We start from the raw sequence: 57,671 nt of genomic DNA, 5'->3' as shown, positions 1-57,671 counted from the left end.
ACAGCCGTGGCGGCGGTTGCTGCTCGGGGCGGCGGCGCTGGGCGTCGTGCTGGCCGGCGCCCGCCGTCGCTGGCAGGCGCCGGTGCTGGTCGGGGGAGCGGTGCTGGCGGTCCTGGCGCTGCACGAGCTGGCCCGTGGCTGGGACCTGTTGCCCCGGTGGATCTACCTGGGCGTCGGCGGGCTGGCGTTGATCGGGTTGGCCGCGAGCTACGAGCGGCGGCGGCGTGACCTGGCCCGACTGCGCGCCGTGGTGGCCCGGCTGGGCTGAGTCGAGGTCGGGGGTAGGGCCCGCCCTACCCCCCGTACGGGGGTTCCCAGGGTTACTCAGCGCGACTTTTTTGGGCAGGGTTGACGGTAAGCCCGGACCGTCCGGTCCGATCCACATGAAGCGGGGAGCAGCGATGGCGCTCGGAGCGGTGGCGGAACGGCCCGCACGACGGCGGGGTAGTGACTACGCACAGTTGTCCCGACGGGTCAGTCAAGCCGGTCTGCTGGAGCGGCGGCCCGCCTCGTACGTGGCCCGGATCGTGCTCACCCTCGGCGCGTTCGTGGCCGGGTGGGTCGCCGTGGTCCTCGTCGGCGACTCCTGGTGGCAGGTGGCGCTGGCTGTCGTGCTGGCGGTGGCCACCACCCAGGTCGCGTTCCTGGGCCACGACGCGGGACACCGCCAGATGTTCCGTCGTCGCCTTCCCAGCGAGCTGGTCGGGTTGGTCGCCGGCAACGCGGCGGTCGGGCTCAGCTACGGCTGGTGGGTCGACAAGCACAACCGGCACCACGCCAACCCGAACCACGAGGACGAGGACCCGGACGTCGGCGCGGGCGCCCTGGTGTGGACGTACGAGCAGGCACTCGGCACCCGAGGGTTCGGTCGCTGGCTGGCGCGGCGGCAGGCGTACCTGTTCTTTCCGATGCTGCTGTTGGAGGGTCTGAACCTGCACGCGGCGAGCATCCGGGCGATCGTCGGCCGGGGGCCGGACGGCCGGTACGCCACCCCGATGCGGCACCGCGCGGTCGAGGCGGCGCTGCTCCTGGTGCACACCGTCGGCTACGTGGCGCTGCTGCTGGCGGTCATGTCGCCGGGTAAGGCGCTGCTCTTCGCCGCCGTGCACCAGGCGCTGTGGGGCCTCTACATGGGCTGCGCGTTCGCGCCGAACCACAAGGGCATGCCGATGCCGACCGCCGAGGACGAGTTGGACTTCCTGCGCAAGCAGGTGCTGACCTCACGCAACGTGCGGGGCAGCCGGCTGGTCGACACCGCGCTGGGCGGGCTCAACTACCAGATCGAGCACCACCTGTTTCCGAACATGCCCCGGGCCAACCTGCGCCGGGCGCAGCCGATCGTGCGCGCCTACTGCGCCGAGCAGGGCATCTCGTACGCGGAGACGGGTCTGGTGGAGTCGTACCGGCAGGCGCTCGCTCACCTGCACGAGGTGGGCCGGCCGTTGCGCGGCTGACGCGTCCCGCTGTGCTGTCCACCGGTGGCGTGTCCGACCCGGCGGACGCGCCACCGGTAGGGTCTGCTCATGGCAGACCTGCTCACCGCGGACGCGGTGCGGAAAGAGCTGGGCGGGTTGTCCGACTGGTCGGGCGACCCGACCGGCATCGGCCGTACCGCCCAGCTCGGCAGTTTCCCGGACGCCATCGCGGTGGTGGACCGGGTGGCGGCGGTGGCCGAGGAACTCGACCACCATCCCGACATCGACATCCGATGGCGGACCCTGACCTTCCGCTGTGTCACGCACTCGGCCGGCGGGGTGACCCACCGGGACATCGAGCTGGCCAGGCGGATTGACGACATCGTCCGGAGCGCGGCATGAGATTTGAGATCAGCAAGGTGCTCGACGCCATCGAGGGGCGGGTCTGCACGGATCCGTCGCTGGTCCGGGCGGTGCTCGACCTGGCCGAGATTATCCGCTACCAAGACATCGACGGCGGTCGGCCGGCGAGCCTGCTGCGCCTCGGCATGGTCATCGACGCGCTCTCCCGCGAACTGGAGGAGGACAGCGTCCAGGTGTACGCGGTGGTGCACCGCGCGCTGCTCTCCGACGCCGACCTGACGTCCAACGAGCGGATGGTGGTCCGCCGTTGGGCGGACGACGGGCTGGTCGAGGTGCTCGACAATCCCGGTGACCGGATGCTGGAGGTGGCGGACCTGCTGGGCGTGCCGGTGCTCACCCGGGTTCGTTTCGACGGGCTGCGTGGACGGTTCCCGTGGCTGGTCGAGCAGCCGGGTCGGGTGGTCGCCCCGGTGCCGGGCGCGGGTGGTCCGGTGTTCATCGCGCACGTCGGCGGCGGGCACGCCCCGGTCGCCGGTAAGCGCTCGCCCACCGGGGCGAAGCTGCTGGCCCGTGAGTGGCGGTGCCCGGAGTCGGGGTGCGCGCTGTTCGGCGGCGGTGGTGGGGGTGGCGCGTTCGCCGACCTCGCCGGTGGCGCGGACCGCAGTCCGGCCGCGCAGCCGCCGCCCTCGCTGCGCAACGGCGTACCGACCTGTCCCCGGCACGGCGCGCGGCTCGGTGACGTGGGCCCGCGTCCGCGTACGGAGGTGCTCGCGGTACGCGTCGGCGGCCTGGTCCGGCGGCGGTTCGTGCTCAGCGAGGAGCAGCCGGTGGTGGCCGGCCGGGCACCCGAGCAGGAGGGCGGGATCATGCTCGGGCAGTGGCTCAACGACGAGGCCCGGCGGTGGATCAGCCGTGGTCACGTCCACTTCGAGCTGCGGGTCGGCGAGGTCATCGTGACCGACATCAGCACCAACGGCTCGGGCATCCGACCGGCCGGGTCGATGGCCGAGTCGGACCGGATTCCGCTGGCCCCGCAGCAGTCCCGGGTGCTGGGCGAGAACGACATGATCGAGCTGTACCCCGGCGTGCAGATCGGCCGCGCCGAGGAGTTGCCCACCGGCGCCCCGTTCACCCCCACCTCGGTAATGGCCGAGGCCCCCACCATGGCGATGCGCCTACCCCGCCCCTGACGGCCCCGTGCCGCCGGCCCACGCCCACCCCGGTTGATCATGAAGTTATCGCCACGACACGCCGAGGTGGCGGGCAATAACTTCATGATCAACGCGGGGCGGCGGTGTTACGCGGCCAGGACCTCGGTGAGGACCTTGATGGCCTGGTCGATCTCCTCTTCGGTGATGACCAGGGGCGGGGCTAGCCGGATGGTGGACCCGTGGGTGTCCTTGGCGAGGATGCCGCGCTCCATCAGGCGCTCGCACGCCTCGCGTCCGCTCATCAGCGCCGGGTCGATGTCCAGACCGGCCCACAGGCCCCGGACGCGGACGCCGACGAGGCCCTTGCCGACCAGTCCCTCCAGGCCGGCCCGCAGCCGCTCGCCCAGCTCGGCCGAGCGGCGCTGGAACTCGCCCGTCGCCAGCAGCCGTACGACCTCGGTGGCGACCGCGCAGGCCAGGGGGTTGCCGCCGAAGGTGGAGCCGTGCTGGCCGGGCTTGAGCACGCCCAGCACGTCGGTGTTCGCGGCCACCGCGGAGACCGGCACGATGCCGCCGCCGAGCGCCTTGCCCAGCAGGTACATGTCGGGCACGACGCCCTCGTGGTCGCAGGCGAAGGTCCGGCCGGTACGCCCCAGACCCGACTGGATCTCGTCGGCGATGAACAGCACGTTCCGTTCGGTGCAGACCTGGCGTACGCCCGGCAGGTAACCCTCCGGCGGCACCACCACGCCCTGCTCACCCTGGATCGGCTCCAGCAGCACGGCGACGGTGTTCTCGTCGATCGCGGCGGCGAGGGCGTCCAGGTCGCCGTACGGCACGACCGTGAACCCCGGGGTGTACGGCCCGAAGTCGGCGCGGGCGTCCTCGTCGGTGGAGAAGCTGACGATGGTGGTCGTCCGGCCGTGGAAGTTGCCCTCGGCCACCACGATGTTCGCCTGACCGGCCGGTACGCCCTTGACCTGGTAACCCCACTTGCGGGCCACCTTGATCCCGGTCTCCACGGCCTCGGCGCCGGTGTTCATCGGGAGCACGAGGTCCTTGCCGCACAGCTCGGCCAGCTCCCGGCAGAAGTCGGCGAACTGGTCGTGGATGAACGCGCGGCTGGTCAGCGTCAGCCGGTCGAGTTGGGCGTGCGCGGCGGCGATGAGCTGCGGGTGCCGGTGGCCGAAGTTCAGCGCCGAGTAGCCGGCCAGGCAGTCCAGGTAGCGCTTGCCGTCCACGTCGGTGAGCCACGCGCCTTCGGCCGACGAGATCACCACCGGCAGCGGGTGGTAGTTGTGCGCCGTCCAGCGCTCGGCGTCCCGGACCGCTCCCGGCGTCCGCAGCTTGTCGTCCACGATCACTTGCTTGCCTTTCCCTGACGGAGTCGCAGCGTGCAGCACTTCGGTCCGCCGCCGGCCTTACGCAGCTCGGACAGGTCGACACCGATGGTCTCGTAACCCCGGTCGCGCAGCTTGGCGGCCAGGTCGGTGGCCTGCGCCGGCAGCACGACGTGCCGTCCGTCGCTGACCGCGTTCAGGCCCAGCACCTCGGCGTCGGCCATGGTGGCGTGCACGGCGTCGGGGAAGAGCCGGCGCAGCACGGCCTGGCTGCCGGGGGAGAAGGCCTCCGGCAGGTACGCCACGGTCCGCTCGTCGAGGACGGTCAGCGCGGTGTCCAGGTGGTAGAAGCGCGGGTCGACGAGCTGCATGGTGATCACCGGGTAGCCGAAGACCTCCTGCAACTGGGCGTGCGCGGCGTGGGCGGTCCGGAAGCCGGTGCCGGCCAGCAGGTGGTCGCCGGCCAGCAGGACGTCGCCCTCACCCTCGTTGACGTGCTTCGGGTCGTACATCTCGAAGCCGGCGGCCTCGAACCAGGCCCGGTAGGCCGGCGCCTCGTCGGCGCGTTGCGGGTCGCGGAACTGCACGGCCATGGCCTTGCCGTCGATCACGGTGCCGCCGTTGGCGGCGAAGACCATGTCGGGCAGGCCGGGCACCGGAGTGATCTCCTCGACGGTGTGGCCCAGGTCAAGGTACGTCTGGCGAAGCTGCTCCCACTGGCGGACAGCCAGCGCGGGGTCGACCGGCGCGCTCGGGTCCATCCAGGGGTTGATGGCGTAGTCGACGGCGAAGTACGTCGGCCGGCACATCAAGAGGCGCTGGCTGGTGGCGTCCATCGTCATTGTCCTGCTCCCAGGGGTCGGGCGCGCCCGGCCACCGTGGCCCACGGGCTGGCGCCGTTGCTCAACGTTATGCGGCGTCGGCGAAAGGATCCACCACCGAGAGTTGCGCAGACCGAACATTCGTTGCGTCTGGGCGCACCTGGGGAGGGATTCGTTGCGTGGGTAAGCCGGTGGGGGCTGGTTCGTGCTCTGGGTCACCCGGTCGAGTCCGGGGTGCGGGTGGTGGGTGCGCACCCTTTGCTCTGCTTCCACGGGCGCAACACCTGGCGTCCGGTAATCGGACGCACGGTGTTGCGTGGGGGGAAGTGCGAATGAACTCCGGACACACTTCAGGGGCGGCGAATCGCCGCCCCTGAAAGGGTGTCGCCCTGCTGGTGAACCACCGTCGGGCTGCCGGCGAACCGCCGGCTCTTCGCCGGTGCACCACCGGCGAGCGGAACAGTGCCCGCTAGAAACGATCCACAAACTGTGAGTCAAGCCACTCACGGAGGCGCTGCACCCAGTCGCCGTCCGTGGTCGGCCAGACGAACTGACCGGTCATCGCCAGCACGCCGACGACCACGGCCGCCAGGCCGATGAGGATGCCGAACAGCGCGTCGGTCTTGCCGGCGACGTGCCGGCGGCGGGTCGCCATCAGGCCCAGCACCGACAGCACCGCGCCGAACGCGCCGAGCCCGATGCCGTACCCGGCCAGGGTGCCGCTCAGCACGAACAGCGCGCCGACGACGGAGACGATCAGGCCGAGGGTGGCGAGCAGGCTGGCCCGCGGCTTCGGGCCGCGCGTCACCGGCTCCGGCTCGGTGTCGCGAGCGGGGGTCGTGTCGACCGGACTGTCGGTCACGTCGGGCCGCCGGGTCGTCGTCCGGTCGAGGTCCGTGTCGCGCTCCGACCGTCGAGTCGTACCGTCGAGGTCCTTGTCGCGCTCGATGGTCGGGACGGCGGCGGTGCCCGTCTTCGCGGCGAGCGGCCGGGCCTCGCCCTCCGTCGTGCGAGCGGTGTCGGTCTCGGCCGGCCGGGCGGTGGCGGCGCGGGCCACGGCCGCGCGCTCCGCGGCCCGCCGCTCGGCCTCGCCGGTGCGCCCGGTCTGCCCGGTGGTCGCCGCGGTCTCGTCGGTCGCCGTCTTGCTGCGGTACGTCGTCTGCTCGGCATCCCGATCGGTGACGACCGGTTGACCGCTCGTGGTGTCGGTCCGGCCCGTCTCGGTGACCGGGGTGTCGCGGCCGTCGACGCGGCCGTCAAGGTTCTCGTCCCGCGTCGGCGTCTGCTCGGACCGCCGGGACAACGAAGGAATCCTGACCACTACACACCTCCTGATGAATGCGTGGTGGCCGAGGTTTCGCATGGCACCCACGCGGTACATCACGGAGATACCCAGATGCTCGATTTCCGACACTCACCCCAACAGGCGCCGGGTCGCCGTCCCGACGACCCAGCGCCCGTGGTGCGTTCGCGTCGGGTCAGGCGGGCACCGTCCACTTCTGGTTGGCGCCACCGGTGCAGGTCCAGATCTGGGTGGGGGTGGCATTGGCCGAGGTGTTGTTCAGTACGTCCAGACACTTGTTCGCGCTTGCGCTCACCAGGTCACGAGCGGCCGTCGCGGTCCAGCGTTGGTTGAGGCTCCCGGTGCAGGACCAGATCTGCACCCGCGCGCCGTCGGCCGTGGCGTTGTCCCGGACATCCAGGCATTTGCCCAGTGCCCGTACCGTGCTGTCGCTGCCGATCGTCCACTGTTGTGCCGCGCTGCCGTTGCAGTCGTACAACTGGACGGCCGTGCCGTCGGCGCTGTTGGCCGCCGCCACGTCCAGGCACTTGCCCCCGAGGCCGACGATCGCGCCGGTCCGGCCACCGCCTCCGCCGCCGGACTGGGTGCCCGACCAGGTGAACGTCGCCGTGGTCCGGGCCGGCATCGAGTACGTGAACGACTGCCCGCCCCAGACCACCTTGATCGACTGGGCGCTGGTGCCGCCGTTGTGGGCGATCAGGGCCTTGGATCCGTTCGGGTTGACGTACGCCACGTTCTGCACCGTGCCGTTGGCGGTCGAGTCGATCCGATATGCCCCGGGCTGGACGAACTTCGTCAGGTGCCCGGTCGTGTAGTACTCGATCGTGTAGTCGACCTGGCCGGCTCGGGAGCCGCCTTCCTGCACCGTGACCAGACCGGTGCAGGTGGCGCAGCCGCCGTTGTGCGGGCCCATCGACTGGTTGAGGGCGAGACCCCACTTGACCAGACTGCCGCTCCAGTTCCGGGCGTAGTTCACGATGTCGGCCAGGTCCTCGTTGTGCTGGTTGCCGATCCAGGTGCCGCCGGAGTGCTCGGTGCTGAACTGGCGCACCGCCGGGTACTGGTTGTGCACCTGGGTGCCGACCGCCGGGTCGCCGAAGTAGCCGTGCCAGGCGATGCCACCGAAGAGCGGGTCGTTGCGGACGCCGGTGTCGGCCAGCAGCACCGCGCCGAAGTTCGGGTTGTCGCCGTAGTTCCAGTCGTGCACCAGCACCTTGGTGCTGAGACCGGCGGCGCGCAGCGCGGGGTAGAGGTGGTTCTTGGTGAGTTCGACCAGCCCGGAACCGTTCCAGCTCATGCCCGGGTAGGTCATCGCCGTCGGGTTGGCCGCCTGGCAGCAGTTCGGCTCGTTCTGCACCGAGAGGTAGTTCACCGGGATGCCCGCGGCCTGGTACGCCTGCACGTACTTGACCAGGTACTGGGCGTACATCGGGTAGTACTCGGCCTTGAGCCAACCCATCTGGTCCATCCGGCCGTTGTCCTTCATCCAGCCCGGCGCGCTCCATGGCACGCCCATCACCCGCAGCGCCGGGTTGAGTGCCCGGGCCTGCGCGGTCAACAGGCGGACGTTCGTGTCGTAGCCGTTGGTGTTGAAGTCGTTGAGGTCGCAGCAGGTGTCGTCGAGGGAGACGTTGCCGGGTCGGGAAAGGTCCGAGGCGCCGATGGGATTGCGGACGAAGGAGAGCCCGATGCCGTCGGTCGGGGAGAAGAGTTTGCTCATCACGGTGTCGCGGGTGGTGGCGCTGATGGCGCCACCCCGGAAGAGGTACGCCGTGCTGTCGGTGATCGACGCGCCCCCGCCCTCGAACTGCTGGTAGCGGGTGTTCTCGTTGACCGTGATCGTGTGTGTCGCACCGCCGCTGCTCGCGGCGAAGGCGATCGGGGTCTGCTGCGCGAGGCCCCGGCTGACCTGGCGGCCACCCGAGTCAGAGGTAGTGGTCAGCCAGATGTTGACCTGTTCGCCGGCGGCTGCGGCGGGAGTCGGCAGCCCGAACGCGGCGGTGGCCGTCGCGGTGCAGATCGCGAGCAGGGCCGCCGGGACGGCTCGGCGTCGGGGCCGCTGACGGTCACTTGACGGCAGGGGTACGGGGGAGACGGGCATTGAAGGTCTTCCTCTCGCGCGGCGGTGTGGTCGGTGCCGGCCGGCGTGCTTAACAGTTAATATTCCTTAGTAATAGAAGTCAATAGATACCTCTGGACCGCTGGCCCCCGACGCGCTCGGCGTACCTACGCGGGCTGGCTATCCTTGGCACCCGTGCCAGAGGGACATACGATCCACCGCCTGGCGGCCCGGCACGCCGAGCTGTTCGCCGGTGACAAGCTGCACGCCGCCAGCCCACAGGGCCGCTTCGCCGACGGCGCCGCGCGGCTCTCCGGCACCGTCCTGGACAGCACCGAGGCGTACGGAAAGCATCTGCTGCACCACTTCGCCGACGAGGTGACCCTGCACGTGCACCTCGGGCTGTACGGCAGGTTCACCGACGGTTCCGGAACACCCCCCGAGCCCGTCGGCCAGGTGCGGCTGCGGCTGGCCAGTGACCGGCACTGGTTGGATCTGCGCGGTCCGACCGCGTGCGAACTGCTCACCCCGCCCGAGGTCGACGCCCTGCGGGCCCGCCTCGGTCCGGATCCGCTGCGCGCCGACGCCGACCCCGAGCGGGCGTACGCCCGGATCTCCCGCAGCCCGACGCCCCTCGCGGCGCTGCTGCTCGACCAGTCGGTGGTGGCCGGCACGGGGTTGATCTTCGTGACCGAGGCGCTGTTCCGGGCCGGGCTGCCGCCCACGATGCCCGGTCGGACGCTGGCCCGGGCCGGCTGGGACGCCCTCTGGGTCGGCCTGGTCGCGTTGATGCGGCTCGCCCTGGAACACGGTCGGATCGACACCGTCCGCGACGCCCACCTGCCCGAGGCGATGGGTCGGCCGGCGCGCGTCGACCGCCACGGCGGCGAGGTGTACGTCTACCGCCGCGCCGGCGCGCCCTGCCACATCTGCGGCACCGAGGTCAGTCGCGGCGAACTGGTCGGCCGCAACCTCTACTGGTGCCGTACCTGCCAGGCCGGCTGACCTCCGGCGTCAGTCGCCGCCGAGCAGCCAGCGGACCACCTCGACCTGGTGCGCGAAGACGACCTGGTCGGCGATGCTCCAGGCCAGGCAGTGGCCGATGGTCCAGCCCCGGACCCGGTCGACGTCCAGCCCGAGGTCGGTGCCGAGCCGGTCGAGCCGGTGCCGGACGGCGGCCGGCGAGTGACCCAGCTCCGGACCGCGTACGAGGGGCACCACCGAGAACTCCCGCTCGCCGATCAGCGGCTTGGGATCGATCGCCAGCCAGGGGGCGCGCTCGGCGGCGAGCACGTTGCCGGCGTGCAGGTCCTGGTTGACGAGCACCTGCTCGCCCTGGCTCGCCGACAGGTCGACCAGCAGGGCGAGCGCCGCGTCGAGGAGCCGGCGCTCGTACGGCCGGCCGGCCCGTTCCCAACTGCGCGGCATCCGGTCGAGCCAGCCGGCCGCCTCCTCGGCGAGCGGGGTGAACGGTGCGCCGGCCGGTCGCCAGAGCCGGGGCAGCAGGTCGACCGCCGCGTCCAGCGCCCGGTCCATCGGCAGCTCGTGCAGGGGCGTACCGGGTCGACGGCGCTCCACCAGCAGCGCGCGTCGTTCGGGGTCGTGGGCGAGCAGCCGGATCGCGCCGTCGCCGGCCCAGTGGCCGAGCGCGTGGGCCTCGTACCGGCTGTCCTCGTCCGGGAACTGGACCTTGAGCACCGCCGCCGTACCGTCGGGCAGATCGGCGGGGAGCGCCAGCGAGGCGTACGCGTACCGGAACGGCGCACCGAGCCGCAGCGACCACCGCTCGGCACACTCCGCCACCAGCGTCGGCAGCGCGGTGAGCCAGGCCCGGCCCATCGCTGACGCTCGTACCCAACCAAGCCCCTCGGGCAGTTCCATCCCGCCATCGTGCCCGCGTCCAGGGCGGCTGGCACCCCGGGTGGACACCGGATCGGACATCCGGGAGCCTGTCCTGATGCGACCGGGGCCGTTCTTGCGGGAAAGCCTGCTGCGCGCCGGAATGCGCGATGTCGTCGCCGTCGAGCCGGCGGCGGGCGGGCTCGCGGCGCTCGCGGGCATCGCCACCCGTCGGGACGCGCCGTCGGTGTTCGTCAAGGCGTTCGCCGAGCCGCCGGCCGACGACGTCTTCCCCGCCGAGGCCGACGGGTTGGCAGCGCTGCGCGACCTGGGCGGCGTGCCGACGCCCGAGGTGCTCCTCGCGGACCGGGACGTGCTGGTGCTGTCGCTGCTGCGGCCGAGGCCGAGCAGCGAGGCGTTCTGGGAGCGATTCGCGCATCTGTTGGCCCACCTGCACCTGAGCACGACCCATCCGCGCTTCGGTTGGTACCGGGACAACTGGCTCGGGCGTCGACGACAGGTCAACACCTGGAACGACGACGGGTTCGCGTTCTTCGCGCAGCACCGGCTGCTCCGGTGGCTCGGCGAGCCCCGTGTCGACGCCGCGCTCGACCGGCAGGACCGGGCGGCGCTGGAACGGCTCTGCTCGCGGCTGCCCGAGTTGCTGCCGGCCCGGCCCGCGTGCCTCACGCACGGTGACCTGTGGGCGCAGAACGTCCTGGCCACGCCGGACGGGGAGCCGGCGCTGATCGACCCGGCGGTGTCCTACCTGTGGGCCGAGGTCGACCTCGCCCACGTCTGGACGACGTCGCCCCCGCCCGAGGCGCGGCGGTTCTTCGACCTCTATGCCGAGCTGACGTCGCTCGACGACGATTGGCAGGCCCGGATGCCGATCGTCCAATTGCGACAGCACCTCGCGGTGCTGGCCCAGTTCGACGACGATTGGGGCGCGGGCGACCAGATCCGCGCCACGCTCGCCCCGTTCCGCAGCAGGACGTGACCCGGGAGGCCATGTGACACCCGATGACGAGAAGTTCCTCCGCCGCGCCGTGGAGATCGCCAGCCAGGCCGGTGCGTCCGGCGAACGGCCGTTCGGCTCGTTGCTGGTCGACGCGGACGGCGTCGTCCTCGTCGAGGATCACAACACCGTGGTCTCGGATTCGGACATCACCGCCCACCCGGAGCTGAAGTTGGCCCGCTGGGCCGCCCGGGAGCTGTCCGCCGAGGTGGCCGCCGGCACCACCATGTTCACAAGTTGCCAGCCCTGCCCGATGTGCGCGACGGCGATCGACCGCTCCGGCCTCGGCCGGGTCGTGTACGCGCTCTCCAGCGAGCAGTTCGAGGAGGTCAAGCCGGCCACCCCGCCGCTGCCTCCGGTTCGCTACGAGGGGCCGGCGCTGTTCGAGGAGGCGCGTCGACCGATCGACGACCACTACTAGCACGGGACGCGAATTGACAGTGAGCCGGCGGTCGGAGCAGGGTTGAGGGGTGACAACGATGTCAACGGGCAAACGGGATGATGTTCCTCATGATCCTTGTTGCGCCGCGTCCCCTTCGGTCGACCAGCTCCGGGCGTACCGTTAGCGGGTTTGCCGGCGCGGACCCGGTCCGTCCGCCGATCCTTGCCGTATGCCCCTTCGCTCCTCGACGGTGACCAGCTGAGATGACCGACGCGCCCCGCTTCGACGCCGAACCGACCCCTGCCCCGGCAGGGGTGCCCGACCTGCCCGACCTGGACGGGTTCCTCGCCGACCAGACCCGCACGCTGCTCGACACGGCCCGCCGCTCGGTCCGATCCGAGGGTGGCTTCTGGTGGCTGACCGACGACCGCACCCCGGACCGGGGCGAGGCCGTCTACACCTGGATCACCTGCCGGATGACCCACGTGGCCGCGCTCGCCCACCGCAACGGCGACCCGGACGCCGCCGCCATCGTCGACCACGGCCTCGCCGCGCTCGACACGCTGCTGCGCGACGACCGGTACGGCGGCTGGTTCAACGCTGTCGACCAGCAGGGCACGCCGATCGACGAGCGCAAGGCCGGGTACGACCACGCGTTCGTGCTGCTCGCCGCGTCGAGCGCCGCCCGGGCCGGACGACCCGGCGCGGACCGGCTGCTCGCGGACGCGCTCAGCGTGGTCCTGGACCGGTTCTGGGACGACGAGGCGGGCGCGGTCCGCGAGTCGTGGAACCGGGACTGGACGGTCACCGAGGACTACCGGGGCGCGAACAGCAGCATGCACATGGTCGAGGCGTTCCTCGCCGCTGCCGCCGCCACCGGCGACACGAGCTGGACCGACCGGGCGCTGAGGATCGCCAACCACCTGGTGCACACCGAGGCCGCCCGGCACGACTGGCGGCTGCCCGAGCACTTCACGACCGACTGGACGCCGTTGCTCGACTACAACCGCGACCAGCCCGCCGACCCCTTCCGGCCGTACGGCTCGACGATGGGCCACTGGCTGGAATGGGCCCGTCTGCTGCTCGAACTGGAAGCCGTCCTGCCGCAGCCGCCAGGCTGGCTGCTCGCCGACGCCCGTACCCTCTTCGCCGCCGCCCTGCGACGTGGCTGGGCGGTCGACGGCGCGGACGGCTTCGTCTACACGATCGACTGGGACGACCGGCCCGTGGTCCGCTCCCGGATGCACTGGGTGCTGGCCGAGGCCATCGGCGCGGCGGTCACCCTGCACCGCCGCACCGGGGACGCCGTCTACGCCGACTGGTACCGGGTCTTCTGGGCGTACGCGCGCCGCTACCTGATCGACGGCACCGGCTGGCGGCACGAGCTGGACGCGCGGAACCTGCCCGCCGACACGGTCTGGCACGGCCGACCCGACGTGTACCACGCGTACCAGGCGGTGCTGCTGTCCCGCTCGGCCGACGGCCTCGGTGGCCCCGGCCCGCTCGCCCCGGGCACGGTGACCGCATGATCGTCGTGGCGGGGGAGGCCCTCATCGACCTGGTGGTCACCGCCGACGGGCAGCGGGCGGTCCCGGGCGGGTCGCCGGCGAACGTGGCGGTCACCCTGGCCCGGCTCGACCAGCCGGTACGGCTGCTGGCCCGCCTCGGCTCCGACGAGTACGGCCGGCAGATCGCCGACTACCTGGCGGCCAACCAGGTGGACCTGCGCTGGGCCGTCCACGCGTCCGAGCCCACCTCGGTGGCGGTCGCCACCCTGGACGCCACCGGCCAGGCGAGCTACGAGTTCCGGCTCGACGGCGCGGCGGACTGGCAGTGGACGCCGCAGGAACTACCCGACCTCGCCGACTCCTCGGCGACGGCCCTGCACAGCGGGTCGCTCGCCCTCGCGCTCGCCCCCGGGGCGCAGGCGCTGGAAGGGCTGCTCGCCCGCGAACGCGACCGCGGCGGGCTCACCCTCTCGATCGACCTCAACCTGCGCCCGAGCATCGTCACGGACCGGGCCGCCGAGCAGGAGCGGGTACGCCGGCAGGTGCCCCTCGCGCACCTGGTCAAGGCCAGCGACGAGGATCTGGCCTGGCTCTACCCGGACCGGTCGATCGCCGACGTGATGGCCGAGTGGCGCGAGGCCGGAGTGTCCTGCGCGGTGGTGACCCGCGGTGGTGAGGGCGTGTGGCTGCTCGCCCCGAACGGGGTGCTGCACGAGCAGCCGGCCGTACGCACCACGGTGGTGGACACCGTCGGAGCGGGCGACTCGTTCACCGGTGGCCTGCTCGCCGCACTGGCCGACATCGACGCGCTCGGCGCCCGGCCGGCCGAACGGCTCGCCGCCGTCACCGAGCAGCAGTGGACGACGGTGCTGCGCCAAGCGGCGACCGTGGCGGCCCTGACCTGCGCCCGCCGAGGCGCCAACCCCCCAACCCAGGCCGAAGTCAAAGCCCTCCTGGCAGCCCAGCACTAACCCCCCCGCCCCCGCGCCCGCCCCGGTCCACACGAGGATCTCCGCGATCTTGCACTTTCTGTCCCGACAAAACACCTGGACCCGCGCAAAACGGCGACAGAAACTGCAAGATCGGCGCGGACCGGGCGCGGGGCTCGGCGCGGGCCGGGCGCGGGGCTCGGCGGGGTTAGGGGAGGCCTCGGGGTAGGAGGCGGGTGGGGAGGACTGTCGTCGACGGTGGGGAGTCGTCGCCGGCGATCCGCTCGAAGAGGCGCTCGGTGGCCACCCGGGCCAGTTCGCGTGTGTCGTAGGCGACGACGGTCAGCGGTCGGGGCATCAGGTGGGCCAGTTCGAAGTCGTCGAAGCCGACCAGCGCTGCGTCGCTGCCGCGGCGGTGCAACTCCTGCAACGCGCCGACCGTCAGCCGGTTGTTGCCGCAGAAGAAGGCGGTGGGCGGGTTCGGGGAGTCGAGCAGCGCGCCGACCGCCCGCCCGGCGTCCTCGGGGGCGATCAGGCGGTCGCGGACCAGGGACTCGTCCGACTCGATGCCGGCTGCCATCAGGGCCGTACGCGCGCCGACCAGCCGCTCGCGCATGGTGGGCACGCTGGGCGCGCCGAGCAGAAGTGCCACCCGTCGGTGCCCCTCGTCGAGCAGGGCCTCGACCCCGGCTCGGCCGCCACCGGAGTTGTCCAGCAGCACGGTGTCGGCGAGCAGCCCCTGCGGTGGCCGGTCCAGGAAGACCACCGGCATGCCCAGCTCGACCTCGCGGCGCAGGAACGAATGGTCCGGGCCGGCCGGTACGACCAGCAGCCCGTCGACGCGGCGCTGGGTGAAGTCCTGCAGGACGGCGCGTTCGCGCTCCGGATCCTCCTCGGAGGAGGCGGTGATCAGCATCGTGCCGTGTGCGGCGGCGATCTCAGCGGCCACGCTCGCGATCGTGGCGTAGAACGGGTTGGCGATCTCCTCGATCAACAGCCCGACGGTGGCGTTGAGCTGCCGCGAGCGCAGGTTGCGCGCGATGTCGTTGCGCCGGAAGCCCAACTCGGTGATGGCGGCCAGCACCCGGCCGAGCAGCTCCTGACCCACCGGCTCGTCGTTGACCACCCGGGAGACCGTCTTCAGGCTCACTCCGGCGTGCCGGGCGACGTCGACCATGGTCGGTCGTCGGCGCGCGGCGGGCCTGGTCGGGGTCTGGGTCACGGGGTGGACCTCCACGGCGGGCGCGGGTCAGCGATCGAGAGCGGCGAGCGCGTCGACCGCCTTGCGGGCGGCGATCAGCACCGGATCCCAGACCGGCGCGTACGGCGGAGCGTAGCCCAGGTCCAGTGCGGTCATGTCGTCCACGGTCATGCCGTTCCACAACGCGACGGCCAGAGTGTCGATCCGCTTGGCCGCCTCGGACCACCCGACGATCTGCGCGCCGAGCAGACGGCCGCTGGGTCGTTCGGCGATCAACTTGACGGTCATCGGCCGGGCGCCCGGGTAGTAGCCGGCCCGGTTGGTCGATTCGGCGATCACCGAGACGAAGTCGAAGCCGGCCGCTGAGGCGTCCCGCTCCCGCAGGCCCGTGCGACCGACCTCCAGTTCGCAGACCTTGGTCACGGCCGTGCCGATCACGCCGGTGAAGGTGGCGTACCCGCCGCCGATGTTGATGCCGGCCACCCGGCCCTGCTTGTTGGCGTGGGTGCCCAACGGGATGTAGACCGGCATCCCGCTGACCCGGTGCAGGGTCTCCACGCAGTCGCCGGCCGCCCAGATTCCGGGGAAGCCGGGGACCCGCATGCGCCGGTCCACCCGGATCGCGCCGGTCGGCCCGAGTGGCAGCCCGGCGGCCTCCGCGAGCGCGACGTTGGGGCGTACGCCCAGGCCCAGGACCACGACGTCGGTCGGGATCGGCCCCTCGGCGGTGACCACGGCGGACACCCGGCCGTCCCGCTGGTCGAGGCCGGTGACCGGCAGGCCGGCGCGGATGGTGACGCCGAGGCCACGCATGGCCTCGGCGACGAGTTCGGCCATGTCGGCGTCGACCGTCGACATGGGTTGCGCGGCCTGCTCGACGAGCGTGACGGAGAGGCCGCGTTGGATCATCGCCTCGGCCATCTCGACGCCGATGTAGCCGCCGCCGACCACCACCGCCCGGCGTGGCTTCGGTTCGGCGTCCAGCCAGTCGCGCAGCGCCGCGCCGTCGTCGAGGGTCTGCACCCCGAACACGCCGGCGACGTCCGACTGCGCCCACGGGGGCTTGGTCGGTGTCGCGCCGGTGGCGTACATCAGCTCGTCGAAGCTTTCGGAGACCTCGCCGCCGTGGTCCAGGTCCCGGGCGACCACCTGGCGCCGTTCGAGGTCGATGGCCGTCACCTCGTGGCGCATCCGCACGTCGATGTCGAACTTCGTGCGGAACGTCTCCGGGTCGCGGGCGATCAGATGCTCCGGGCCGGGCACCAGCCCCGAGATCCAGTAGGGGATGCCGCAGGCCGAGTAGGAGGTGAAGTGGCCCCGCTCGAAGACCACGATCTCCAGGTCGTCCCGGTCGCGGCGGCGGCGTGCCTGGGACGCCGCCGACATGCCGGCGGCGTCCCCGCCGATGACGATCAATCGTTGCGCCACAGGATCATCCTGTCACGCGGCGCTCAGCCGCGGGTCTGTCGCGCCACGTCCTGCACGACGTCGACGAGCCGTCCGGTGCGGGCGTACACGGCGCGCTGCCGGGCCGCGCCGGTGCCGTGGCGGCGCAGCCCGCCCAGCAGGTCGGACACCTCGGCCCAGTCGCCGTGCCGCTCCAGCGCCGGCCGTAGCCGTTCCACGAACCGGTCCAACAGCTCCCAGGCGGGCTTCGGCTCGCCGGTGGTGACGTCGACGCCCTCGCCCTCCAGGCCGTCGTGGGCGGCCCGCCAGTGCGCGCCGACCAGCAGGTGGTGGTCGGTCCGCAGCGCGGGGCGGCCGGCCTCGACGTCGTCCATGGCGGTGGCCACGAGAGCGCGGACCAGCGCGGCGACCAGCACCGCGTCGTCCACGGTCGGGCAGACGTCGCCGATCCGCAGCTCGACGGTCGGGTACTTCGCCGACAGCCGGGCGTACCAGTAGAGCATCCCCTCGTCCAGCATCACCCCGCTGGAGATCAACTGGCGGATGAGCCGCTGGTAGTGCTCGGGGGACTCCAGGAAGGGCGTCGGCGCGACCGACGGCCAGCGCTCCCACTCCACCGACCGCCAGCTCGCGTAGCCGGTGTCCTCGCCACGGGAGAACGGCGAGTTGGTGGTGACGGCCTGCAGCGTCGGCAGCCACGGCCGGACGTGGTTGAGCACCTGCACGCCGGTCTCCGGGTCGGGGACGCCCACGTGCACGTGCATGCCGTTGTTGCCGGGACCGGGTACGAGCAGCCGGAACCGTTCGATCATCCGGTCGAAGCGGGGCTTGTCGACGACCGGCGGCACCGGGCCGTCCACCGGGCCGGTGCCGATGGCCAGCAGCCGTACGCCGGCCCGCTCGGCCGCGTCGGCAAGGGCCTTACGGAGTACGCCGAGGGAGTGCCGGATCGAGGACAGCTCCAGACCGGGCGGCGAGCCGATCTCGATCTGGCTGGTCTGGAACTCGCGCTCTACCTGACCACGTAGCTCCGCCGGGACCTGCTCCAGCACGAGGTCGACGGCGGGCACCGCAGCGCCGGTGTGTGGGTCGACGAGCAGGAACTCCTCCTCGACGCCAACGGTGAGCGCATCGGTCCCCGCGGTCGTCCCGTGCGCCTCCGCCACCTGCCCCGTCATCGCGCACCACCGTCCGTTCTGCCGCTCGCGGTCCGTCCGCGCCGGTCGGACGTGTGGTTACCCACGGTGGTAACGCCCGGAAACGTGGTGACGGCACGGCGTTCCCGGCGTGTCGGCCGGACCGTCGGCGATCCGGCCGGGGGACGTGACACCGGGTTCTATGCTGAGCCCGTGCCGGTGCTGCTGGGATTTCTCTGGGCCACGTGGATGTCCGCGTTCGCCCAGCTCGGCATGCTCGCCGATCGTCCGGCCGACCTGCTCGCCGGGGCCGCGCTGACCGCCCTGGTCCTCGTCGCCGCGCTGCTCGCCGCGCGCCCGCTCGGCCCGTCCCGCGCACCCGGTGTCGCCCGACGCTGGGCCGGGCTTCGCGCCCGGGCCCGCAGCCGCCGGACACCCCGCCAGATCGATCCGGACGCCGCCGGACGACCCCGCCCCCGCGCACCCGGACGCCCCCGCGCCGCGTAGCGACACCTCGCCGCGCGGCCGATCCCACCGTCATCGGTCCTACGCGCCGTCCACGACGGCTCCAGGACCCACCGGAATCGGACCGAGGGGTTTCCCATGCTCGCCTTCGCACCACTTTCCACCGTCGTCGGCGTCGCCGGCAGCGCGTTGTCCTGGCTCACCGATCTGCTCGAACCGCTGGCCGACGGCACGGCGACCGTCGCCGCCATCGTGCTGCTCACCGTCGCCGTCCGGCTGCTGATCACCCCGCTGACCGTCGCGCAGGTCCGCGGAGAGCGACGCCGCGCGGCGCTCGCCCCGCAGGTCCGCGAGCTACAGCAGCGGTACGCCGACGACCCGGCGACCCTCCAGCGCGAGGTGTTCGCGCTGTACCGCTCGGCCGGCGCGAATCCGGTCGCCGGCTGCCTGCCGCTGCTGATCCAGGCGCCGTTCCTGCTGGTCCTGTACCGGCTGTTCGCCACCGACGAGGGTGGCACGGGACTGCTCGACGAGCGGCTGGCCGGCGTACCGCTGGGTCACCACCTCAGCGACGGGTTGGCCGGCGCGGCCGGACCGCTCTTCGCCGGCCTGCTGGTCCTGCTGCTGGCGCTGGCCTGGTGGTCGTCACGCCGGGCGCGGCGTGCGTCGGCGGCGGTCGGCACGGTGGCCGGTACGCCCACCGAGGGGCCGGGGGCGGCCACCCTCGGTCGGCTGCTGCCCCTGCTGCCGTTCACGACCGTGGTGGTGGCGCTGGTGCTGCCGCTCGCCGCGGTGATCTACCTGGTGACGACGACGGCCTGGTCGGCGCTGGAGCAGGTGGTGCTGCGCCGGCCGCAGGCAGCGCCGGCACCCGCCGTGGGGCATCAGGTGCCCTGATCACGGCGAGGACGCGGATCAGCGACCGGCGGTCACCGACCGCCGGTCGTCGCGTTGCCGGCGACGGCGGATCTTCCGGGCGACCCAGCTGACCACCATGACGACGAAGACCGCGCCGATGGCGTAGTTGAACCAGTCGCTGTACCGCTCGACGTTCTGCCACCGGCTGCCCAGCGCGTAACCGGCCCCGACGATGAGGGCGTTCCACACGCCGCTGCCGATCGTGGTGAGCAGGACGAACTGGCCCAGCGGCATCCGGTTGGCCCCGGCCGGAACGGAGACCAGGCTGCGGACCACCGGCACCACCCGGCCGATCAGCACCGCCCAACGGCCGTGCCGCTCGAACCAGCGGTCGGCCCTCTCCAGGTCGTCGCGGTCCACCAGGGGGATGCGGTCCAGCCAGCGCTTGAGCCGTTCCTCGCCGAGCGCCGCGCCGAGCCAGTAGAGCACCAGCGCGCCGACCAGCGAGCCGACGGTCGCGGCGACAATGACGAGGACGACGTTGAACTGACCCTCGTGGGCCAGGAAACCCGCCATCGCCAGCACGATCTCGCTGGGGATCGGCGGGACGATGCTCTCCAACGCGACCAGCAGGGCCACGCCCACCGGACCCATCGCCTCGATGACGGACGCCACCCACCCGGTCAGGCCGGTGAACTCGGAGGGGTCACCAGCCTGGGCGTACGCCATTGGTCATCCTTCCGACGGGCCTACGGGGGGATCGGGTTGTCATACCCAATGATCGGCGTGGCACACCTGCGGGTGACCCGCGCCACGAACGGCTTCAGTCCTGCGGGTGCAGCGCGGTGTCGGCCGGGCCCTGTCGCCAGGCGGTGAAACTCACCGTCAGGCCGCCGCGCGTCGGCGCGCAGCAGAACGGGCCGGCCATCGCCTCGGCCTCCGGGTCCAGCGGGGCGAGTCGGACCAGCCGCCACGGCGCGTCGGCCACCCGCGCCCGTACGGTCAGCGCGTCACCGGCCCGACTGACCCGCACGGTCACCTCCTGACCCGCCCACCCCGGCACCGGGGCCACCGACCAGTCGGAGAACTCCCGGGTCACCACGGCACCGAGCTGCGACTCGCCGTCGCTCACCTCGACACCCGCCTTGACCCACGTCCCCTCGTCCACCCGGACCATGGCGCCGGCCTGGTCGAACTGCGCGGAGAAGTCGAGCCGGAAGCTCACCTCCATGGCCGCGCCGACGGGGAGCGGCGCGAGCAGCGCCGGCCCGTTGTCGTGGACGAAGCCGTAGCTGGTCCGCCGCCAGAAGTCGGTCTCCGCCCCGGCTTCGACGACCAGCTCACCGGCCGGACCGTGTTCGGCGCGCACCGGCGGGTGCAACCACCGGCCCCGGGACCAGTCCAACTCATCGCTCGGCGGTACGAGGTCGGTCTCCATGCCGGGCAGGGTACCGACCGCCGCCGTCCGTCAGGTTTGCCGTGGAGATCAACTGGAGAGATTTTCGCGGCATGGGTGACCGTTGGTACTCCGAAGCCGTCGTCTACTGCCTCGACATCGACACGTACGCCGACTCGGACGGCGACGGTGTGGGCGACATCCGTGGTCTGATCGGCCGGTTGGACTACCTGGCCCGGCTGGGCGTGACGTGCCTGTGGCTGCACCCGATCCACCCGTCGCCGAACCGCGACGACGGGTACGACGTCACCGACTTCTACAACGTCGACCCCCGCTTCGGCACCCTGGGTGACTTCGCCGAGTTGCTGCACCAGGCGCAGAACCGGGGCATCCGCGTGATCATCGACCTGGTCGTCAACCACACCTCGGACGAGCACCCCTGGTTCCAGTCCGCCCGCTCCTCGCCCGACTCGCCGTACCGGGACTGGTTCGTCTGGTCCGACACCGAGCCGGACGACCGCCACCAGGGCATGGTCTTCCCCGGGGAACAGAAGGAGACGTGGAGCTACGACCGCACCGCGAAGGCGTGGTTCTACCACCGCTTCTACAAGTTCCAGCCGGACCTGAACTTCGCCAACCCCGAGGTCCGGGCCGAGGTCAAGAAGATCATGTCGTTCTGGCTCCAGCTCGGGGTCTCCGGCTTCCGGATGGACGCGGTGCCGTTCATCATCGAGCTGACCGAGCCGGGCAACCCGGACTCCCCGAAGGACTTCGAGTTCCTCACCGAGATGCGCCAGCACGTGCAGTGGCGGCGCGGGGACGCCGTCCTGCTCGCCGAGGCGAACGTCGAACCGGACCAGCTTCCGACGTTCTTCGGCGATGCCAGCGGCTCCGGAAACCGGATCCACATGCTCTTCGACTTCATGCTCAACGGCCGGCTCGTGCTCGCCCTCGCGCGGCAGGACCCGGAGTCGCTGATCGAGGCGTTGCGTGACACACCGAAGCTCCCGGTCGGTGGGCAGTGGGCCACCTTCCTGCGCAACCACGACGAGATCGACCTGTCCCGGTTGACGACCGAACAGCGCAACCAGGTGTACGCCGAGTTCGGTCCGGACGAGAACATGCGCATCTACGACCGGGGCATCCGCCGCCGGCTCGCCCCGATGCTCGGCAACGACCGGCGGCGCATCGAGCTGGCGTACGCCCTGCAGTTCTCCCTGCGCGGCACTCCGGTGCTGCGCTACGGCGAGGAGATCGGGATGGGCGAGGACCTGTCGCTACCCGGGCGGGAGGCGATCCGTACGCCGATGCAGTGGTCGTACAAGCCGAATGCCGGCTTCTCCACGGCGGATGCGGAGAAGCTGGTCCGCCCGGTGATCGACAAGGGTGAGTTCGGTTACCAGAACGTCAACGTCACCGCCCAGCGTGGCGACCCGAAGTCGCTGCTCGCCTGGTTCGAGCGCATGATCCGTACCCTTCGGGAGGCCCCCGAGATCGGCTCCGGCTCCACCACGCACATCGACGTGGAGATGCCGCCCGGGGTACTGGCGCACCGCGCGGACGGACCGACCGGCACGATGGTCTTCCTGCACAACCTGGGTACCGACGACGTCGATGTGGACCTGAGCAGCCTCGAAGCGGAGGCCGACCTGCCGATCGACGTGCTCACCGACCGTGGCTACGGCGAGCTGGGCAAGCTCGGCGCGGTGAAGGTCTCCGGGTACGGGTACCGGTGGATTCGCCTCTGCCGGGGGCGCGGCTACTGACCACGAGGGGACCGCGCCGATCGGCGCGGTCCCCTCGGTCTGAACGATGGCCGGTCAGCGCACCCCGAATGCCCGCAGCACGGTCTGCCGGACCGAGTTGCCCGAGCCGTCGGCGGCGTCGGCCCGCAGCGACACGTACCGCGCACCCTTCGGCGCTCGCAGCGTCGCCGTCCAGGCGCCGTCCTTGGCGCGGTCCAGCGTCTGTCGCTGCCAGTGCGCGCCGTCGTCGTACGAGATCTCCAGCCGGACCGGCCGGATGCTGGCGCACCCGGTCACGCCGGGCAGGTGCGCGGCGGAGAGGGTCAGCGCGGTCCGGTCCTTCGCGGTGCCGGCGGCGTCGGTGTCGACGCCGTAGTCGAGCTGGAGCAACGGCAGCACGCTCGACTCCACCCCGGCGGCCGGCGCCTTCGAACGGAACGTCCACTCGGTGGTGGTGCTGGTCGAGTACGCCCCGACGGTCGGGTCCTGGGTGGTACCGACCACCAACCGGTACGGCAGGTCGCCCGCGCTCGGCGCGGTGCCGCTGACCCACGTGCTGGTGCTCTCGCCGAGCAGCGTCCCGCCCTGGTAGAGCCGGTTGGTCTGCCCCGCGGCGCTCATCGCCATGCCGACGTGGTCGTCGCCACCCCAGCCGGGCACGTCCAGGTTGAGGCTGTCCCCGGAGCGGGTCGGCAGCTTGAAGTTGTTGTTCAGGTGCGGCCGCTCGATCGGCGTGAAGAACCGCTCCTGACTCCTGCTGCCGGCGCGGAAGCTGGTCCGGGGGTCGATCTGGTACGTGGTGGAGTCGAGGTACGCCTCCTGGCCCCAGGTGTAGAGGTCGCCGGTGGACACCCAGTCCGTGCGGGTCGGCGCGAGCGGCCGGTTGCTGGTCTGGCCGATGCCCCAGTTGTTGTACGAGGGCCAGTCGTAGCGGAATTCGCCACCCCGCGTCTGCGGGGTCGGCACGTTGAAGCCGACGTCCACCCGGGCCAGCGTCTTCGGGGTCTCGGTCCGGCTCAGGTTGCCCGGAATCCGGTTGTGGTACGCCTGGACCAGGTCGTACACGTAGTCCGCGACCGGCTGCGAGACGACCTCGACCCTCGTGGATCCGCGCTGCACCTGCCGGATCAACGCCTCACCCTCGTCGGTGCTGAGCATCGCCACCTCGATCGGCGTGGGTGTGAAGAAGTCGATCGAGTAGTCGCGCACCTCGCGCCACGGGAAGTCGTTGACGACCAGCATCATCTTCGCCCCGGCGGCGGTCGCCGCGGCGGCCTGCTCGGCGTCGGTGACGTCCCAGTTGCGCCGGACCACGACCACCGCGCCCCGGGCGTTCAACCCGGCGTAGTCGCCCGCCGCGCCGTTGCCGGCGAACACCGTCGGCAACGTCCACCTGCCCTTCGGCAACTGGGTGGTGCCCTGCTGACGTACCACGTCGTCGAAGTTCACCTTCGTCGTGCCCACGGTCAGCACCGGCTGCTCCTTGCGCCACCGGGCACCCAGGTAGAAGTCGCCGTGCCGTACGTCCCGGCTGGTGGGCTGCGCCCAGAAGCTGTCGTAGAACACCCCGCCGGCGATGAACGAGCGCCAGCGGCCCTCACCCTGGGACCGGTAGTAGTCCAGCCGGGTGAACGTGTCGGCGGTCTGCTGCGGCACCGACGACTCGACCTGGCGGGCCGCCTTCCCGTCCAGCCGGACCGTGGTGTCCGCATTCAGGTTGATGTCGGGGTTTCCGAGCAGCGCCACGCCGAGTGAGTTCGGTCCGTGGCTGCCGGTGACGTTCAGGAAGCTCATCGCCGACCAGACGCCCTCCGGCAGGTAGAGCTGCGCGACTCCGTCCCCGTCGGTCTCGACGAAGCTGATGTCGTAGCTGCCCGGCTGGCCCAGCTCGACGATGCCACTGGCGGGCTTGCCGGCCCGGTCGGTCATCTCCAACCGGAGCTGGTGGTACGGCGTGTAGGTGCCCAGCGCGACGGCCGTGCGGGTCAGCACCGCCCGATCCGGTCCGGTGGCGACGATCTGGCCGGTGTACCGGCTGCCGGTGGCGGCCCGGGAGGTGTCGGTGGTCAGCGTGACGCTGGCGGTGCCGTTCGCGGGCACGGTCAGCTGCGCCGCCGACAGGCTGAACAGCCCGGCCGGCGCGTTCGGCGCGTCCACCGACAGGGCCAGCGTGCGAGGTTGCCCGGTGGTGTTGGTGTACGTCAGCGGGTGCGTGGCCCTCGTGGTGCCCTGTCGCACGCTGGTGGAGACGGCTCCGGTGGCGACGATCGGGGCCCGCACGGCGGCGGCGACGTCGACCCGGCCGGTGCCGGCCTGGTACGCGTCGTACTGCGGGGTGGCCTTGGTCGTGCTGACCAGGGCGTCCTTGAGTTGCTGTCCCGTCCAGCCCGGGTGCCGGGCGGCGAGCAGGGCAGCGGCACCGGCGACGTGCGGCGCGGCCATCGAGGTGCCGTCCAGGCTCTGGTACGGGCCCTCGCCGGGCGCGTACTGCGAACGGGCCGCCAGCACAGCGACGCCGGGCGCGGTCAGCTCGGGCTTGATGGCCTCGTCGCTGATCCGGGGACCCTGGCTGGAGAAGGAGGCGAGCTGGTCGTCGCCGTCGACCGCGCCGACGGTCAACGCCGCGTCCGCCGCACCCGGTGCGCTCACGCTGCCGGGCAGCCCGGCGTTGCCGGCGGAGATGACGAACAGCGCGCCGGTCTCGGCGCTGAGCGTGTTGACCGCCTGGCTCAGCGGGTCGGTTCCGTCGCCGGGCTGATTGGAGCCGAGGCTCATGTTGACGATGCTGGCGTCGGCCTGCCGCGTCGCCCATTCCATGCCGGCGAGGATCCAGGAGTCCATCCCGGAGCCGTTGTCGCTGAGCACCTTGCCGATGGCGAGCCGGGCGTCGGGGGCGACACCCCTCTCCCGGCCACCGGAGGCGGCGCCGGTTCCGGCGATGGTGGAGGCGACGTGGGTGCCGTGCCCGACCCGGTCGGTGAGTTCCTCGCCCGGCACGAACACGGCGGACGTGCTGATCCGGTCGGTCAGGTCCGGGTGCGCCGCGTCGATGCCGGTGTCCAGGATGGCGACCCGTACGCCCGCGCCGGTGTCGCCGCCGGCCCAGACAGCGGGAGCGCCGATCTGTGCGGTGGTGTCGGCGAGGTCGGCGTGTACGCGTCCGTCGAGCCAGATCTTGGCGATCCCGCCCGAGAAGCGTCCCTTGTCGCCGGTCGGGGCGAGCGCCCTCGCGTCCGGGGCGGCCGTGATCGCGGTCCAGAACTCGTCGGCCCGGTCGCGGTCCTCGCTGAGCGCGGCACCGGAGATGCTACTCAGGGTACGGGTGCGGGTCGCACCGGCCGGTGCGCCGCTGGTGCGCAGGCCGGCGCTCCCGGCGTCGTACGAGACGATCAGGGGCAGGTGGTCCGTTCCCCGGTCGTCGTACCCGTCGGCGATCAGGCGGGTGACGTTGAACAGCCGCTTGTCCAGGGTGTTCGCGGCCACGTAGGGCAGCACGGACTGCGGGTAGACGTACAGGTCGTCGCCGGCCTCGACCACCCGCACGGCCGTCGGGGCGCCGCCGGGACCGCGTACGTCGAGGGTGCCGCCGTTGGCGCCCTGCCGGGTGGTGACCACGTCGCCGGTGATGAGGGTGACCGAGTGGGCGCCGGGCGGGGTGGGCAGATCTGTCACGGGGGGCGAGCCGGGGTTTGCCGGTGCACCGGGGGCGGCCAGGGCGGGTGTGCCACCGGTCGCCGCGAGGGCCGTGGAGACCATGGCGGCGAGCCAGGCTCCACGGGTACGCGAGAACTTCAACTGATGTCGTTCCTTGCCTCGTCGTCTGTTCGCTGGCGGGGTGACAGCGAACGGGACGCTACGCGCGGAAGATCATCTGGTACAGATCGCTTGTGTAAAGCGATGGTCATCGCTGGTAACTGCCGGTCAGGAGTTAGGCTCCTCCGATCACCCCAAGTTACCCGGAGGTAATCATGTCGGAGGAGCAGCGCGTCGCCATCGTCACCGGAGCCGCACGCGGTATCGGTGCCGCCACCGCCCGGCGGCTGGCCGCCGACGGGATGGCAGTGGCGGTCGTCGACATCGACGAGGCGGCCACCAAGGAGACGGTGGACGCCATCGCCGGCGCGGGTGGTCGCGCGCTCGGCGTGGGTGCCGACGTGTCCGACCGTGACCAGGTCGGGGCCGCCGTCGAGCGGGTCGCCGCCGAACTGGGCGCTCCCACCGTCCTGGTCAACAACGCCGGCGTGCTGCGCGACAACCTGCTGTTCAAGATGACCAACGCCGACTGGGACACGGTCATGGGCGTACACCTGCGCGGGGCGTTCCTGTTCAGCCAGGCCGCCCAGAAGCACATGGTGGACCGCAAGTGGGGGCGGATCGTCAACCTGTCCAGCACCTCCGCGCTGGGCAACCGGGGGCAGGCGAACTACGCCGCCGCCAAGGCGGGCCTCCAGGGCTTCACCAAGACGCTCGCCATCGAGCTGGGGCCGTTCGGGGTGACCGTCAACGCCGTCGCGCCCGGCTTCATCGTCACCGACATGACGGCGGCCACCGCCGCTCGCATGAAGGTCGACTTCGAGGACTTCCAGAAGCACGCCGCCGCCGAGATCCCGGTGCGCCGGCCGGGACGCCCGGAGGACGTCGCCCACACCATCTCGTTCCTGGCCAGCGAGGGCGCCGGCTTCGTCTCCGGCCAGGTCATCTACGTGGCCGGCGGCCCACGGGCCTGACCTGCTCCGCTTCCGTTCCGCGGCCCGGCCGGTCAGGCCGGGTCGCGGCGGGTGCGCCAGAGCCAGAAGAGGCCCAGCACCGGCAGGGCGAGCGGGATGTAGCCGTACCCGCTGCCGAACTGGGACCACACCGTCTCGTCCGGGAAGAGGGCCTTGTCGGCCAGGCTCAGGATGCCGACCGCGACGACACCGACCAGCTCCACCGAACAGCACACCAGCGCCACCCGTCGGCCGGTGTGCCCGGCCCGGGCCAGACCCACCGCGGCCACGATGTAGATGAGCGCGGCCAGGGCGGAGAGCAGGTACGCCACCGGCGCCTCGTCGAACTTCGTGGCGATCTGTAGGCCCGCCCGACTCGTCGCCGCGATGGCGAACAGCAGGTAGACCGCGATCAACAGACGGCCGGGGCCGGAGTTCGTGCGTTGCCGGGCCGGACGAGTCTCAACCACCGAGGACCTCCCAGGTCTGCTGCAACCGCACCACCACGACCGGCGTCACCAGGCAGACCGCGCAGACGATCGCCGACCCCCACCGGGTCGGTTCCATCCGGGCCAGCACCCAGGCCAGCGGTGGCAGGCAGACCAGCGTGACCAGGTAGCCGAAGAACGCGCCGGGCTCGCCCGGCCGGTCGCCGCCGCCGACCGCCACGAGGGCCAGCACACCCAACGCGAGCAACACCAACTCGAGTACGGCCAGACCGGCGAACTGCACCCGGTCCGGCGGCCGGTGGCGTACCGCCACGACCAGCGCCCACACGGCGACGAGCAGCGACAGCACGATCGACACCGTCGCGAGGAGCCCGTCCACCGGCGAGCCGGCCGCCGCGCTGGTCATCGGCCCCACCCGGTCGTCGCCTCGGTCACCGGCACAGCCTACTAACCGTCGTAGTACCCGCCGCGCGCTGCCTGGCCGTCGCGCCCCTCGGCTGCCGTCGCGCGGGCCCGGCACCCTCCACCTGACGTCCTTTGCTCTGCTTCACTCAAGGAAACACCTGGCGTCCGATTATCGGACGTCGGGTGTTTCCTGGGTTGAAGCAGAGCAAAGGACGGACGTCACCTACCCCCTTGCCACCCGGCGCAGGGCGACGCGGGCGACGCCAGACCAGGGACATCACGAGCACGCCGGACGACGGCCGGCGAACCACCCGACTCGTCGGTTGGCGACCCGCCATCGGCGTGGCCAGCAGGGCGACTAGCGTGGATCACGTCCGTGGCGTCGCCACGGTGGGGGGAAACAGCGGAGGTACACGTGCTGCGGTTCGGCTTGTTCGGCACCGGTCACTGGGCGATCGAGACGCACGGGAAGGCGCTGCACGCCCACCCGGACGCGGAGCTGGTCGGGGTGTGGGGGCGTAACCCGGAGCGGGCCTCCGCGCTGGCCGAGCGGTACGGCGTGCCCGCGTACGCCGACGTCGACGCCCTCATCGAGCTGTGCGAGGCCGTCGCCGTCGCGCTGCCCCCGGACGTCCAGGCCGACATCGCGGTCCGGGCCGCCAATGCCGGCCGGCACCTGCTGCTGGACAAGCCGTTGGCGCTCACCGTGGACGACGCCGACCGGGTGGTCGCCGCCGCCGAGGCGTCGGGAGTGGCCTCCGTGGTGTTCTTCACCCAGCGGTTCCAGCCGAACGTCACCGCGTTCCTCGCGTCGACCGCCGCCGCCGGTGGCTGGCAGCACGGCCGCACCACGGCGTTCGCGTCGATCTTCCAGGACGGTAGCCCGTACGGCGGCTCGCTGTGGCGTCGCGAGCACGGCGCGCTCTGGGACATCGCCCCGCACGCGCTCTCGATCCTCCTGCCGGTGCTGGGCAAGGTCACCCAGGTGGCCGCGATGGACGGCCCGAGCGGGATGGTGCACCTGTTGCTCACCCACGAGGGCGGCGCGACCAGCAGCGTCTCGCTCTCCCTCGACGCGCCGACCGAGGCCATGGCCCGGGAGTTCGTGTTCTACGGCGAGAACGGCATCGAGACCGTGCCGCACGGCGAGAACGACGCCGCGACGGCGTTCGGTGTGGCGATCGACCAGCTCGTCGAGCAGGTCCAGTCCGGTGCCCGCGACCACCGCTGCGACGTCCGCTTCGGCCGCGAGGTGGTCACGATCATCGCCGCCGCCGAGGAGGCCCGCCAACAATCCCGCACGATCCCCCTCCCCTAACCCCGTCCCACCCTCCCCCTTCGCCTGACCCCGTTGATCATGAAGTTATTGCTCCGACACGCCGGGCCGGGTGGCAATAACTTCATGATCAACGGGGTCTGGGGTCTGGGGTCTGGGGTTTGGGGTGTGGGGGCCGGAGGGGTGGGGTTCAGGTGGGGGTTGTTAGGGCGTCGGTTAGTTCTTCGGGGTTGTCGAACTGTTCGGGTGGTAGGGCCTGGAGCAGGTGCAGCATGGTCGTGTCGGCGCCGTTCTCCTGCGCCCAGCGGACGAGGTCCTCGCGGGAGACCGGGTAGTCGAGCCCGGCCAGGTACTCCTGCAACTGCACGCCTGACACGGTCATGTCGGATGGCTACCCGTTCGGGTCAGGCGTACACGCTGACGGCGTGTCGGCTCGCGACGCGCCGACGGTTTGTCGACGTGAGCGCCGGGTAGCCGCTCCCATGCTGGTTCAGCGGCTCGGCGCGCCGAGCGACTTCGACCCGTTGCTGGAGCGCGTTCGGGACGCCCGGGTGGTGATGATCGGCGAGTCCACGCACGGCAGTTACGACTACTACCGGCTCCGTGAACAGTTGACCCGTCGGCTGATCGCGGAGTGCGGCTTCTCGTTCGTGGCCGTGGAGGGCGACTGGCCGGACTGCGACCGGGTGCACCGCTCGGTCACCGCCGCGCCCGGCGGGGCCCTCGATCCGCAGAGCGCGCTGGAGGGCTTCGAGCGGTGGCCGACCTGGATGTGGGCCAACGCCGAGGTCGCGCGCTTCTGTCGGTGGCTGCGGGCGTGGAACCTGCAACGGCCCGAGGGCGAGCGGACCGGGTTCCACGGGCTCGACGTCTACAGCCTCTGGGAGTCGATGCAGGCGATCTTCGACTACCTGGGGGAGGAGGACCCGACCTCGCTGGAGGCGGCGCAGGACGCGTACCGGTGCTTCGAGCCGTACGGCAAGCGGGTCGAGGAGTACGGCGCGGCCAGCCGGTTCGTCTCCGCCCGGTGCGAGGAGGAGGTGGTCCGGCTGTTGGCGCGTACCCGGGAACAGGCCATGTCGGACGGCCCGGACCGCTTCTCGGCCTGGCAGAACGCGGAGGTGGTGGCCGGCGCGGAGCGCTACTACCGGGCGATGGTGGCCGGCGGTCCGGACTCGTGGAACATCCGCGACACCCACATGCAGGACACTTTGGACCGGCTGCTGCACCGCTACGGCCCGGACGCCCGAGGGATCGTCTGGGCGCACAACACGCACGTGGGGGACGCGCGGGCCACCGACATGGCCGCCGACGGGATGGTCAACATTGGTCAGTTGGCCCGTGAACGGCACGGCGACGACGCGGTGGCGCTGATCGGGTTCGGCACCTACCGGGGCACGGTGATCGCCGCTCCCCGGTGGGGCTCGCCCTCGGAGGCGATGGTGGTGCCGCCGGCTCGGGAGGGCTCGGTGGAGCGGCGGCTGCACGAGCTGATGCCCGAGCGGGCGGTGCTCGTCTTCGGCGGCGACGACCAGCCGGGCTGGGTCACCGAGCCGGCGGACCACCGGGCGATCGGGGTGGTCTACGACCCGTCGTTCGAGTCCTGGGGCAACTATGTGCCGACCCGCCTGGCCGCCCGCTACGACGCGCTGATCTGGTGCGACGAGACGACAGCCCTGCACCCGCTGGCCGTCCCCGCCGCCCCCGGCGAGATGGAGACGTACCCGGCCGGCGTGTGACCGGGCCAGCGCGGATCATGGAGTTGTGGTGCCGGACGAAGTGCCCGAGTCAGGGCGCGACGGGCACCACAACTCCATGATCGACCAGGCTGGGGCCTAGACCCTCGTGGGTTCCTGGGTCGTGAGGTGGTCGCGGAGGCCTTCGCCCTCGATGTCGACGTTGGGCAGGGCGCGGTTCAGCCAGCGGGGCAGCCACCAGGCGCGGTCACCGAGCAGGGACATCACGGCCGGGACGATGGTCATGCGGACCACGAAGGCGTCGATGGCCACACCGATGGCGAGCGCGAAGCCCATCGACTTGATCACCGGGTCATCGAGGAAGACGAAGCCCCCGAACACCGACATCATGATCAGCGCGGCGGCGGTGACCACCCGGGCGCCGTGCCCCATGCCGCTGATCGTGGCCGCCCGGGCGCTCTCGCCGTGCACGAAGTCCTCCCGCATCCGGGACACCAGGAACACCTCGTAGTCCATGGCGAGCCCGAAGAGGATGCCGATGAGCAGGATCGGCAGGAAGCTGATCAGCGGGCCGGGCGTGTCCAGGCCGACCAGGTCGGCGAGGTGCCCCTGCTGGAACACCGCCACCGTGATGCCGAACGTGGCGGCGACGGTGAGCAGGAAGCCCAGCGCGGCCTTGACCGGCACCAGCAGCGAGCGGAACACCAGCATCAGCAGCAGGACCGACAACCCGACCACCAGCAGCAGGTAGACCGGCAGCGCGTCGGACAGCTTCTCGGAGACGTCGATGCCGATCGCGGTGACGCCGGTGAGCAGGACGTCCGCGCCTCGGATGCCGCTGACCGAGCCACGGATGTCGTGCACCAGCGTCTCGGTGGCCTCGTCGGTCGGGCCGGTCTTGGGCACCACGCCGAGCAGCGCCGTCCGGCCGTCCGGGCTGAGCTGCGGCGGCGCCACCGCGAGGACGTTCTCGGTACGTTGCAGCAGCGCGGTGACCTGCGGTACGGCGGCCGCGGTCGCCTGTGCGTCGTCGCCGGCCACGACCACCGCGAGCCGGCCCGTGAAGCCCGGGCCGAAGCCCTCGACGGTCAGGTCGTTCGCCACCCGGGCGGGAGAGCCGACGGCGGCCGTCGCCGCGCCCGGCAACGCCAGCCGCATGTCGGGCGTGGGCAGCGCGAGCAGCCCCAGGCCGAGTAGCCCGACCAGGATGACGGGTACGCGGAAACGGGTGACGAACCGGGCCCAGCGGAAGCCGAACCGGGTGCGGTCCTCGGCCGGGGCCGGCCGGTCGAGGTCCGCGTCGGTGCCCGGCGTGCCCTCGTTGGCGAGCGCCCGCAGCCGGCGGGGGAGCACCCGGCGACCGGCGAAGCCGAGCAGCGCCGGCTGCAGGGTGATGGCGACGAGGACGGCCACGGTGACGGTGCCGGCGGCGGCGAGACCCATGACGGTGAGGAACGGGATGTCCACCACGGCCAGTCCGGCGAGCGCGATGACGACGGTGGCGCCCGCGAAGACCACTGCGGAGCCGGCGGTGCCGACGGCCCGGCCGACGGCCTCGTCCGGCGGCAGGCCGTCGAGCAGGTTCTGTCGGTGCCGGGAGGTGATGAACAGCGAGTAGTCGATGCCCACGGCGAGGCCGAGCATCAGCGCGAGGATCGGTGCCGTGCTGGTCAACTCGATGACGCCGCTGAGCGCGAACAGGCCGGCCATGCCGACGCCCACGCCGATCAGCGCGTTGAGCATGGTCATGCCGGCGGCCACCAGCGAGCCGAAAGTGATGATCAGGACGATCGCGGCGACCAGGACGCCGAGCGCCTCGGTCGAGCCGATCTCCGGCTCCCCGCCCAGCACCTCACCGCCCGGGGCGACCTGCCAGCCCTTGGCCTTGGCGGCCGCGCCGACCTCCTCGTACGCGGTCTTCTGCTCGTCGGTCACCTCGTCCGCTCCGGTGGCGAACTGGACCTGCACCAGCGCGTACCGGCCGTTGGGCGAGACCGCGCCGACCTGGAGCGGGTTGACCGCGCCGACGACGCCGGGCAGCGTCCCGGCCTGCTGGACCAGTTCCTGCACCACGGCCTGGCCCTCCGGGGTGGCCAGTTGGCCGTCCCCGGGCGCCTTGAGCGTGATCGTGCCCGTGGCGCCGCTGGCCGCGGGGAACTGCTCGCTGAGCAGGTCCAGCGCGCGCTGGCTCTCGGTTCCGGGCATGGTGAAGTTGCTCGCCGTCGGTCCGCGCAGGGTGGCCGCGGCGAGGCCGGCACCGACGAGTACGACGAGCCAGAGCGCGACGACGAGCCGTCGCCGGCGCAGCGCGCCCCGGCCGAGCCGGTAGAGCAGGGTGGCCATCAGGAGTCCTTGTCCTCGGTCGTGGGTGGTTGGGGCTGGGGTGTTCCGACGGGTTCGACGGCCCGCCGGGCGAGGGTGAGCAGGGCGGGACGCAGCTCGTCGTCGGGGATGTCGACGAACTCGGCGCACGCCTCGGAGATGCCGGCCAACAGCACCAGCGCGGCGATCCGGGCGCCGGGGCGGTCGGAGTGGCCGGCCAGCGCGTCGCGCAGCCGTTCGGAGATCTGCTGGATGTGGGCGAAGGCCGGCTGGCACAGCAGCTCCGGGAACTCGCCGCGCAGGACGGCGATCTCCCGCCGGAACCGGACCGCGAGGTCGACGAAGCCGACCGCGGCGACGTCCTGGGCGGCCGCGCCGGTCAGGCCGCTGAGCTGGTCGTCGAGGTCGGTCAGCACCGTGATGGCCGGTGCCATCAGCTCGGCGAGCAGGGCTTCCTTGTTGGCGAAGTGGTACAGCACGGTGGCCTTGGAGCAGCCGACCTCGCGGGCGATGTCCTGCAACGAGGTGCCCCGGTAGCCGGTCACCGCGAACCGTCGCGCCGCTGCGGCCAGGATCTCGCCGTGCGTCTCGGACACCGCTCTCGCCATCACCGGTCCACCTCCGCGAACCAGCATGCCTGACCGATCGGTCAGACCCTGACCGATCGGTCAGACGAACCGGGTGGCGTTCCCCACACCCGGTTTCTGTTTTAGTCCGCGTGCTCCGCGTCGTACCTGGTCCGCGCCTCGGCGATCGCCCGGCGGTGCCGTTCCGCCCAACTCGTCAGGGCCACCAGCGACTCGTACAGCTCCAGGGCCATCGGGGTGGCCACGTACTCGACCTTCGGTGGCACGGTCGGATAGACGGTGCGGTGCAGCAGGCCGTCGCGTTCCAGGTTGCGCAGGGTCAGCGTGAGCATCCGGCGGCTGATGCCCTCGATGTGCCGCTCCAACTCGGTGAAGCGCACCGGGCCGTGCGAGGCGGCCACCAGGATGCCGATGCTCCACTTGCCGCCGACCCGGTCGAGGACCTCGCGGACGGTGCACGCCCGGGCCTGCCCGGGGGTGAAGGGCACGTTCTCCGCCGAGCAGGTCAGCTCGGCCTCCACCAGGGCGGACACATCGCTGTTCCTCTGGGACACGACAGTGCCTCCTTCCGCTCCCGCTCATGGTCACAGACGATGGCGTCGGTAACAAACCGTGCACCAAGGAGGATTCCGTGGACCGAGCGACCCCGTCCCGCTGGCCGGCGCTGCTGGTGCTGTGCGCCGGCACTCTCATGATCATTTTGGATGGCAGTGTCGTGTCGGTGGCGCTGCCCGCCGTACAACGCGACCTGGGCTTCACGGCCGCCGGGCTGGCCTGGGTGGTCAACGCCTACCTGGTGGCGTTCGGCGGGCTGCTGCTGCTCGCCGGCCGTCTCGGTGACCTGCTCGGCCGACGCCGGGTCTTCCTGGCCGGCGTCGCGCTGTTCACCGTGGCCTCGGCGGCCTGCGCGGCGGCCGGCGGGCCGGCCCTGCTCGTCGGCGCGCGGTTCGCCCAGGGCGTCGGCGGCGCGCTGGCCATGGCGGTGAGCCTCGGCATGATCGTCCGGCTCTACCCCGAGCCGGCCGAGCGGGCCCGCGCCATCGCCGTCTACAGCTTCACCGGGGCGGCCGGCGCGTCCGTCGGCACGGTGGCCGGGGGAGTGCTGACCGAGGTGGCCGGCTGGCGCTCGATCTTCCTGGTGAACCTCCCGATCGGGGCGGCGATCCTGGTCGCCGCCGTCCGCCGGCTCCCCGCCGAGCGGGGCATCGGCCTGCGGGCCGGCCTCGACGTGCCGGGCGCCGTGCTCGCCACCGCCGGCCTGATGGCGGCCGTGCTGGGCATCGTGGGTACGGGTGAGCACGGTTGGACCAGCCCGCGAACCCTCGGCGCGATGGCGCTCGCCGTGCTGCTGCTCGGTGGCTTCGCGGTACGCCAGCGCGTGGCGTCCACCCCGCTGCTGCCGGCCCGACTGCTGCGCGTGCCCGGTCTGCTCGCGGCGAACGCCGTGCAGTTCCTCATGGTGGCCGCGTACTTCGGCTTCCAGTTCCTGCTCGCCGTGGAGCTGCAACTGGTGCTCGGGCTGGACGCGGCGGCGACCGGCTGGGCCTTCCTGCCCACCCCCGTGGTGATCGCGGTGGTGTCGCTCGGCCTGGCGGGTCGGCTGATCGCCCGTTGGGGCGCCCGAACCGTGCTGCTGACCGGACTCGGCCTGGCCGCCGTCGGTTTCCTGGTGCTCGCCCGGCTGTCCGCCGACGGTGGCTACGTCGCCGACGTACTCCCGGCGATGTTGATCTTCGGGGTGGCCGGCGGCCTGACCCTGCCGGCGGTCACCACGCTGGCCATGGCCGGCGCGACCGACACCGACGCCGGGCTCGCCTCCGGTCTGGCCAACACGACCCAGCAGGTCGGGGGAGCGCTCGGCCTGGCGACGCTGGCGACCCTCGCGGCGGCCCGCAGCGACGGCCTGCGGGCCGCCGGTCAGGCCGAGGCGGCCGCGCTGGCCGGCGGTTACCGGGTCGCGTTCGCGGTGGCCGCCGCCCTGGTGCTCGCCGCGCTGCTGGTGGCTCTGGTCACCGGGCCGCGGCGGTCGGCCGCCGGGCGGTCCGGCGACGGCGGGCCGCGCAATCGTTCGGGGTCGAAGCGCCGCGTCCGGTTGACCGAGGACGCCGAGGCCGCGAGGGTGATCGGGTGAGTGAGGCTGACGAGACCCGAGACGGCGTGGCCCTGACCAACCTGGACCAGCCGCTGTCCGACCGTGACGACGCGACCAAGCGCGACCTCGTCGACTACCTCGACGCGGTCCGGGAGCCCATCCTCGGGCAGCTCCGGGACCGGCCGCTGTCGGTGATCCGGGTCCGCCCCGGCCAGCCGCCGTTCATGCAGAAAAACCTGCCCCGCTACACCCCGGACTGGGTACGCCGGACGCCGGTCTGGGCCGAAGCGTCGCACCGGGAGATCTCGTACGCCCTCTGCGACGACCGGCGGACCCTGCTCTGGTTCGCCAACCAGCGCGCGGTCGAGTACCATCCGACCCTGGCCACGGTTGCCGACCTGCACCGACCGACCCACCTGGTGCTCGACCTGGACCCGCCCGAGGGCGACGGGTTCCGGGCGGCGGTCGACGCGGCCCTGCTGGTCCGCCAGGCGCTCGCCGACGCCGGCCTGGTCGGAGCGGTCAAGACCAGCGGCGCCAAGGGCGTGCACGTCTTCGTCCCGGTCACGGGCGAGGCCACCGCCGAGGAGTTGGCCGCCGCCACCCGGGCACTCGCCGTCCGCGCCGAACGGCTCGACCCGGCGCTCGCCACGACGGCGTACATCCGCGAGGACCGGGGCGGGAAGGTGTTCGTGGACGCCACCCGCTCCGGCGGGGCGACGGTCGTCGCCGCGTACAGCCCGCGACTGCGGCCCGGGATGCCGGTCTCCTTCCCGGTCGACTGGGCCGACCTGACCCAGGTGACCCCGGCGGACTTCACGATCCGGACGGTTCCGGCGCTGCTCGCCGGGACCGACCCGTGGGTCGCGCGGCTGCCGGACCCCCAGCAGATCCCCGCCGACCTGGTCACCGAGGGCCGCGCCATCCCGGTCGCCCGCGTCCAGGCCATGCACGAGGGCAAGCGCCGGGCCCGCGCCCGCCGCGAAACCACCTGACGGTACGCCCCGACGACTGCCCCAACAGCCGCCACGCGGCTCGGGTCCGGCTCGGCCGTCCGGCGGTCCTTTCTTGTCGGGGTTCTGTGGCACGATTTTCCGGGTGACCAGCCGATCCACGGAGAGCCAGCGCCTCAGCGACCTCGCGCGGCTGCGTCGCGTCCGCGATCGCATCGACCGGGAGTACGCGCAGCCGCTGGACGTCGAGGCGCTCGCCCGGGGCGTCCACATGTCGGCGGGGCACCTCAGCCGGGAGTTCCGGCTCGCCTACGGTGAGTCCCCGTACAGCTACCTCATGACCCGGCGCGTGGAGCGCGCGATGGCCCTGCTGCGTCGTGGTGACATGAGCGTCACCGATGTATGTTTCGCGGTCGGCTGCTCGTCGCTCGGCACCTTCAGCACCCGCTTCACCGAACTGGTCGGGATGCCCCCCAGCACCTACCGCCGGGAGGCGGCGCTGTCGACCGCCGGGCTGCCGTCCTGTACGGCGAAGCAGGTCACCAGACCCATCAGGAATCGAGAAGCGCAGGTCACGCGGCCACCTCTAGCGTGACCGGGGCCCCGCCCACCCGAGCAGATGGAGAGACGATGAGCAAGGCAGCGGACTCGCCCGCGGCACACGTCGCCGACCGCCACGACCTGATCCGGGTGCAGGGCGCTCGCGTCAACAACCTCAAGGACGTGACGGTCGAGCTGCCGAAACGCCGCCTCACGGTGTTCACCGGTGTCTCCGGCTCGGGTAAGAGTTCGCTGGTGTTCGGCACCATCGCCGCCGAGTCGCAGCGGATGATCAACGAAACCTACAGCGCCTTCCTCCAGGGCTTCATGCCGACGCTGACCCGGCCCGAGGTCGACGTGCTGGCCGGCCTCACCACCGCGATCATCGTCGACCAGGAGCGGATGGGGGCCAACGCCCGCTCCACCGTCGGCACCGCCACCGACGCCAACGCGATGCTGCGCATCCTGTTCAGCCGGCTCGGGCAGCCGCACATCGGCTCGCCGAACGCCTTCTCCTTCAACGTCCCGTCGGTCCGGGCCAGCGGCGCGATCACCGTGGAACGCGGCGCGGGCAAGACGAAGACCGAGAAGGCGACCTTCAACCGCCTGGGCGGCATGTGCCCGCGCTGCGAGGGGATGGGCGCGGTCACCGACTTCGACCTCTCCGCGCTGTACGACGACAGCAAGTCGCTCAACGAAGGCGCGATCACGATCCCCGGCTACAGCATGGAGGGCTGGTACGGGCGGATCTTCCGGGGCTGCGGCTACTTCGACCCGGACAAGCCGATCAGCAAGTACACGAAGCGGGAGCTTCAGGACCTGCTCCACCGGGAACCGACCAAGATCAAGGTTGAGGGCATCAACCTGACGTACTCGGGCCTGATCCCGCAGATCCAGAAGTCGTTCCTCTCCAAGGACATCGACACGTTGCAGCCACACATCCGTGCCTTCGTGGACCGGGCGGTCACGTTCACGACCTGCCCCGACTGCGACGGCACCCGGCTCAGCGCCGAGGCCCGCTCGTCGAAGATCGCGGGCAAGAACATCGCCGACGTCTGCGCCATGCAGATCAGCGACCTCGCGGCCTGGGTCCGGGGCATCCAGGAGCCGTCGGTCGCGCCGCTGCTCAGCGGGTTGCAACACCTCCTCGACTCCTTCGAGGAGATTGGGCTCGGCTACCTGTCGCTCGACCGGCCGTCCGGCACGCTCTCCGGTGGCGAGGCGCAGCGCACCAAGATGATCCGCCACCTCGGGTCGTCGCTCACCGACGTCACGTACGTCTTCGACGAGCCGACGATCGGGCTGCACCCGCACGACATCGCCCGGATGAACGGCCTGCTGCTGCGCCTGCGCGACAAGGGCAACACCGTCCTGGTCGTGGAGCACAAGCCGGAGGCCATCGCCATCGCCGACCACGTCGTCGACCTCGGTCCGGGCGCCGGCACCGGCGGTGGTGAGGTGGTGTTCGAGGGCACCGTCGAGGGGCTGCGCGCCAGCGACACCCTGACCGGGCGGCACCTGGACGACCGGGCCGCGCTGAAGTCGTCGGTGCGTACACCGTCCGGCACGCTCGCCGTGCGGGGCGCGAACACCCACAACCTGCGGGACGTCGACGTCGACATCCCGCTCGGCGTGCTCGTGGTGGTCACCGGCGTGGCCGGTTCGGGCAAGAGCTCGCTGATCCACGGCTCGGTGTCCAGCACCGACGGTGTGGTGTCGGTCGACCAGAGCGCGATCCGTGGCTCCCGGCGGAGCAACCCCGCGACGTACACGGGCCTGCTCGAGCCGATCCGCAAGGCGTTCGCCAAGGCCAACGGTGTGAAGCCCGCGCTGTTCAGCGCCAACTCCGAGGGTGCCTGCCCCGGCTGCAACGGCGCCGGCGTCATCTACACCGACCTGGGGATGATGGCCGGTGTCGCCGCCACCTGCGAGGAGTGCGAGGGGCGGCGTTTCCAGGCGTCCGTACTGGAGTACCGGTTCGGCGGCCGCGACATCAGCGAGGTGCTCGCCATGTCGGTGACCGAGGCGGAGGCGTTCTTCGGCACGGGCGAGGCCCGTACGCCGGCCGCGCACGCCATCCTCGACCGGCTCGTCGACGTCGGGCTCGGCTACCTGAGCCTCGGCCAGCCGCTGACCACCCTGTCCGGCGGCGAGCGGCAGCGGCTCAAGCTGGCCACCCGGATGGCCGAGAAGGGCGGCATCTACGTCCTCGACGAGCCGACCACCGGCCTGCACCTCGCCGACGTGGAGCAACTGCTCGGCCTGCTGGACCGGCTCGTCGACGACGGCAAGTCGGTGATCGTCGTCGAGCACCACCAGGCCGTCATGGCGCACGCCGACTGGATCATCGACCTCGGCCCGGGCGCCGGTCACGACGGCGGCCGAATCGTCTTCGAAGGCACCCCGGCAGACCTGGTATCGGCGCGCAGCACCCTAACCGGAGAACACCTAGCCAAGTACGTAAACGCCTAACCCCGCCCCGCCCCGCCTCGCGCCCGCGTCCCCAGGTTCTCCGCGATCTTGCACTTTCGGTGGCGACAAAACGCGCATCTCACCCAAAACGACAACCGAAACTGCAAGATCGCGGAGTCGAGGGGTTCGGGGCCTGGGGCGGGGCGCGGTGGGGCAGGTGGGGTCCGGGAGCGGGCACGGTTCGACGCGAGCCGGCACCGGGAGCGTGGGGTCCGGGAGCGGGCACGGTTCGACGCGAGCCGGCACCGGGAGCGTGGGGTCCGGGGCTCGGCCCCGGGACAGAAATGACAAGCGCCCCAGGTCCGCGCTTCTCAGCGGACATGGAGCGCGAAAGCTTGTGCCCCCGGCAGGATTCGAACCTGCGCCCCCGCCTCCGGAGGGCGGTGCTCTATCCCCTGAGCTACGGGGGCTCAGCGACTGGAGAAGACTAGCAAACCTCCTCCGCGTACGCCGAATCGGTATCGGGTGGGCCGATCGTGTCGGCGACCGGCCCACCCGGTACTCAGGCCGCGACCGCCCGTCCGCAACTGGGCAGCGGGTGCAGGACGATCCGCCGGGGCAGGCGGCGCGGCCACTCGTTGCGGGGCCAGGACCCGTCCACGATCAGGTGCACGGTGCGCTGTTCCTCGCCACTGAGTCGCAGGACGAAGTCGCGGGGGAGCGGCGGGTCGACCGTCGGCGTCGTGATCATGAAGCGCACCCGACCCCGGGACGACACGGCGGAGATCACGTCGGCGGCCGGCATCGTGCCGCGCAGTCGTACCCGCCCGATCCAGTAGACCTCGGCGAGGTGCTCCTGGGCGGTCCGGGTGATCGCCGGGTACTCGCTGCGTACCCACCGTTCGACCGCGCTGACGCAGAGCCCGCAGGCCCGCTCGCGCGGCTCGCGGGGACCCAACCCCCAGGCCCGCAGGTACGCCCCGACGGCGCCCACGTCCAGCGGAAGGTCGAACCGGCGCTGGATGAGCGTGGTGAGGCTCTGCCGCGTCCACAGCTCCTCGTCCAGGCCGAACTCGTCGGGGTGGACGCCCCGGAGTGTGTCGATCAGTTCGAGTTCCTGCTCGCGGCTGAGCATTCCCGGCTCGCCCTGCCGCTGTCCGCGACGGACGGCTGCCACCGCCCCGTCACCGCCGATGGTGTGGCGTCGGCACCAACTGGTGACCGAGCGCCGTGCGTCTCTGAGTGCAACCCCCACGTCTTGGGCAACGAGCCCGAATCACAACTGGTCACGATATGTGTGGAGAAAACTCTCTAAGCAACGTAATCGCCCGTCCAGCGCTAAACGCTAATAACGGACTAACCGGCACGTATAGGGAGGCTTCGGGAGGTGATCGACTCGGGATCTTGGAAGCCGGGGCGTCCCGGTTGTGCCGACAGCCCTCTTTGCAGGAAACCGAGTCGATCATCGAGCCCGCGCGCGGCGCCCCGGGGTGGCGGCCGGATACGGGCCGGGCCCGCGCCCCGCCGAGGTGCGGCGGTGACGCGGGCCCGGTGCGCCCGTGGAGTGGATCAGCCCTTGGCCTGCGCCTGGAGCTGCCGGAGGTTGTTCAGCTCGGACTGCTGGGTGGACTTCATGGTCTCGGCCACGCGTACCACCTCGGCGTTGTCGGTCTCCGCGAGCGCCGCGTCGATCATGTGGATCCCGCCCAGGTGGTGGTTGTACATGAGGGTCAGGAACTGCCGGTCGACCTCGATGCCCTTGGCGTCGCGCAGGGCGGCCATCTGCTGCGGCGTGGCCATGCCCGGCATCAGCCCGTCCTTGACCGCCGCGCCGTCGGACATCCACGACATCGGCGGCTGCGAGCCGGTCGGGCTCAGCCCCCACTCGCGCAGCCAGGTCTGCATGGCGCCGATCTCACCCTGCTGGCCGGTGGCGATGTCGACGGCGATCTGGCGGACCTCGGGCAGCGTCGCCGACCGGTACGCGATCAGGCTCATCTCCACGGCCTGGGTGTGGTGGGTCGTCATGTCCCGGGCGAAGCCCGCCTCGACCGAGGCGTCACCGGGGCGGGTGAGCCGGGGGGTGAGCAGACCGCCGGCGTACCCGAGCAACAGCCCCACCACCAGCAGGGCGGTCAACGCGAGCAGCCCGTAGCGCCGTGCCGGCGCCCGGCCGTCCTCTTCCGGGGCGGCCTGGGTCTCGTCGTACTCGCTGTCCGTGGTGGTGGGGGCTGTCATCGAGGTCCTTACTGGGTGGGCGGCTGCTGCTGGAGCTCACGCGGCGTGGTGCCGGTGGCGGTGACGCCCTGGTTGCAGAGCGCCGTGGGGCCCTCGACCGAGGCGTTCACCCGCAGGTCCTTGATGAAGTCGTCGATCCGCTTGTCGTCGGCGTTGTCGACCTTGAGCTGGTAGCCCCACGCCTGGAGCGAGATCGGCTTGTCCAGGCCCTCGTACGGGCTCATCAGCATCTTCTCGACGCCACGCACCTTGCCGGCGAGCTTGTCGACCTGGTCCTTGGGCAGGTCCGGGCGGTAGGTGATCCACACCGCGCCGTGCTCCAGGCTGTGCACGGCGTGCTCGCTGGCGATCGGGGCGTCGTACACGTCGCCCATGCAGTTCTGCCACGCCGCGTTGTGCACGCCACCCACGGGCGGCGAGTACTTGTAGGTCAGCGGGCCGGCCTTGTGCGCCTCGTACTTGAGGCTCTCCGGGTCGGACTTGCGGATGTTGGTGATGCCGTCGATGGCGTTGGCCCGCTTGTCCCACGGCTTGGAGCCCTGGACCGCCGCCCAGGCGCCGTACCCGATGATGCCGGCGGCGAGCACGCCCACCGCGACGAAGAGCGCGATGGGACCCCACGCCCGGCCCTGGCTCACCTTGACCGGTGCGACCGGCTTGCGCGGGCCCTTGCCACCGGCCCGGGGGGAGCCTGTCGGCTTGCCGGAACCGGCCTTGGCGCCGGGCGCCGGCCGGCCCGCGGCCGGCTTCTTGCCGGTGCTGACCACGGTCGGGCGGCGCTCTGGGCCACCCGGGGTACTGATGCTCATCGTGCCTCGTCAAGTCGGTCGGTCAGGGGAGATGGCGGGCCGGTTGACGCGCAGGGTAGCCGCCGAGTGCCCGAGTCTACCCCCGATAACATGGTTGGGTGACTCCTGCAGAACTCGCCTCGGTCGTCCTCACCGCCGCCCACGCCGTCTTCACCGACCGTGGCCTGGATCACGCCGCGCTGCCGGAGCGCACGGTGGTGGAGCGACCGCGCAACCCCGAGCACGGCGACTACGCCTCCACGCTCGCTCTGCAGTTGAGCAAGAAGGTGGGCGTCCCGCCGCGTGAGCTGGCCAGCGCCCTCGCCGACGAGCTGGGTCGGGCGCCCGGGATCAAGTCGGTGGAGATCGCCGGGCCGGGCTTTCTCAACATCCGGCTGGACGCCGCCGCCGCCGGTCAGCTCGCCCGGGTGATCGTCGAGGCCGGCGCGGAGTACGGCCGCAGCGACCGGCTCGCGGGCGAGAAGATCAACCTGGAGTTCGTGTCGGCCAACCCCACCGGCCCGGTGCACATCGGCGGCGTCCGCTGGGCGGCCGTCGGCGACGCGCTGAGCCGGCTGCTGCGGGCCACCGGCGCCGACGTCGGCACGGAGTACTACTTCAACGACGCCGGTTCGCAGATCGACCGGTTCGCCCAGTCGCTGCTGGCCGCCGCGAAGGGCGAGGCCGTGCCGGAGAACGGCTACGGCGGCGCGTACATCGCGGAGATCGCCACCGAGGTGCAGGCCCGCCGGCCCGACGTGCTCGACCTGGACGACGCAGCCGCCCAGGAGGTGTTCCGCGTCGAGGGTGTCGCGCTGATGTTCGACGAGATCCGCTCGTCGCTGCGGGACTTCGGCGTGGAGTTCGACACCTACTTCAACGAGAAGGACCTGCACGACCGGGGCGAGCTGGATCTCGCACTGGCGCGGTTGCGCGAGCAGGGGCACCTGTACGAGTCCGAGGGCGCGACCTGGCTGCGGACCACCGACTTCGGTGACGACAAGGACCGGGTGCTGCGCAAGTCCAACGGCGAGTGGACGTACTTCGCCGCGGACTGCGCCTACTACCTGGACAAGCGGGAGCGCGGCTTCGAGCGGGTCGTGATCATGCTGGGCGCCGACCACCACGGCTACATCGGCCGGATGAAGGCGATGGCGGCCTGCTTCGGCGACGACCCGGAGCGCAACCTGGAGATCCTCATCGGGCAGCTGGTCAACCTGCTGCGCGACGGCGCCCCGATGCGGATGAGCAAGCGGGCCGGCACGGTGATCACCCTCGAAGACCTGGTCGAGGCGATCGGCGTGGACGCCTCGCGGTACGCGCTGGCCCGCTACTCCAGCGACTCCCCGATCGACATCGACATCGAGCTGTGGACGCGGGCGACCCGCGACAACCCGGTCTACTACGTGCAGTACGTGGCCGCGCGGACGGCGGGCGTGGCCCGCAACGCCGCCGAGGTGGGCCTGGTTCCGGGCGACGCCGACGCGTTCCGCCCCGAGCTGCTCGAGCACGAGAAGGAGAACGAGCTGCTCAAGGCGCTCGCCGAGTTCCCGGCCGTGGTGGCCGCGGCCGCCGAGCTGCGCGCGCCGCACCGGCTGGCGCACTACCTGGAGGACGTCGCCCAGGCGTACCACCGGTTCTACGACAGCTGCCGGGTGCTGCCGTTGGGCGACGAGGAGGTCACCGACCTGCACCGCGCCCGGCTGTGGCTCAACAACGCCACCCGCACGGTGATCGCCAACGGTCTGCACCTGCTCGGCGTCTCCGCCCCCGAGAGGATGTGACATGCGGGCTCACGAGGCCGGTGCGCTGCACGCCGACATCAGCAACCAGGGGCCGGCCTGGCTTCGTACCCCGGTCGACGTCAACGCCCTCGTGCCGGCGTTGTGGCCGCGCAGCGTGGCACGCGGAGCGGACGGCGCGGTCGCCGTCGCGGGCCTGAGCGTCCGCGACATCGCGGCCGAGTTCGGCACCCCGGTGTACGTGCTCGACGAGGCCGACCTGCGCTCGCGCTGCCGCGACTTCCGGGCGGCCTTCCCGACCGAGGACGTCTACTACGCGGGCAAGGCGTTCCTCTGCCGGGCGGTGGTCCGGATGATCGCCGAGGAGGGCCTGCACCTGGACGTCTGCACCGGCGGCGAGCTGGCCACCGCGCTCTCGGCCGGGATGCCGCCGGAGCGCATCGGCTTCCACGGCAACAACAAGTCGGCCGCCGAGCTGGGCCGGGCGCTCGACGCCGGGGTGGGCCGCATCATCGTCGACTCGTTCACCGAGATCGACCGGCTGACCGCGCTGGCCCGCGAGCGCGGCGTCCGCCCCCGGGTGCTGGTCCGGGTCACCGTGGGCGTCGAGGCGCACACCCACGAGTTCATCGCGACCGCCCACGAGGACCAGAAGTTCGGCTTCTCCCTGGCCGGGGGTGCGGCGGCCAGCGCCGCGTTCAAGATCCTCGACGAGGACGTGCTGGAGCTGCGCGGTCTGCACTCGCACATCGGGTCGCAGATCTTCGACGCCAGCGGCTTCGAGGTGTCGGCCCGTCGGGTGCTCGCCCTGCAGGCGCAGATCCGCGACGCCCGGGGGGTGGAGCTGCCCGAGCTGGACCTGGGCGGCGGTTTCGGTATCGCGTACACCACCCAGGACGACCCGGCGACCCCGCAGGACCTGGCCAAGCGGCTGCGCAAGATCGTCGACTCGGAGTGCGCGGCGGAGAACCTGGCCGTGCCCCACCTGTCGATCGAGCCGGGCCGGGCCATTGTCGGGCCGGCCGTGTTCACCCTCTACGAGGTCGGTACGGTCAAGGACCTCGACGGCATCCGGACGTACGTAAGCGTCGACGGCGGGATGAGCGACAACATCCGTACCGCGCTCTACGACGCCTCGTACTCGGCGACCCTGGCCTCGCGCGCCTCGGACGCGGCGCCGTTGCTCGCCCGCGTGGTGGGAAAGCACTGTGAGTCCGGGGACATCGTGGTGAAGGATGAATTCCTGCCCGCCGACGTGCAGCCCGGAGATCTTGTCGCGGTGCCCGGCACCGGCGCGTACTGCCGGAGCATGGCCAGCAACTACAACCATGTGCCCCGGCCGCCGGTCGTCGCGGTACGTGACGGCCAGGCACGCCTGATCGTCCGGCGGGAGACCGAAGAGGACCTGCTGGCATTGGATGTGGGATGACGTCACCTGTGCGCTTGGCTCTGCTCGGCTGCGGCACGGTCGGCCAGGAGGTGGTCCGACTACTGCACGAGCAGTCGGCCGACCTGGCCGCCCGCATCGGCGCTCCACTGGAGATCGCCGGCATCGCCGTCCGCCGACTCGGCCGCGACCGCGGTGACCTGCCGATCGACGAGAGCCTGTTCACCACCGACGCGCTCGGGCTGATCAAGCGCGACGATGTGGACGTGGTCATCGAGGTCGTCGGTGGGATCGAGCCGGCCCGGACCTGGCTGGTCGAGGCGCTGCGCGCCGGCAAGAGCGTGGTCACCGCCAACAAGGCGCTGCTCGCCGAGGACGGCGTCGCGCTGCACGAGGCGGCCGCCGAGGGTGGCGGGGACCTCTACTACGAGGCGTCCGTTGCTGGCGCCATCCCGTTGCTGCGCCCGCTGCGCGAGTCGCTGCACGGCGACCGGATCAACCGGGTCACCGGCATCGTCAACGGCACCACCAACTTCATCCTGTCCGCGATGGACGCCACCGGCGCCGGCTTCGCCGAGGCCTTGGAGGAGGCCACCGAGCTGGGGTACGCCGAGGCCGACCCCACCGCCGACGTGGAGGGCTTCGACGCCGCGGCCAAGGCCGCGATCCTCGCCTCGCTGGCGTTCCACACCCGGGTCGGCGCCGCCGACGTGCACCGCGAGGGCATCACCGAGGTGACCGCCGCGGACATGGCCAGCGCCCAGGCGATGGGCTGCACGATCAAGCTGCTCTGCATCGCGGCCCGGGGCGTCGACGCGGCCGGTCAGGAGACGGTCAGCGTTCGGGTGCACCCGGCGATGATCCCGCGCAGCCACCCGCTGGCCAGCGTCGGCGACGCGTTCAACGCGGTCTTCGTCGAGGCGGACGCGGCCGGGCAGCTCATGTTCTACGGCCGGGGCGCCGGCGGCGCGCCGACCGCCAGCGCGGTGCTCGGCGACGTGGTGGCGGTGTCCCGCAACCGGCTCGCCGGTGTCCGCGCGGCCAGCGAGAGCGCGTACGCCGACCTGTCGGTGCGGCCGATGGGCGAGGCGCTGACCCGCTACCACGTGAGCCTGGACGTGGCCGACCGCTCGGGTGTGCTGGCCGCCGTGGCGAGCGTGTTCGCCCGGCACGACGTGTCGATCGCGACCGTGCGCCAGGGCTCGGCCGGTGGCGCTCCCGGCCGCGACGGCGACGCCGAGCTGGTCATCGTCACCCACGTGGCACCGGACGCCGCGCTCGCCGCGACCGTCGGCGAGCTGCGCGGTCTGGACATCGTCCGGTCGGTGACGAGTGTGCTGCGGGTCGAAGGCGGCGCCTGACTCGTTGGACCATCGGGGGTGCGGGTGTCCCGCCAGGTGGGTTACCCGGGGTGTGCCATCGATGGCTGCGGCAGGGTGGTCCAGGGTGACCGGGTGTTCGGGTCGGCGCAGCGGTAGAGGCTCGGGTCGTCCGGCGACGGAGAGGCGAGGAGAGCGACATGTGGCGGGGTCTGATCGAGGCGTACCGGGATCGGCTGCCCGTCACCGCGGCCACGCCGGTCGTCACGTTGCACGAGGGGAACACCCCGCTGCTGCCGGCGCCCGTGCTCTCGGCCCGGCTGGGTTGTGACGTCTACCTGAAGGTGGAGGGGGCCAACCCGACCGGCTCCTTCAAGGACCGGGGGATGACCCTCGCGGTGTCGAAGGCGGTCGAGGCCGGCAACAAGGCGATCATCTGCGCCTCCACCGGCAACACCAGCGCCTCCGCCGCGGCGTACGCGGCCCGGGCCGGACTGACCTGCGCGGTGCTGGTGCCGCAGGGCAAGATCGCGCTGGGCAAGCTGGCCCAGGCGCTGGTGCACGGGGCGAAGCTGCTCCAGGTCAGCGGCAACTTCGACGACTGCCTGGCGCTCGCCGCCAAGCTCGCCCAGGATCACCCGGTCGCGCTGGTCAACTCGGTCAACATCGACCGCCTGCACGGGCAGAAGACGGCCGCTTTCGAGATCGTCGAGGCGCTCGGCGACGCGCCGGACATCCACTGCCTGCCGGTCGGCAACGCCGGCAACATCTCCGCGTACTGGATGGGGTATTCGGAGGAGCAGGCCGCCGGCGTCACCACCCGCGCGCCCAAGATGTACGGCTTCCAGGCGTCCGGCGCGGCGCCGATCGTGACCGGCCAGGTGGTGCCGGAGCCATCCACCATCGCCACCGCGATCCGGATCGGCAACCCGGCGAGCTGGACGAAGGCGCTCGACGCGCGGGAAGCCTCCGGCGGCCTCATCGCGGCGGTGACCGACCGGGAGATCCTGTCGGCGTACCGGCTGCTCGCCCGTGAGGTGGGCGTGTTCGTCGAGCTGGGCAGCGCGGCCAGCGTGGCCGGCCTGCTCCAGCAGGCCGCGGCGGGCGCGGTGCCGGCCGGTTCGACGGTGGTCTGCACGGTGACCGGTCACGGCCTGAAGGACCCGGAGTGGGCGATCTCCACCGCGCCCGCCCCGCTCACCATCGGCAACGATCCGTTGGCCGCGGCCCGGGCCCTCGACCTGGCCTGAGGGCGTCGCCGCCGCCGGCGGTGGGCCGCCCCTGGGGGCGGCGGGGGTTCCGGTGATCGAGTCCGGCACACTTTCAGGTATCCCCGCCCGCATTCTCTTTCAGGAGTGAGCCAGGCCGATGTCGCTGCTCGCCAGATTCAGCCTCGCCAACCGAGGGCTGGTCGCCCTCATCGCGGTGGTGACCACGGCGTTCGGAGCGTTCGCCGTGCCGTCGCTGAAGCAGCAACTGCTGCCGTCGCTCGAGTTCCCGGCCGCGTTCATCGTGGCCGCCTACCCCGGCGCCGGACCCGAGATCGTCGAGTCGCAGGTGACCGAGCCGATCGAGAACGCCCTGCAGGGCATTCCGGGGCTGGACAAGGTCACCTCCACGTCCCGCGAGGGGTCGGCCACGGTCCAGGTCGAGTACGAGTTCGGCACCGACCTGGACGACGTGGTCAACAAGATGCAGACCGCGCTGAGCCGGATCGACTCCCAGTTGCCGGACAGCGTCGACCCGCAGGTAATCGCGGGCAGCACCGACGACCTGCCGGCGGTGGTGCTGGCCGCGGCCGGCGGCGCGGACGAGCGGGCGCTCGCCGAGAAGCTGCGCGCGACGGTGGTGCCGGAGCTGGAGGGCATCGAGGGCGTCCGTACGGTCGAGGTGACCGGCACCCGCGACGACGTCGTGGTGGTCACCCCGGACCCGGCGAAACTGGCCGCGGCGAAGCTCGCGCCGACCGCGATCGGCACCGCCCTGAAGACCAATGGCGTCTCCATCCCGGCCGGCGCGGTGACCTCCGGGGGTCTGGCCCTACCCGTGCAGGTCGGAACGCCCGTCGCCACCGTGGACGACCTGCGCGGCATCATCGTCGCGCCCGGCGCGGCGCCGGTGCGCCTCGGTGACGTGGCGACGGTCGAGCAGCAGCTCGCCCCGGCCACCGCGATCACCCGGACCAACGGCAAGGACAGCCTCGGTATCGCCGTCACCGCTTCGCCGGACGGAAACGCGGTGGAGATCTCCCACGAGATCCGCGACCGGTTGGCCGACCTGAAGAACGCCTCCGGCGCGGACCTGACGGTGGTGTTCGACCAGGCGCCGTTCGTGGAGAAGTCGATCGAGTCGTTGACCACCGAGGGTCTGCTGGGCCTCGTGATGGCGGTCATCGTCATCCTGGTCTTCCTGCTGTCGGTGCGCTCGACCGTGGTCACCGCGGTCTCCATCCCGCTCTCCGTGCTGGTGGCGCTGATCGCCCTCTGGATCGGCGACTACTCGCTCAACCTGCTGACCCTCGGCGCGCTGACCATCGCGGTGGGCCGGGTGGTGGACGACTCGATTGTCGTGCTGGAAAACATCAAACGCCATCTGGAGTACGGCGAGGAGAAGCAGCACGCGATCATCACCGGCGTCCGTGAGGTGGCCGGCGCGGTGACCGCGTCCACCCTCACCACGGTCGCGGTGTTCGCCCCGATCGCGCTGGTCGGCGGCTTCGTGGGGCAGCTCTTCGCGCCGTTCGCGATCACCGTGACGGTGGCCCTGCTCGCCTCGCTGCTGGTCTCGCTGACGGTGATCCCGGTGCTGGCGTACTGGTTCCTCAAGCCGCGTGGCGGCACCGTCGACGACGAGGCGGTGCGTCGTGACGCGGAGGAGAAGGAGCTGCACAACCCGTTGCAGCGGGCGTACCTGCCGGTGATCGGCTTCGCCACCCGTAAGCGGTCGACCCGCTGGATCACCGTCGGGCTCGGCCTGCTGGTGCTCTTCGCCACCTTCGGGCTGGCGCAGAAGCTGGAGACGAACTTCCTGGACGACTCCGGGCAGGACACGCTCAGCTTCCGGCAGGAGCTGCCGGCGGGCAGCGGCCTGGCCGCCACCGACGCGGCGGCCAAGCAGGTCGAGGCGGTCCTCGGCCGGATCGACGGGGTCGAGACGTACCAGGTGACGGCCGGCGGCGGCGACACGCCGTGGGCGGGCGGCGGCGGTAACAACGTCGCGAGCTGGTCGTTGGCGCTCGGCGGCGACAAGGACGCCAAGCAGGTACGCGAGGAGCTGCGCCGGGAGTTCGACAAGCTCGGCACCAGCGTGGGCGAGGTCAGCTTCGGCGGTGGCCAGGACGCGTCGACCAGCCAGCTGGAGGTGATCGTCCAGGCCAGCGACCCGGAGGTGCTGACCCGCGCCACCGAGGCGGCCCGTACGGCGATGGACGACGTCCCGGACGTCGAGGACGTCACCACGAGCCTCGCCGCGCGCGTGCCGCGGGTGGACGTGACCGTCGACCGGGTCGCGGCCGGTCGGGTCGGCCTCACCGAAGCCGCCGTGGGTCAGCTCGTCTCACAGGCGTTCCGTGGCGCTCCGCTGGGTCAGGTGGCGCTCGACGGGCGTCAGCAGGACGTGGTGCTGCGGCTGAGCGCCACCGCTCCGGTGTCGGTGGAGGAGCTGCGCGCCCTTCCGGTCGGGCCGGTGAAGCTCGACGACATCGCGGACGTCACGCAGGCCGAGGGGCCGCAGCAGGTGACCCGGATCGACGGTGAGCGCAGTGTCTCGGTGACCGGCGCGGCGACCGGTTCCAACCTGGGCGCGACCACGAAGGAGCTGCAGAAGCGGCTCGACGGCATCGACGTGCCCGGAGCGACCTTCACCATCGGTGGCGTCAGCGCCGACCAGTCGGACGCCTTCGGCGACCTGGGCCTGGCGGTGCTCGTCGCCATCGCGATCGTGTTCCTGATCATGGTGGCCACGTTCCGCAGCCTCACCCAGGCGCTGATCCTGCTGATCTCCATCCCGTTCGCGTCCACCGGCGCGATCGGTCTGCTGCTGATCACCGGTACGCCGCTGGGCGTGCCGGCGTTGATCGGTGTGCTGATGCTGGTCGGCATCGTGGTGACCAACGCGATCGTGCTGCTCGACCTGATCAACCAGTACCGGGCGCGGGGCATGGGAGTCCAGGAGGCGGTGGTCGAGGGCGGCCGGCGTCGGCTGCGACCGATCCTGATGACCGCGGTCGCGACGATCTTCGCCCTGCTGCCGATGGCCTTCGGGTTGACCGGCGAGGGTGGCTTCATCTCGCAGCCGCTGGCGGTCGTGGTGATCGGTGGCCTGCTCAGCTCGACGCTGCTGACGCTGGTCCTGGTGCCGACGCTCTACTCGATGGTGGAGCACACCAAGGAGTCGCTGCGGGAGCGGCGTCATCGGCGGCGCTCCGGCGACGCCGTGCCGAGCGGGTCGGAGAACGTCGAGCCGGACGGTCCGAACCAGGTGGCGGTGCCGTCGGGCGCACCGGCGGCGGCGCCGGCCGAGAGCGCGCAGCCCTCGGCGACGCGCCCCGCGCCGTCCGGTGCGCTGGTGGACGGCACGGACCAGTTCGAGGTGCTGCGGCTGCCCCGTAGCCGCAGGTCGCCGCTGCCCCCGTCGGAGCCGACCGAGTAGTCGACCGACATCGCGGGCAGCGCCCCCGGCAGGATTTCCTGTCGGGGGCGCTGCTCTTTGTAGCCCACACCGATCGAACGACCTGACCTCGGCTTCGCGTCACGTCTTGCATACTCCTGGTAGATGTCGGCGGTGATGAGCGGGGCAGGCGGATGAGCGAGGGTGGGCGCGGGTGGTCCCGGCGCGACCTGCTGCGCCGAAGCGCCCTGGTGGTGGCCGGAGCGACCGCCGGGGCGGGCGTCACGGACGTCTGGTTGAGCCACCGGCGGCTGCCGCTCGCCGGCGGCCCGGCCAGCGCCACCGTCGGCAATGGGGCGCAGGACGTCGGCGCAGGCGTCCTGCCGGTCGTCTGGTCGGTGTCGACCACCCAGCGGCTGGTCGCGCTCACCTTCGACGACGGCCCGGCGCCACAGTGGACGCCCATGGTGCTGGACACCCTCGCCCAGCACCGGGTGCCCGCCACGTTCTTCCTGGTCGGCAGCCAGGTCCGTAAGCACGCCGATCTCGTACGCGACCGGCTCGGCGAGCACGAGGTGGGCAATCACAGTTGGGCGCACCGGGACCTCGCCCAGTTGGACGCCGCCGAGGCGTACGACGACCTGAGCCGCACCCACGACGTGATCACCGACGTGACGGGCCGGGCCCCCCGCCTGGTCCGCCCGCCGTACGGTCACCTGGGTGGGGCGGTGCTGCACGCGGCCGCCCGGTTGAACTACCGGCTGGTGCTCTGGTCGTTGCAGATGGTGGAGCGGGAGTTTCCCGACGACCCGGCCGGTCATGCCCGCCGGATCGTGGACGGCGTCCGGCCCGGGACGATCCTGCTCGGGCACGACGTCGGTCAGCGGCGGCGCCTGGTCGCGCTGCGCGGCCTCCCCGACATGATTCGCGGGCTCCGGGAGCGCGGATACAGCTTCGTCACCGTCTCGTCGCTGCTGGGAGCGGGTGTAGCCCCCACACCCACCGGGTAGGGTGCCGGTCCGTGGCGTCCACCCTTTCGGTCCTTACCGGCAATCGGAGCTTCCGCAACCTCTTCCTGGCCGAGCTGGTGGTCTTCGGAGCCGACTGGTTCGTCATGGTGCCGCTGCTGGTGCTGCTGCCCCACCTGACGGGAAGCGGCGTCTGGGGCGCGTTGGTGCTGGCGGTGGACACCGGCATCGTGGCGCTGCTGCTGCCGTACACCGGCACCATCGCCGACCGGTTCGATCGGCGCAAGATCATGATTGTCGCGAACGTGGCCGCGCTGGCCGGTGTGTTGCTGCTGCTCGGTGTGCGCGACCGTGGCACGGCCTGGCTGGCGCTGGTGGCGATCGGGGCTGTCGCCGTCGCCAAGGCGTTCTACTCGCCCGCCGCGCAGGCCGCGCTGCCCAACGTGCTGGAGCCGCACGAGCTGGCCGCCGGTAACGCCGTGGCCGGCTCGGCCTGGGGCACCATGACGGTGGTGGGCGCCTCACTGGGTGGAGTGCTCAGCTCGGCCGCCGGCCCGTACGCCTGCTTCTGGGTGGCGGCGGCGGGCCTGGCGCTGGCCGCGGGCCTCGCCACGCGGATCCGCCGGCCGTTGCAGATGGCCCGCGACCCGTTGTTGCCGGCGCAGCGGACCTGGTCGGCGGTCCGCGAGGCGCTCGGCTACATCGGGCACCGACCTCGGGTGCTGGCGCTGGTGACGGTCAAGTCGGCGGTCGGCCTGGGCAACGGGGTGTTGACCGTGTTTCCGCTGCTCGCCGGCGTGTACGGGGTTGGTTCGCTGGGCGCGGGTCTGCTCTTCGCGGTACGCGGCGCGGGTGCGTTGGTCGGGCCCATCCTGATGCGTCGGGTGTTGACCAACCGGGCCTGGCTGCTGCCCGGGCTCGCGCTGTCCATGTCGCTCTACGGTCTGTCCTATGTGGGTGTGTCGGTCGTCCGCTGGTTCCCGCTGGTGCTGCTGCTGGTGTTCGTGGCGCACTTCGCGGGCGGCAGCAACTGGGTGATGTCGAACTTCGCCCTCCAGGGCGAGGTGCCGGACCGGCTGCGCGGACGCGTGTTCGCCACCGACATGATGCTCGCGACGCTGGCCATCTCGGTGAGTCAACTGGCGGTGGCCCTGGTCGTGGACGTGGTGGACGAGCGGGTGGTGCTGGCCGGCTGCGGGCTGGTCACCGTCGTGTACGCGGTCGGCTGGCGGATCGCCACCCGTCGTCTCTCGTTGACCGACCCGTCCGCCGAACCGGTCCCCGACCCGGCGAGCTGAGATCCGGCGGTCCCATGGTGCGGGCGAGCGGCCGAATCGTCGGTGCCGACGCCTAGCATGGGCGCGTGCCGACGAACTTCACCGCCGGGCCGGTCCGGGTCCGGGTTCCCGCGACGAGCGCCAACCTCGGTCCGGGCTTCGACGCGCTGGGGCTCGCCCTCGGGCTCTACGACGACCTGGCCGCCGAGGTGTCGTCCGGCGGGGTCCAGGTGACGGTGACCGGTCAGGGCGCCGGTGAGCTGCCGGCAGACGATCAGCACCTGGTGGTGCGGGCCATGCGTGCCACGTTCGACGTCCTCGGCGCGCAGCCCACGGGCCTGAGCGTGGAGTGCGTCAACCGGATACCGCAGGCGCGCGGCCTCGGCTCGTCGTCGGCTGCCATCGTGGCCGGGGTGCTGCTGGCCCGTGCCCTGGTCGCCGACGGCGAAGAGCGGCTGCACGAGCCGGCTCTCCTCCGGCTGGCCGCCGAGATCGAGGGCCATCCGGACAATGTCGCGCCGTGCCTGCTCGGCGGCTTCACGCTGGCCTGGACCGAGCCGGACGGCGCTCGTGCGGTGTCCCTGCCGGTCGCCGACGCCGTACGGCCGACCGTCTTCGTGCCCTCCGAACGCGGCCTGACCGCGACCGCGCGGGCGGCCCTGCCGGCCACCGTGCCCCACGCCGACGCCGCGTTGACCGCCGGACGGGCGGCGTTGCTGGTGCACGCGCTCACCACGGAGCCGGCGCTGCTGTTGCCGGCCACCGTCGACCGGCTGCACCAGGATTACCGCGCGGCCGGGATGCCGGGCACATCGTCGCTGGTCAGCGCGCTGCGTGAGACGGGTGTGGCGGCTGTGGTCTCCGGGGCCGGGCCGAGTGTGCTGGCGTTCGGCGAGCCGCCAGCGGGCTTCGACACGGGAACAGACTGGCAGATCTGGAAGTTACCGATAGACGTCAGCGGTGCCCGGGTCGCCCGGGGTAGACTGGGACACGCCGAGCGGGACCCTGTTGCCGCAGGTCGGAAGAGTTGATTACGCTCTAGACCTAGCACAGCCGCGAAGCACGCGATCTCCTGCGGGGCGGCACACCCCCGAAGCTCTCGGCGGTCAGCCCGTCACCCCTGCCAAGGCCCACGCCGCACCGCAGTTTCCACAGGTCGCCGCAGACGGCGAGACCTACCCACCGACGTTTGGTGGGTCGGGAAACCACCGGCTGCTGTGTCACAGACTCCCGCGACGCGTCCTTGCGAGGCGGGTGAACCGAGGCCGCCCGGCCACCTGAGCTCCGACTCCGGGCAGTCCCGGCCTTATCGAGGGAAGGAATCCATTGAGCGACACCACCGACGTGACGTCGGATGTTTCCAACGTCGCTGGCGATGCCACCGCTGCCGCTCCCGCCCGTCGTCGGCGCAGCGGTACCGGCCTGTCGGCGATGCTGCTGCCAGAGCTGCAGAGCCTGGCCGCGTCGCTCGGCATCTCCGGCACTGCTCGCATGCGCAAGGGTGAGCTGATCGCCGCGATCTCCGAGCGGCAGGGCGGCAACGCCGCCGGAACCCCTCGACCGCGGGCCGAGGTCGCCGCGGCGGCCGCTCCGGCCCGTGAGGAGGTGCGGGAGACCGTGGACCGCCCGGCGGCCGAGGGTCGCAGCACCGACCAGGCGCCGGCCGAGCCGGCCACCGAGACCGAGAGCCGCGGTCGTTCGCGGCGCAGCCGGACCGCTGCCGCGGAGGCCCGTACCTCCGAGGTCAGCACCTCCGAGCCGCGTGGCGCCGAGGCCCGCACCGACGAGGTCGAGAGCGGCGAGCGGTCCGAGCGTGGCGAGAACCGCCGCGACCGGGCCGAGCGCAACGACCGCTCCGAGCGTGCCGAGCGCAACGAGCGGGGCGACCGCAACGACCGGGGCGAGCGTGCTGACCGGGGCGAGCGTGCTGAGCGGGGCGACCGTGCTGAGCGGGGCGACCGTAACGATCGGGGCGAGCGGGCCGAGCGCAACGATCGGGGCGAGCGCTCCGAGCGGGGCGAGCGTGCCGAGCGCAACGACCGCAGCGATCGTGCCGAGCGGGGCGAGCGCAACGACCGCAACGATCGGGGCGACCGCAACGACCGTTCGGAGCGCGCCGACCGCAACGACCGTGGTCAGCGCGTCGAGCGCGTCGAGCGCGACAGCGACGACGAGGACGGCGAGGGCGGCGGTCGGCGTGGCCGGCGCAGCCGCTTCCGGGACCGTCGGCGTGGTCGTGGCGAGCGCGGCGAGACCGGCGGGGACACCGGCGGCGGCCGTGAGCCGCAGGTCGGCGAGGACGAGGTGCTCGTCCCCGTGGCCGGCATCATCGACGTGCTCGACAACTACGCCTTCGTACGGACGACCGGCTACCTGGCCGGCCCGAACGACGTGTACGTCTCGATGTCCCAGATCAAGAAGTACGGCCTGCGTCGCGGTGACGCGATCACCGGCGCCGTGCGGGCGGCCCGCGAGGGCGGCAACAGCGGTGACCAGCGGCGGGACAAGTACAACCCGCTGATGCGGCTGGACACGATCAACGGAATGGAGCCGGAGGAGGCGCGGCGTCGGCCCGAGTTCTACAAGCTCACGCCGCTCTACCCGCAGGAGCGCCTGCGGCTGGAGACCGAGCCGCACATCCTGACCACCCGGGTCATCGACCTGGTCATGCCGATCGGCAAGGGCCAGCGGGCACTCATCCAGTCTCCGCCCAAGGCGGGTAAGACGATGGTGCTGCAGGCGATCGCCAACGCGATCACCCGCAACAACCCGGAGTGCCACCTCATGGTGGTGCTGGTCGACGAGCGGCCCGAAGAGGTCACCGACATGCAGCGGTCGATCAAGGGCGAGGTCATCGCGGCCACGTTCGACCGTCCGCCGCAGGACCACACCACGGTGGCGGAGCTGGCCATCGAGCGGGCCAAGCGCCTGGTCGAGCTGGGGCACGACGTCGTCGTGCTGCTCGACTCGGTGACCCGGCTCGGTCGGTCGTACAACCTGGCGGCGCCGGCCAGCGGCCGGATCATGTCGGGTGGTATCGACTCCACCGCGCTCTACCCGCCGAAGCGTTTCCTCGGCGCGGCCCGCAACATCGAGAACGGCGGCTCCCTGACCATCATCGCCACGGCGCTGGTGGAGACCGGTTCGATGGCGGACACGGTCATCTTCGAGGAGTTCAAGGGCACCGGTAACGCGGAGCTGAAGCTGGACCGGAAGATCGCCGACAAGCGGACCTTCCCGGCCATCGACATCAACCCGTCCGGCACCCGTAAGGAAGAGGTCCTGCTCGCGCCCGAGGAGCTGGCCATCATCCACAAGCTCCGCAAGGTGCTGCACTCGCTGGACTCGCAGGCGGCGATGGACCTGCTGCTGGACCGCCTCAAGCAGTCCCGCACCAACATCGAGTTCCTGATGCAGATCGCGAAGTCGACGCCGGGGGAGTGACCCTCCGTCGGTGACCGACCGACGAGGAGAGGCGGGGGCGGTGCGGGCGCCCCGCACCACCAAAACCCCCCCACGCACACCCCAGACCCCCCCGGGGGCCCCCCCGCGGCGGGGTATGCATCCCC

The 57,671-nt window shown here is 71.8% G+C and carries 48 protein-coding genes and 1 tRNA gene (1 of these 49 cut by a window edge); 28 read left to right on the top strand and 21 right to left on the bottom strand.

The genetic code is table 11. The annotated features are described in order from the left end of the window. The 4 genes from ACIA3K_RS26500 to ACIA3K_RS26485 form a co-directional block, all read left to right on the top strand. A protein-coding gene (locus tag ACIA3K_RS26500) for an SCO7613 C-terminal domain-containing membrane protein (protein WP_396804364.1) crosses the window boundary here: on the top strand, positions 1 to 268 show its 3' portion. The gene continues 3,164 nt to the left of window position 1, outside the view; the window shows 268 of its 3,432 coding nt (coding positions 3,165-3,432); its start codon lies beyond the left edge, outside the window; the stop codon is at positions 266 to 268. Between the two features lie 133 nt (positions 269 to 401). Continuing rightward, on the top strand, positions 402 to 1,454 hold the full coding sequence (locus tag ACIA3K_RS26495; protein ID WP_396804363.1) for a fatty acid desaturase family protein: 1,053 nt from the start codon (positions 402 to 404) through the stop codon (positions 1,452 to 1,454). A gap of 69 nt (positions 1,455 to 1,523) precedes the next feature. Then, complete coding sequence (locus ACIA3K_RS26490) at positions 1,524 to 1,817, top strand: 4a-hydroxytetrahydrobiopterin dehydratase (RefSeq protein WP_396804362.1); 294 nt, start codon at positions 1,524 to 1,526, stop codon at positions 1,815 to 1,817. Next, positions 1,814 to 2,968, top strand: coding sequence for an FHA domain-containing protein (locus tag ACIA3K_RS26485; protein ID WP_396804361.1), 1,155 nt, complete (start codon positions 1,814 to 1,816; stop codon positions 2,966 to 2,968). Before ACIA3K_RS26490 ends, ACIA3K_RS26485 begins: the two co-directional genes overlap by 4 nt. Positions 2,969 to 3,075: 107 nt before the next feature. On the opposite strand, the gene rocD is transcribed toward ACIA3K_RS26485, so the two are convergent. The 4 genes from rocD to ACIA3K_RS26465 all read right to left on the bottom strand — a co-directional run bounded on the left by rocD (position 3,076) and on the right by ACIA3K_RS26465 (position 8,494). After that, a complete protein-coding gene (rocD, locus tag ACIA3K_RS26480; RefSeq protein WP_396804410.1) occupies positions 3,076 to 4,290 on the bottom strand; it encodes an ornithine--oxo-acid transaminase in 1,215 nt (404 codons plus the stop codon). Then, complete coding sequence (ddaH, locus tag ACIA3K_RS26475) at positions 4,290 to 5,105, bottom strand: dimethylargininase (protein WP_396804409.1); 816 nt, start codon at positions 5,103 to 5,105, stop codon at positions 4,290 to 4,292. Before ddaH ends, rocD begins: the two co-directional genes overlap by 1 nt. A 454-nt stretch (positions 5,106 to 5,559) precedes the next feature. Next, complete coding sequence (locus ACIA3K_RS26470) at positions 5,560 to 6,393, bottom strand: thrombospondin (RefSeq protein WP_396804360.1); 834 nt, start codon at positions 6,391 to 6,393, stop codon at positions 5,560 to 5,562. Between the two features lie 175 nt (positions 6,394 to 6,568). After that, entirely contained in the window at positions 6,569 to 8,494 is a 1,926-nt protein-coding gene (locus tag ACIA3K_RS26465; protein WP_396804359.1) for a lectin, read from the bottom strand. Positions 8,495 to 8,647: 153 nt separating this feature from the next. Between ACIA3K_RS26465 and ACIA3K_RS26460 the strand changes: the two genes are divergently transcribed. Then, positions 8,648 to 9,457: an Fpg/Nei family DNA glycosylase gene (locus ACIA3K_RS26460; RefSeq protein WP_396804358.1), complete on the top strand. Its 810-nt coding sequence runs from the start codon at positions 8,648 to 8,650 to the stop codon at positions 9,455 to 9,457. A gap of 9 nt (positions 9,458 to 9,466) precedes the next feature. On the opposite strand, the gene ACIA3K_RS26455 is transcribed toward ACIA3K_RS26460, so the two are convergent. Continuing rightward, positions 9,467 to 10,333: an aminoglycoside phosphotransferase family protein gene (locus tag ACIA3K_RS26455; protein WP_396804357.1), complete on the bottom strand. Its 867-nt coding sequence runs from the start codon at positions 10,331 to 10,333 to the stop codon at positions 9,467 to 9,469. A gap of 76 nt (positions 10,334 to 10,409) precedes the next feature. Between ACIA3K_RS26455 and ACIA3K_RS26450 the strand changes: the two genes are divergently transcribed. The 4 genes from ACIA3K_RS26450 to ACIA3K_RS26435 all read left to right on the top strand — a co-directional run bounded on the left by ACIA3K_RS26450 (position 10,410) and on the right by ACIA3K_RS26435 (position 14,170). Beyond that, complete coding sequence (locus ACIA3K_RS26450) at positions 10,410 to 11,291, top strand: fructosamine kinase family protein (protein WP_396804356.1); 882 nt, start codon at positions 10,410 to 10,412, stop codon at positions 11,289 to 11,291. Positions 11,292 to 11,304: 13 nt separating this feature from the next. Next, on the top strand, positions 11,305 to 11,730 hold the full coding sequence (locus tag ACIA3K_RS26445; RefSeq protein ID WP_396804355.1) for a nucleoside deaminase: 426 nt from the start codon (positions 11,305 to 11,307) through the stop codon (positions 11,728 to 11,730). 224 nt (positions 11,731 to 11,954) lie between these two features. Then, positions 11,955 to 13,220: an AGE family epimerase/isomerase gene (locus ACIA3K_RS26440; protein ID WP_396804354.1), complete on the top strand. Its 1,266-nt coding sequence runs from the start codon at positions 11,955 to 11,957 to the stop codon at positions 13,218 to 13,220. Then, positions 13,217 to 14,170 (top strand): carbohydrate kinase, encoded by a 954-nt coding sequence (locus ACIA3K_RS26435; RefSeq protein ID WP_396804353.1) that lies wholly within the window; start codon positions 13,217 to 13,219, stop codon positions 14,168 to 14,170. Before ACIA3K_RS26440 ends, ACIA3K_RS26435 begins: the two co-directional genes overlap by 4 nt. Before the next feature lie 166 nt (positions 14,171 to 14,336). On the opposite strand, the gene ACIA3K_RS26430 is transcribed toward ACIA3K_RS26435, so the two are convergent. The 3 genes from ACIA3K_RS26430 to ACIA3K_RS26420 all read right to left on the bottom strand — a co-directional run bounded on the left by ACIA3K_RS26430 (position 14,337) and on the right by ACIA3K_RS26420 (position 17,914). Continuing rightward, entirely contained in the window at positions 14,337 to 15,305 is a 969-nt protein-coding gene (locus tag ACIA3K_RS26430) for a LacI family DNA-binding transcriptional regulator (RefSeq protein ID WP_396804408.1), read from the bottom strand. A gap of 72 nt (positions 15,306 to 15,377) precedes the next feature. Further along, the gene (locus ACIA3K_RS26425) at positions 15,378 to 16,757 is read right to left on the bottom strand and encodes an FAD-dependent oxidoreductase (RefSeq protein ID WP_396804352.1); all 1,380 of its coding nucleotides are present in this window, start codon (positions 16,755 to 16,757) and stop codon (positions 15,378 to 15,380) included. 23 nt (positions 16,758 to 16,780) lie between these two features. Continuing rightward, a complete protein-coding gene (locus tag ACIA3K_RS26420) occupies positions 16,781 to 17,914 on the bottom strand; it encodes a glutamate--cysteine ligase (protein WP_396804351.1) in 1,134 nt (377 codons plus the stop codon). A 171-nt stretch (positions 17,915 to 18,085) separates the two neighbouring features. On the opposite strand from ACIA3K_RS26420, the gene ACIA3K_RS26415 reads away from it, so the two are divergent. Both ACIA3K_RS26415 and ACIA3K_RS26410 read left to right on the top strand, forming a co-directional pair. After that, a complete protein-coding gene (locus tag ACIA3K_RS26415) occupies positions 18,086 to 18,379 on the top strand; it encodes a DUF6412 domain-containing protein (RefSeq protein WP_357133867.1) in 294 nt (97 codons plus the stop codon). A gap of 96 nt (positions 18,380 to 18,475) precedes the next feature. Further along, positions 18,476 to 19,234 (top strand): YidC/Oxa1 family membrane protein insertase, encoded by a 759-nt coding sequence (locus ACIA3K_RS26410; RefSeq protein ID WP_396804350.1) that lies wholly within the window; start codon positions 18,476 to 18,478, stop codon positions 19,232 to 19,234. Positions 19,235 to 19,252: 18 nt separating this feature from the next. Here the strand turns inward: ACIA3K_RS26410 and ACIA3K_RS26405 are convergent, their stop codons facing one another. Both ACIA3K_RS26405 and ACIA3K_RS26400 read right to left on the bottom strand, forming a co-directional pair. Further along, the gene (locus ACIA3K_RS26405) at positions 19,253 to 19,924 is read right to left on the bottom strand and encodes a DedA family protein (protein WP_396804349.1); all 672 of its coding nucleotides are present in this window, start codon (positions 19,922 to 19,924) and stop codon (positions 19,253 to 19,255) included. Between the two features lie 94 nt (positions 19,925 to 20,018). Continuing rightward, on the bottom strand, positions 20,019 to 20,633 hold the full coding sequence (locus ACIA3K_RS26400) for a DUF1349 domain-containing protein (RefSeq protein ID WP_396804348.1): 615 nt from the start codon (positions 20,631 to 20,633) through the stop codon (positions 20,019 to 20,021). 71 nt (positions 20,634 to 20,704) lie between these two features. On the opposite strand from ACIA3K_RS26400, the gene ACIA3K_RS26395 reads away from it, so the two are divergent. Further along, positions 20,705 to 22,357 carry an alpha-amylase family protein gene (locus ACIA3K_RS26395; protein WP_396804347.1) on the top strand — a complete coding sequence of 551 codons (1,653 nt, stop codon included), beginning with the start codon at positions 20,705 to 20,707 and terminating at the stop codon, positions 22,355 to 22,357. Between the two features lie 54 nt (positions 22,358 to 22,411). Here the strand turns inward: ACIA3K_RS26395 and ACIA3K_RS26390 are convergent, their stop codons facing one another. Continuing rightward, positions 22,412 to 26,008 (bottom strand): S8 family serine peptidase, encoded by a 3,597-nt coding sequence (locus ACIA3K_RS26390; RefSeq protein ID WP_396804346.1) that lies wholly within the window; start codon positions 26,006 to 26,008, stop codon positions 22,412 to 22,414. Between the two features lie 296 nt (positions 26,009 to 26,304). Between ACIA3K_RS26390 and fabG the strand changes: the two genes are divergently transcribed. Next, positions 26,305 to 27,063: a 3-oxoacyl-ACP reductase FabG gene (fabG, locus tag ACIA3K_RS26385; protein WP_396804345.1), complete on the top strand. Its 759-nt coding sequence runs from the start codon at positions 26,305 to 26,307 to the stop codon at positions 27,061 to 27,063. 32 nt (positions 27,064 to 27,095) lie between these two features. On the opposite strand, the gene ACIA3K_RS26380 is transcribed toward fabG, so the two are convergent. Both ACIA3K_RS26380 and ACIA3K_RS26375 read right to left on the bottom strand, forming a co-directional pair. Beyond that, entirely contained in the window at positions 27,096 to 27,512 is a 417-nt protein-coding gene (locus ACIA3K_RS26380) for a hypothetical protein (protein WP_396804344.1), read from the bottom strand. Then, complete coding sequence (locus tag ACIA3K_RS26375; RefSeq protein ID WP_396804343.1) at positions 27,505 to 27,897, bottom strand: hypothetical protein; 393 nt, start codon at positions 27,895 to 27,897, stop codon at positions 27,505 to 27,507. The genes ACIA3K_RS26380 and ACIA3K_RS26375 overlap by 8 nt, the downstream gene beginning before the upstream one ends. A gap of 414 nt (positions 27,898 to 28,311) precedes the next feature. Here ACIA3K_RS26375 and ACIA3K_RS26370 point away from each other — a divergent pair, with 414 nt between their 5' ends. Further along, complete coding sequence (locus tag ACIA3K_RS26370; RefSeq protein WP_396804342.1) at positions 28,312 to 29,214, top strand: Gfo/Idh/MocA family protein; 903 nt, start codon at positions 28,312 to 28,314, stop codon at positions 29,212 to 29,214. A 148-nt stretch (positions 29,215 to 29,362) separates the two neighbouring features. On the opposite strand, the gene ACIA3K_RS26365 is transcribed toward ACIA3K_RS26370, so the two are convergent. Further along, a complete protein-coding gene (locus ACIA3K_RS26365; protein WP_355052830.1) occupies positions 29,363 to 29,554 on the bottom strand; it encodes a DUF2795 domain-containing protein in 192 nt (63 codons plus the stop codon). A 100-nt stretch (positions 29,555 to 29,654) separates the two neighbouring features. On the opposite strand from ACIA3K_RS26365, the gene ACIA3K_RS26360 reads away from it, so the two are divergent. Continuing rightward, on the top strand, positions 29,655 to 30,911 hold the full coding sequence (locus tag ACIA3K_RS26360) for an erythromycin esterase family protein (RefSeq protein WP_396804341.1): 1,257 nt from the start codon (positions 29,655 to 29,657) through the stop codon (positions 30,909 to 30,911). Positions 30,912 to 31,007: 96 nt separating this feature from the next. On the opposite strand, the gene ACIA3K_RS26355 is transcribed toward ACIA3K_RS26360, so the two are convergent. The 3 genes from ACIA3K_RS26355 to ACIA3K_RS26345 form a co-directional block, all read right to left on the bottom strand. Further along, on the bottom strand, positions 31,008 to 33,212 hold the full coding sequence (locus ACIA3K_RS26355; RefSeq protein WP_396804340.1) for an MMPL family transporter: 2,205 nt from the start codon (positions 33,210 to 33,212) through the stop codon (positions 31,008 to 31,010). Continuing rightward, a complete protein-coding gene (locus ACIA3K_RS26350; RefSeq protein ID WP_357133898.1) occupies positions 33,212 to 33,799 on the bottom strand; it encodes a helix-turn-helix domain-containing protein in 588 nt (195 codons plus the stop codon). The genes ACIA3K_RS26355 and ACIA3K_RS26350 overlap by 1 nt, the downstream gene beginning before the upstream one ends. A gap of 101 nt (positions 33,800 to 33,900) precedes the next feature. Next, a complete protein-coding gene (locus tag ACIA3K_RS26345; protein ID WP_396804407.1) occupies positions 33,901 to 34,287 on the bottom strand; it encodes a winged helix-turn-helix transcriptional regulator in 387 nt (128 codons plus the stop codon). Positions 34,288 to 34,409: 122 nt separating this feature from the next. Here ACIA3K_RS26345 and ACIA3K_RS26340 point away from each other — a divergent pair, with 122 nt between their 5' ends. The 4 genes from ACIA3K_RS26340 to ACIA3K_RS26325 all read left to right on the top strand — a co-directional run bounded on the left by ACIA3K_RS26340 (position 34,410) and on the right by ACIA3K_RS26325 (position 39,835). Continuing rightward, positions 34,410 to 35,909, top strand: coding sequence for an MFS transporter (locus tag ACIA3K_RS26340; protein WP_396804339.1), 1,500 nt, complete (start codon positions 34,410 to 34,412; stop codon positions 35,907 to 35,909). After that, positions 35,906 to 36,865, top strand: coding sequence for a DNA polymerase domain-containing protein (locus ACIA3K_RS26335; protein ID WP_396804338.1), 960 nt, complete (start codon positions 35,906 to 35,908; stop codon positions 36,863 to 36,865). Before ACIA3K_RS26340 ends, ACIA3K_RS26335 begins: the two co-directional genes overlap by 4 nt. A gap of 103 nt (positions 36,866 to 36,968) precedes the next feature. Beyond that, positions 36,969 to 37,418 (top strand): helix-turn-helix transcriptional regulator, encoded by a 450-nt coding sequence (locus ACIA3K_RS26330; protein ID WP_396804337.1) that lies wholly within the window; start codon positions 36,969 to 36,971, stop codon positions 37,416 to 37,418. Between the two features lie 35 nt (positions 37,419 to 37,453). Further along, a complete protein-coding gene (locus ACIA3K_RS26325) occupies positions 37,454 to 39,835 on the top strand; it encodes an ATP-binding cassette domain-containing protein (RefSeq protein ID WP_396804336.1) in 2,382 nt (793 codons plus the stop codon). A gap of 338 nt (positions 39,836 to 40,173) precedes the next feature. Here ACIA3K_RS26325 and ACIA3K_RS26320 read toward each other — a convergent pair. The 4 genes from ACIA3K_RS26320 to ACIA3K_RS26305 all read right to left on the bottom strand — a co-directional run bounded on the left by ACIA3K_RS26320 (position 40,174) and on the right by ACIA3K_RS26305 (position 42,822). After that, positions 40,174 to 40,245, bottom strand: a tRNA-Arg gene (locus tag ACIA3K_RS26320). A gap of 92 nt (positions 40,246 to 40,337) precedes the next feature. Then, a complete protein-coding gene (locus ACIA3K_RS26315) occupies positions 40,338 to 41,030 on the bottom strand; it encodes a winged helix-turn-helix domain-containing protein (RefSeq protein ID WP_355052838.1) in 693 nt (230 codons plus the stop codon). Between the two features lie 314 nt (positions 41,031 to 41,344). Further along, complete coding sequence (locus tag ACIA3K_RS26310; RefSeq protein WP_396804335.1) at positions 41,345 to 42,013, bottom strand: DUF305 domain-containing protein; 669 nt, start codon at positions 42,011 to 42,013, stop codon at positions 41,345 to 41,347. An 8-nt stretch (positions 42,014 to 42,021) separates the two neighbouring features. Further along, on the bottom strand, positions 42,022 to 42,822 hold the full coding sequence (locus tag ACIA3K_RS26305) for a DUF3105 domain-containing protein (RefSeq protein ID WP_357133916.1): 801 nt from the start codon (positions 42,820 to 42,822) through the stop codon (positions 42,022 to 42,024). Positions 42,823 to 42,920: 98 nt separating this feature from the next. Here ACIA3K_RS26305 and argS point away from each other — a divergent pair, with 98 nt between their 5' ends. From argS to rho, 9 genes are all read left to right on the top strand, one after another. Beyond that, a complete protein-coding gene (argS, locus tag ACIA3K_RS26300) occupies positions 42,921 to 44,585 on the top strand; it encodes an arginine--tRNA ligase (RefSeq protein WP_396804334.1) in 1,665 nt (554 codons plus the stop codon). 1 nt (position 44,586) lies between these two features. Beyond that, positions 44,587 to 45,972 (top strand): diaminopimelate decarboxylase, encoded by a 1,386-nt coding sequence (gene lysA / locus ACIA3K_RS26295; RefSeq protein ID WP_396804333.1) that lies wholly within the window; start codon positions 44,587 to 44,589, stop codon positions 45,970 to 45,972. 8 nt (positions 45,973 to 45,980) lie between these two features. Next, on the top strand, positions 45,981 to 47,291 hold the full coding sequence (locus ACIA3K_RS26290; protein WP_396804406.1) for a homoserine dehydrogenase: 1,311 nt from the start codon (positions 45,981 to 45,983) through the stop codon (positions 47,289 to 47,291). A gap of 158 nt (positions 47,292 to 47,449) precedes the next feature. After that, the gene (gene thrC / locus ACIA3K_RS26285) at positions 47,450 to 48,499 is read left to right on the top strand and encodes a threonine synthase (RefSeq protein ID WP_357398825.1); all 1,050 of its coding nucleotides are present in this window, start codon (positions 47,450 to 47,452) and stop codon (positions 48,497 to 48,499) included. 118 nt (positions 48,500 to 48,617) lie between these two features. Then, positions 48,618 to 51,899, top strand: coding sequence for an efflux RND transporter permease subunit (locus ACIA3K_RS26280; RefSeq protein ID WP_396804332.1), 3,282 nt, complete (start codon positions 48,618 to 48,620; stop codon positions 51,897 to 51,899). 152 nt (positions 51,900 to 52,051) lie between these two features. Beyond that, positions 52,052 to 52,867: a polysaccharide deacetylase family protein gene (locus ACIA3K_RS26275; protein ID WP_396804331.1), complete on the top strand. Its 816-nt coding sequence runs from the start codon at positions 52,052 to 52,054 to the stop codon at positions 52,865 to 52,867. An 11-nt stretch (positions 52,868 to 52,878) separates the two neighbouring features. Continuing rightward, positions 52,879 to 54,123: an MFS transporter gene (locus ACIA3K_RS26270; protein WP_396804330.1), complete on the top strand. Its 1,245-nt coding sequence runs from the start codon at positions 52,879 to 52,881 to the stop codon at positions 54,121 to 54,123. Positions 54,124 to 54,188: 65 nt separating this feature from the next. Continuing rightward, complete coding sequence (gene thrB, locus ACIA3K_RS26265; RefSeq protein WP_396804329.1) at positions 54,189 to 55,133, top strand: homoserine kinase; 945 nt, start codon at positions 54,189 to 54,191, stop codon at positions 55,131 to 55,133. Between the two features lie 295 nt (positions 55,134 to 55,428). Then, positions 55,429 to 57,546, top strand: coding sequence for a transcription termination factor Rho (rho, locus tag ACIA3K_RS26260; RefSeq protein ID WP_396804328.1), 2,118 nt, complete (start codon positions 55,429 to 55,431; stop codon positions 57,544 to 57,546). The last annotated feature ends 125 nt before the right edge of the window (positions 57,547 to 57,671 follow it).

The sequence above is a fragment of the Micromonospora sp. NPDC051543 genome, from assembly GCF_044454415.1.
Taxonomy (GTDB): Bacteria; Actinomycetota; Actinomycetes; order Mycobacteriales; family Micromonosporaceae; genus Micromonospora.
This window is presented reverse-complemented; position numbering and strand designations above follow the sequence as displayed.

Bases quoted from the DNA above. Each gene is read 5' to 3' on its own strand.
- ACIA3K_RS26410 (WP_396804350.1), top strand. From the start codon at position 18,476: ATGCTCGCCTTCGCACCACTTTCCACCGTCGTCGGCGTCGCCGGCAGC.
- ACIA3K_RS26395 (WP_396804347.1), top strand. From the start codon at position 20,705: ATGGGTGACCGTTGGTACTCCGAAGCCGTCGTCTACTGCCTCGACATC.
- ACIA3K_RS26495 (WP_396804363.1), top strand. From the start codon at position 402: ATGGCGCTCGGAGCGGTGGCGGAACGGCCCGCACGACGGCGGGGTAGT.
- ACIA3K_RS26310 (WP_396804335.1), bottom strand. From the start codon at position 42,013: ATGACAGCCCCCACCACCACGGACAGCGAGTACGACGAGACCCAGGCC.
- ACIA3K_RS26420 (WP_396804351.1), bottom strand. From the start codon at position 17,914: ATGACGGGGCAGGTGGCGGAGGCGCACGGGACGACCGCGGGGACCGAT.
- ACIA3K_RS26490 (WP_396804362.1), top strand. From the start codon at position 1,524: ATGGCAGACCTGCTCACCGCGGACGCGGTGCGGAAAGAGCTGGGCGGG.
- ACIA3K_RS26400 (WP_396804348.1), bottom strand. From the start codon at position 20,633: ATGGAGACCGACCTCGTACCGCCGAGCGATGAGTTGGACTGGTCCCGG.
- ACIA3K_RS26440 (WP_396804354.1), top strand. From the start codon at position 11,955: ATGACCGACGCGCCCCGCTTCGACGCCGAACCGACCCCTGCCCCGGCA.
- lysA (WP_396804333.1), top strand. From the start codon at position 44,587: ATGCGGGCTCACGAGGCCGGTGCGCTGCACGCCGACATCAGCAACCAG.
- ACIA3K_RS26375 (WP_396804343.1), bottom strand. From the start codon at position 27,897: ATGACCAGCGCGGCGGCCGGCTCGCCGGTGGACGGGCTCCTCGCGACG.
- ACIA3K_RS26365 (WP_355052830.1), bottom strand. From the start codon at position 29,554: ATGACCGTGTCAGGCGTGCAGTTGCAGGAGTACCTGGCCGGGCTCGAC.
- ACIA3K_RS26305 (WP_357133916.1), bottom strand. From the start codon at position 42,822: ATGAGCATCAGTACCCCGGGTGGCCCAGAGCGCCGCCCGACCGTGGTC.
- ACIA3K_RS26405 (WP_396804349.1), bottom strand. From the start codon at position 19,924: ATGGCGTACGCCCAGGCTGGTGACCCCTCCGAGTTCACCGGCCTGACC.
- ACIA3K_RS26355 (WP_396804340.1), bottom strand. From the start codon at position 33,212: ATGGCCACCCTGCTCTACCGGCTCGGCCGGGGCGCGCTGCGCCGGCGA.
- ddaH (WP_396804409.1), bottom strand. From the start codon at position 5,105: ATGGACGCCACCAGCCAGCGCCTCTTGATGTGCCGGCCGACGTACTTC.
- ACIA3K_RS26275 (WP_396804331.1), top strand. From the start codon at position 52,052: ATGAGCGAGGGTGGGCGCGGGTGGTCCCGGCGCGACCTGCTGCGCCGA.
- ACIA3K_RS26485 (WP_396804361.1), top strand. From the start codon at position 1,814: ATGAGATTTGAGATCAGCAAGGTGCTCGACGCCATCGAGGGGCGGGTC.
- ACIA3K_RS26450 (WP_396804356.1), top strand. From the start codon at position 10,410: ATGCGACCGGGGCCGTTCTTGCGGGAAAGCCTGCTGCGCGCCGGAATG.
- ACIA3K_RS26465 (WP_396804359.1), bottom strand. From the start codon at position 8,494: ATGCCCGTCTCCCCCGTACCCCTGCCGTCAAGTGACCGTCAGCGGCCC.
- ACIA3K_RS26430 (WP_396804408.1), bottom strand. From the start codon at position 15,305: ATGGTCGACGTCGCCCGGCACGCCGGAGTGAGCCTGAAGACGGTCTCC.
- fabG (WP_396804345.1), top strand. From the start codon at position 26,305: ATGTCGGAGGAGCAGCGCGTCGCCATCGTCACCGGAGCCGCACGCGGT.
- ACIA3K_RS26435 (WP_396804353.1), top strand. From the start codon at position 13,217: ATGATCGTCGTGGCGGGGGAGGCCCTCATCGACCTGGTGGTCACCGCC.
- ACIA3K_RS26350 (WP_357133898.1), bottom strand. From the start codon at position 33,799: ATGGCGAGAGCGGTGTCCGAGACGCACGGCGAGATCCTGGCCGCAGCG.
- ACIA3K_RS26455 (WP_396804357.1), bottom strand. From the start codon at position 10,333: ATGGAACTGCCCGAGGGGCTTGGTTGGGTACGAGCGTCAGCGATGGGC.
- ACIA3K_RS26360 (WP_396804341.1), top strand. From the start codon at position 29,655: ATGCTGGTTCAGCGGCTCGGCGCGCCGAGCGACTTCGACCCGTTGCTG.
- ACIA3K_RS26280 (WP_396804332.1), top strand. From the start codon at position 48,618: ATGTCGCTGCTCGCCAGATTCAGCCTCGCCAACCGAGGGCTGGTCGCC.
- thrC (WP_357398825.1), top strand. From the start codon at position 47,450: ATGTGGCGGGGTCTGATCGAGGCGTACCGGGATCGGCTGCCCGTCACC.
- ACIA3K_RS26325 (WP_396804336.1), top strand. From the start codon at position 37,454: ATGAGCAAGGCAGCGGACTCGCCCGCGGCACACGTCGCCGACCGCCAC.